Annotated in this window: 62 protein-coding genes (2 of these 62 only partly in view); 47 read left to right on the plus strand and 15 right to left on the minus strand. The window is 41.0% G+C overall.

The window, feature by feature from the left end; all coding sequences use genetic code 11:
* From U5907_08400 to U5907_08420, 5 genes are all read right to left on the minus strand, one after another.
* On the minus strand, window positions 1-1226 hold the beginning of the coding sequence (locus U5907_08400) for a two-component regulator propeller domain-containing protein (protein ID WRQ32595.1). The gene continues 2227 nt to the left of window position 1, outside the view; 1226 of the gene's 3453 nt are visible here — the first part of the coding sequence; its start codon is at window positions 1224-1226; its stop codon lies off the left edge, out of view.
* Window positions 1227-1245: 19 nt separating this feature from the next.
* Window positions 1246-4755 carry a two-component regulator propeller domain-containing protein gene (locus U5907_08405; GenBank protein ID WRQ32596.1) on the minus strand — a complete coding sequence of 1170 codons (3510 nt, stop codon included), beginning with the start codon at window positions 4753-4755 and terminating at the stop codon, window positions 1246-1248.
* Window positions 4756-4860: 105 nt separating this feature from the next.
* The gene (locus U5907_08410) at window positions 4861-7668 is read right to left on the minus strand and encodes a prolyl oligopeptidase family serine peptidase (protein ID WRQ32597.1); all 2808 of its coding nucleotides are present in this window, start codon (window positions 7666-7668) and stop codon (window positions 4861-4863) included.
* A gap of 12 nt (window positions 7669-7680) precedes the next feature.
* On the minus strand, window positions 7681-9750 hold the full coding sequence (locus U5907_08415; GenBank protein WRQ32598.1) for a S9 family peptidase: 2070 nt from the start codon (window positions 9748-9750) through the stop codon (window positions 7681-7683).
* 91 nt (window positions 9751-9841) lie between these two features.
* Window positions 9842-11857 carry a TonB-dependent receptor gene (locus tag U5907_08420; GenBank protein ID WRQ32599.1) on the minus strand — a complete coding sequence of 672 codons (2016 nt, stop codon included), beginning with the start codon at window positions 11855-11857 and terminating at the stop codon, window positions 9842-9844.
* 106 nt (window positions 11858-11963) lie between these two features.
* Between U5907_08420 and U5907_08425 the strand changes: the two genes are divergently transcribed.
* The 5 genes from U5907_08425 to U5907_08445 all read left to right on the plus strand — a co-directional run bounded on the left by U5907_08425 (window position 11964) and on the right by U5907_08445 (window position 16933).
* Window positions 11964-13067 carry an amidohydrolase gene (locus tag U5907_08425; protein WRQ32600.1) on the plus strand — a complete coding sequence of 368 codons (1104 nt, stop codon included), beginning with the start codon at window positions 11964-11966 and terminating at the stop codon, window positions 13065-13067.
* Window positions 13064-13633 (plus strand): nitroreductase family protein, encoded by a 570-nt coding sequence (locus U5907_08430; GenBank protein WRQ32601.1) that lies wholly within the window; start codon window positions 13064-13066, stop codon window positions 13631-13633. The genes U5907_08425 and U5907_08430 overlap by 4 nt, the downstream gene beginning before the upstream one ends.
* A gap of 123 nt (window positions 13634-13756) precedes the next feature.
* On the plus strand, window positions 13757-14026 hold the full coding sequence (locus U5907_08435; GenBank protein WRQ32602.1) for a hypothetical protein: 270 nt from the start codon (window positions 13757-13759) through the stop codon (window positions 14024-14026).
* Window positions 13971-14447 (plus strand): M20/M25/M40 family metallo-hydrolase, encoded by a 477-nt coding sequence (locus tag U5907_08440; GenBank protein WRQ32603.1) that lies wholly within the window; start codon window positions 13971-13973, stop codon window positions 14445-14447. Before U5907_08435 ends, U5907_08440 begins: the two co-directional genes overlap by 56 nt.
* Window positions 14444-16933 (plus strand): DUF5686 family protein, encoded by a 2490-nt coding sequence (locus U5907_08445; GenBank protein ID WRQ32604.1) that lies wholly within the window; start codon window positions 14444-14446, stop codon window positions 16931-16933. The genes U5907_08440 and U5907_08445 overlap by 4 nt, the downstream gene beginning before the upstream one ends.
* Here the strand turns inward: U5907_08445 and U5907_08450 are convergent.
* Window positions 16895-17494, minus strand: coding sequence for a phosphoribosylglycinamide formyltransferase (locus U5907_08450; protein ID WRQ32605.1), 600 nt, complete (start codon window positions 17492-17494; stop codon window positions 16895-16897). The two genes, U5907_08445 and U5907_08450, sit on opposite strands and share 39 nt — an antisense overlap.
* A gap of 203 nt (window positions 17495-17697) precedes the next feature.
* On the opposite strand from U5907_08450, the gene U5907_08455 reads away from it, so the two are divergent.
* Together U5907_08455 and fabF are read left to right on the plus strand one after the other, a co-directional pair.
* The gene (locus U5907_08455; GenBank protein ID WRQ32606.1) at window positions 17698-17934 is read left to right on the plus strand and encodes an acyl carrier protein; all 237 of its coding nucleotides are present in this window, start codon (window positions 17698-17700) and stop codon (window positions 17932-17934) included.
* A 19-nt stretch (window positions 17935-17953) separates the two neighbouring features.
* Complete coding sequence (fabF, locus tag U5907_08460) at window positions 17954-19210, plus strand: beta-ketoacyl-ACP synthase II (protein ID WRQ32607.1); 1257 nt, start codon at window positions 17954-17956, stop codon at window positions 19208-19210.
* A 79-nt stretch (window positions 19211-19289) separates the two neighbouring features.
* Here fabF and U5907_08465 read toward each other — a convergent pair whose 3' ends face one another.
* Together U5907_08465 and U5907_08470 are read right to left on the minus strand one after the other, a co-directional pair.
* Window positions 19290-20672, minus strand: coding sequence for a DUF4270 family protein (locus U5907_08465; protein WRQ32608.1), 1383 nt, complete (start codon window positions 20670-20672; stop codon window positions 19290-19292).
* Entirely contained in the window at window positions 20635-21474 is an 840-nt protein-coding gene (locus U5907_08470; protein ID WRQ32609.1) for a glycogen/starch synthase, read from the minus strand. The genes U5907_08465 and U5907_08470 overlap by 38 nt, the downstream gene beginning before the upstream one ends.
* 61 nt (window positions 21475-21535) lie before the next feature.
* Here U5907_08470 and U5907_08475 point away from each other — a divergent pair, with 61 nt between their 5' ends.
* From U5907_08475 to U5907_08490, 4 genes are read left to right on the plus strand one after another with little or no spacing between them, the layout of a single operon-like run.
* Complete coding sequence (locus U5907_08475; protein WRQ32610.1) at window positions 21536-22444, plus strand: permease-like cell division protein FtsX; 909 nt, start codon at window positions 21536-21538, stop codon at window positions 22442-22444.
* Window positions 22445-22456: 12 nt separating this feature from the next.
* Window positions 22457-22705, plus strand: coding sequence for a DUF3098 domain-containing protein (locus U5907_08480; GenBank protein WRQ32611.1), 249 nt, complete (start codon window positions 22457-22459; stop codon window positions 22703-22705).
* Entirely contained in the window at window positions 22705-23493 is a 789-nt protein-coding gene (locus tag U5907_08485; protein WRQ32612.1) for an undecaprenyl-diphosphate phosphatase, read from the plus strand. Before U5907_08480 ends, U5907_08485 begins: the two co-directional genes overlap by 1 nt.
* A 12-nt stretch (window positions 23494-23505) precedes the next feature.
* A complete protein-coding gene (locus tag U5907_08490; protein WRQ32613.1) occupies window positions 23506-24264 on the plus strand; it encodes a UDP-2,3-diacylglucosamine diphosphatase in 759 nt (252 codons plus the stop codon).
* Here U5907_08490 and U5907_08495 read toward each other — a convergent pair.
* Window positions 24254-24934 carry a DUF4294 domain-containing protein gene (locus U5907_08495; GenBank protein ID WRQ32614.1) on the minus strand — a complete coding sequence of 227 codons (681 nt, stop codon included), beginning with the start codon at window positions 24932-24934 and terminating at the stop codon, window positions 24254-24256. The two genes, U5907_08490 and U5907_08495, sit on opposite strands and share 11 nt — an antisense overlap.
* Window positions 24935-24950: 16 nt before the next feature.
* On the opposite strand from U5907_08495, the gene U5907_08500 reads away from it, so the two are divergent.
* From U5907_08500 to U5907_08615, 24 genes are all read left to right on the plus strand, one after another.
* The gene (locus tag U5907_08500) at window positions 24951-26018 is read left to right on the plus strand and encodes a dipeptidase (GenBank protein WRQ32615.1); all 1068 of its coding nucleotides are present in this window, start codon (window positions 24951-24953) and stop codon (window positions 26016-26018) included.
* Between the two features lie 234 nt (window positions 26019-26252).
* Window positions 26253-26672: a 50S ribosomal protein L16 gene (gene rplP / locus U5907_08505; protein ID WRQ32616.1), complete on the plus strand. Its 420-nt coding sequence runs from the start codon at window positions 26253-26255 to the stop codon at window positions 26670-26672.
* 19 nt (window positions 26673-26691) lie between these two features.
* Entirely contained in the window at window positions 26692-26892 is a 201-nt protein-coding gene (rpmC, locus tag U5907_08510) for a 50S ribosomal protein L29 (protein WRQ32617.1), read from the plus strand.
* A 5-nt stretch (window positions 26893-26897) separates the two neighbouring features.
* On the plus strand, window positions 26898-27152 hold the full coding sequence (gene rpsQ, locus U5907_08515; GenBank protein ID WRQ32618.1) for a 30S ribosomal protein S17: 255 nt from the start codon (window positions 26898-26900) through the stop codon (window positions 27150-27152).
* A 3-nt stretch (window positions 27153-27155) separates the two neighbouring features.
* A complete protein-coding gene (gene rplN, locus U5907_08520; GenBank protein WRQ32619.1) occupies window positions 27156-27521 on the plus strand; it encodes a 50S ribosomal protein L14 in 366 nt (121 codons plus the stop codon).
* An 18-nt stretch (window positions 27522-27539) separates the two neighbouring features.
* On the plus strand, window positions 27540-27863 hold the full coding sequence (rplX, locus tag U5907_08525) for a 50S ribosomal protein L24 (GenBank protein WRQ32620.1): 324 nt from the start codon (window positions 27540-27542) through the stop codon (window positions 27861-27863).
* Window positions 27863-28510, plus strand: a complete 648-nt coding sequence (gene rplE, locus U5907_08530; protein WRQ32621.1) for a 50S ribosomal protein L5 — start codon at window positions 27863-27865, stop codon at window positions 28508-28510. Before rplX ends, rplE begins: the two co-directional genes overlap by 1 nt.
* A 16-nt stretch (window positions 28511-28526) precedes the next feature.
* On the plus strand, window positions 28527-28796 hold the full coding sequence (gene rpsN, locus U5907_08535; GenBank protein WRQ32622.1) for a 30S ribosomal protein S14: 270 nt from the start codon (window positions 28527-28529) through the stop codon (window positions 28794-28796).
* 102 nt (window positions 28797-28898) lie between these two features.
* Window positions 28899-29294 (plus strand): 30S ribosomal protein S8, encoded by a 396-nt coding sequence (gene rpsH / locus U5907_08540; GenBank protein ID WRQ32623.1) that lies wholly within the window; start codon window positions 28899-28901, stop codon window positions 29292-29294.
* Between the two features lie 31 nt (window positions 29295-29325).
* Window positions 29326-29886, plus strand: a complete 561-nt coding sequence (gene rplF / locus U5907_08545) for a 50S ribosomal protein L6 (protein ID WRQ32624.1) — start codon at window positions 29326-29328, stop codon at window positions 29884-29886.
* A gap of 14 nt (window positions 29887-29900) precedes the next feature.
* Entirely contained in the window at window positions 29901-30263 is a 363-nt protein-coding gene (rplR, locus tag U5907_08550; GenBank protein ID WRQ32625.1) for a 50S ribosomal protein L18, read from the plus strand.
* Window positions 30264-30272: 9 nt separating this feature from the next.
* Entirely contained in the window at window positions 30273-30791 is a 519-nt protein-coding gene (gene rpsE / locus U5907_08555) for a 30S ribosomal protein S5 (GenBank protein WRQ32626.1), read from the plus strand.
* A gap of 11 nt (window positions 30792-30802) precedes the next feature.
* Window positions 30803-30985 (plus strand): 50S ribosomal protein L30, encoded by a 183-nt coding sequence (rpmD, locus tag U5907_08560; protein ID WRQ32627.1) that lies wholly within the window; start codon window positions 30803-30805, stop codon window positions 30983-30985.
* A 15-nt stretch (window positions 30986-31000) separates the two neighbouring features.
* The gene (rplO, locus tag U5907_08565; GenBank protein ID WRQ32628.1) at window positions 31001-31447 is read left to right on the plus strand and encodes a 50S ribosomal protein L15; all 447 of its coding nucleotides are present in this window, start codon (window positions 31001-31003) and stop codon (window positions 31445-31447) included.
* Between the two features lie 8 nt (window positions 31448-31455).
* A complete protein-coding gene (secY, locus tag U5907_08570; GenBank protein WRQ32629.1) occupies window positions 31456-32778 on the plus strand; it encodes a preprotein translocase subunit SecY in 1323 nt (440 codons plus the stop codon).
* Window positions 32779-32802: 24 nt separating this feature from the next.
* On the plus strand, window positions 32803-33573 hold the full coding sequence (map, locus tag U5907_08575) for a type I methionyl aminopeptidase (GenBank protein WRQ32630.1): 771 nt from the start codon (window positions 32803-32805) through the stop codon (window positions 33571-33573).
* 26 nt (window positions 33574-33599) lie between these two features.
* Window positions 33600-33818, plus strand: coding sequence for a translation initiation factor IF-1 (gene infA, locus U5907_08580; protein WRQ32631.1), 219 nt, complete (start codon window positions 33600-33602; stop codon window positions 33816-33818).
* A gap of 11 nt (window positions 33819-33829) precedes the next feature.
* Entirely contained in the window at window positions 33830-33946 is a 117-nt protein-coding gene (gene ykgO / locus U5907_08585; protein ID WRQ32632.1) for a type B 50S ribosomal protein L36, read from the plus strand.
* Between the two features lie 34 nt (window positions 33947-33980).
* Window positions 33981-34358, plus strand: coding sequence for a 30S ribosomal protein S13 (rpsM, locus tag U5907_08590; GenBank protein ID WRQ32633.1), 378 nt, complete (start codon window positions 33981-33983; stop codon window positions 34356-34358).
* A gap of 10 nt (window positions 34359-34368) precedes the next feature.
* Window positions 34369-34761 carry a 30S ribosomal protein S11 gene (rpsK, locus tag U5907_08595; protein WRQ32634.1) on the plus strand — a complete coding sequence of 131 codons (393 nt, stop codon included), beginning with the start codon at window positions 34369-34371 and terminating at the stop codon, window positions 34759-34761.
* Between the two features lie 30 nt (window positions 34762-34791).
* Window positions 34792-35397 carry a 30S ribosomal protein S4 gene (gene rpsD / locus U5907_08600; protein ID WRQ32635.1) on the plus strand — a complete coding sequence of 202 codons (606 nt, stop codon included), beginning with the start codon at window positions 34792-34794 and terminating at the stop codon, window positions 35395-35397.
* A gap of 8 nt (window positions 35398-35405) precedes the next feature.
* Window positions 35406-36419, plus strand: a complete 1014-nt coding sequence (locus U5907_08605; GenBank protein ID WRQ32636.1) for a DNA-directed RNA polymerase subunit alpha — start codon at window positions 35406-35408, stop codon at window positions 36417-36419.
* Window positions 36406-36939, plus strand: coding sequence for a 50S ribosomal protein L17 (gene rplQ, locus U5907_08610; GenBank protein WRQ32637.1), 534 nt, complete (start codon window positions 36406-36408; stop codon window positions 36937-36939). Before U5907_08605 ends, rplQ begins: the two co-directional genes overlap by 14 nt.
* 94 nt (window positions 36940-37033) lie before the next feature.
* The gene (locus tag U5907_08615) at window positions 37034-37759 is read left to right on the plus strand and encodes a copper homeostasis protein CutC (GenBank protein ID WRQ32638.1); all 726 of its coding nucleotides are present in this window, start codon (window positions 37034-37036) and stop codon (window positions 37757-37759) included.
* A 2-nt stretch (window positions 37760-37761) separates the two neighbouring features.
* On the opposite strand, the gene U5907_08620 is transcribed toward U5907_08615, so the two are convergent.
* Window positions 37762-39195, minus strand: coding sequence for a nucleoside transporter C-terminal domain-containing protein (locus tag U5907_08620; GenBank protein WRQ32639.1), 1434 nt, complete (start codon window positions 39193-39195; stop codon window positions 37762-37764).
* A gap of 138 nt (window positions 39196-39333) precedes the next feature.
* Here U5907_08620 and tgt point away from each other — a divergent pair, with 138 nt between their 5' ends.
* Both tgt and U5907_08630 read left to right on the plus strand, forming a co-directional pair.
* A complete protein-coding gene (tgt, locus tag U5907_08625) occupies window positions 39334-40464 on the plus strand; it encodes a tRNA guanosine(34) transglycosylase Tgt (protein WRQ32640.1) in 1131 nt (376 codons plus the stop codon).
* A gap of 2 nt (window positions 40465-40466) precedes the next feature.
* Entirely contained in the window at window positions 40467-41561 is a 1095-nt protein-coding gene (locus U5907_08630) for an LptF/LptG family permease (protein ID WRQ32641.1), read from the plus strand.
* Window positions 41562-41624: 63 nt separating this feature from the next.
* Here the strand turns inward: U5907_08630 and U5907_08635 are convergent, their stop codons facing one another.
* A complete protein-coding gene (locus tag U5907_08635; GenBank protein WRQ32642.1) occupies window positions 41625-42572 on the minus strand; it encodes an NAD-dependent epimerase/dehydratase family protein in 948 nt (315 codons plus the stop codon).
* Window positions 42573-42682: 110 nt separating this feature from the next.
* Between U5907_08635 and queG the strand changes: the two genes are divergently transcribed.
* The 3 genes from queG (at window position 42683) to U5907_08650 (ending at window position 44992) form a co-directional block, all read left to right on the plus strand.
* Window positions 42683-43612: a tRNA epoxyqueuosine(34) reductase QueG gene (gene queG, locus U5907_08640; GenBank protein WRQ32643.1), complete on the plus strand. Its 930-nt coding sequence runs from the start codon at window positions 42683-42685 to the stop codon at window positions 43610-43612.
* Window positions 43609-44532 carry a GSCFA domain-containing protein gene (locus U5907_08645; GenBank protein ID WRQ32644.1) on the plus strand — a complete coding sequence of 308 codons (924 nt, stop codon included), beginning with the start codon at window positions 43609-43611 and terminating at the stop codon, window positions 44530-44532. The genes queG and U5907_08645 overlap by 4 nt, the downstream gene beginning before the upstream one ends.
* 187 nt (window positions 44533-44719) lie before the next feature.
* Complete coding sequence (locus U5907_08650) at window positions 44720-44992, plus strand: HU family DNA-binding protein (protein WRQ32645.1); 273 nt, start codon at window positions 44720-44722, stop codon at window positions 44990-44992.
* 49 nt (window positions 44993-45041) lie between these two features.
* Here the strand turns inward: U5907_08650 and U5907_08655 are convergent, their stop codons facing one another.
* The 4 genes from U5907_08655 to alaS are packed head-to-tail and all read right to left on the minus strand — an operon-like array spanning window position 45042 to window position 50679.
* A complete protein-coding gene (locus U5907_08655) occupies window positions 45042-45668 on the minus strand; it encodes a thiamine diphosphokinase (GenBank protein WRQ32646.1) in 627 nt (208 codons plus the stop codon).
* The gene (gene fmt, locus U5907_08660) at window positions 45668-46615 is read right to left on the minus strand and encodes a methionyl-tRNA formyltransferase (GenBank protein WRQ32647.1); all 948 of its coding nucleotides are present in this window, start codon (window positions 46613-46615) and stop codon (window positions 45668-45670) included. Before fmt ends, U5907_08655 begins: the two co-directional genes overlap by 1 nt.
* Before the next feature lie 5 nt (window positions 46616-46620).
* Window positions 46621-48060 carry an LptF/LptG family permease gene (locus U5907_08665; protein ID WRQ32648.1) on the minus strand — a complete coding sequence of 480 codons (1440 nt, stop codon included), beginning with the start codon at window positions 48058-48060 and terminating at the stop codon, window positions 46621-46623.
* Window positions 48061-48066: 6 nt separating this feature from the next.
* A complete protein-coding gene (alaS, locus tag U5907_08670; GenBank protein ID WRQ34094.1) occupies window positions 48067-50679 on the minus strand; it encodes an alanine--tRNA ligase in 2613 nt (870 codons plus the stop codon).
* Window positions 50680-50773: 94 nt separating this feature from the next.
* On the opposite strand from alaS, the gene U5907_08675 reads away from it, so the two are divergent.
* The 7 genes in view from U5907_08675 to dnaB are tightly spaced (at most 21 nt apart) and all read left to right on the plus strand, a layout consistent with a single transcriptional unit that may run on beyond the window.
* Window positions 50774-51748 (plus strand): M23 family metallopeptidase, encoded by a 975-nt coding sequence (locus U5907_08675; GenBank protein WRQ32649.1) that lies wholly within the window; start codon window positions 50774-50776, stop codon window positions 51746-51748.
* Between the two features lie 5 nt (window positions 51749-51753).
* The gene (locus U5907_08680) at window positions 51754-52707 is read left to right on the plus strand and encodes a M23 family metallopeptidase (GenBank protein ID WRQ32650.1); all 954 of its coding nucleotides are present in this window, start codon (window positions 51754-51756) and stop codon (window positions 52705-52707) included.
* A 21-nt stretch (window positions 52708-52728) separates the two neighbouring features.
* A complete protein-coding gene (locus tag U5907_08685; protein WRQ32651.1) occupies window positions 52729-53067 on the plus strand; it encodes a MerR family transcriptional regulator in 339 nt (112 codons plus the stop codon).
* A complete protein-coding gene (locus U5907_08690) occupies window positions 53064-53843 on the plus strand; it encodes a Nif3-like dinuclear metal center hexameric protein (protein ID WRQ32652.1) in 780 nt (259 codons plus the stop codon). The genes U5907_08685 and U5907_08690 overlap by 4 nt, the downstream gene beginning before the upstream one ends.
* Before the next feature lie 7 nt (window positions 53844-53850).
* Window positions 53851-54666: a C4-type zinc ribbon domain-containing protein gene (locus U5907_08695; GenBank protein ID WRQ32653.1), complete on the plus strand. Its 816-nt coding sequence runs from the start codon at window positions 53851-53853 to the stop codon at window positions 54664-54666.
* Entirely contained in the window at window positions 54666-55865 is a 1200-nt protein-coding gene (locus U5907_08700) for an aspartate aminotransferase family protein (GenBank protein ID WRQ32654.1), read from the plus strand. Before U5907_08695 ends, U5907_08700 begins: the two co-directional genes overlap by 1 nt.
* A 4-nt stretch (window positions 55866-55869) precedes the next feature.
* On the plus strand, window positions 55870-57117 hold the 5' portion of the coding sequence (dnaB, locus tag U5907_08705; protein ID WRQ32655.1) for a replicative DNA helicase. 246 nt of this gene lie beyond the right edge of the window; the window shows 1248 of its 1494 coding nt (coding positions 1-1248); the start codon lies at window positions 55870-55872; the stop codon falls past the right edge of the window.

The raw sequence follows: 57117 nt of genomic DNA on the forward strand, positions 1-57117 counted from the left end.
CCGTTTTTATCCTGGAGCGAACTTCTTATTGCTTCAGCAATAAGTCCGTCGCTCTTGCCATACACTCGCATGGAGATTCCGTCAAATTTAGTAAGGTTACCATTAGAATTGCCAAACCACATGTTTCCATCCCTGTCCTCCAGGATACTTCTTATTGAATTGTTACCCAGTCCTTCACGAGTTGTATATGTAGTCAAGGCTCTTCCGTCATATTTTATAATACCCTTAAAAGCAGTGCTTATCCAGATATTGTTTTTACTATCAATAAAGAGTAAGGATATATGATCCTGGATAAGACCCTCTTTTGAAGAGAATGTGGAGAAAGAGACTCCATCGTAAATTGAAATTCCACCTCCGTATGTAGCAATCCACATTCTGCCTGATCCATCTTCAATAATAGATCTTACATCGTTTGCCGAGAGTCCGTTTTCTATTGTAAAGACAGTAAGTTTTCCGGGCTCATATTTAACCAGCCCTTTTCTTGTACCAAACCATATGTCTCCGTGCTTGTCTTCAAATATACAGTTGACAAGATTATGGGGCAGGCCCTCTTCTGTTGTGATAGTTGTGAAGAAATTACCATCATATCTTGTAACCCCGCCATCATAAGTGCTAATCCATAAATTATTGTGAGAATCAATAAACAGGGCATTAATAATACTTACCGGTAACCCCTCTCTATCAGTAAAGTGATAGAAAAATTTTCCATCATATCTGGAGAGGCCTCTGTCTGTTCCAACCCAGATATTCCCTGTTGAGTCCTGGACCAAGGCCCTTATTTGATCGTGTAAAAGGCCCTGCATTTTATAGAAGTAGAAGAAACTTCCCGGGTTAATCTCTTTATAAAGAGGCTCTTTAACTAAGACCTGTTCAGGAGTGCCGGCAATCTGATGTTTCTCTGAAAATTCAAAAGAATTGGGAATTGTTGTCTCTCCCTCCCCAATTACTCTTGTCGTTGTTGACATCCTGCTTATTTTCAGAGATAGTGGGATATTGCTCTGATTGGTTGTCATAGCAACAGCCGGCATCTTTTTCACATCAAAACCGGTTGGATTTTTGATAAATGTAGTGTCAGCGGGTAAGATTGAGTCAGGTGGTACAATGTACCCTTTGGTTCTTAACAGAGAAGGCAGGGAGCTATTTATAACCTCATTATTGCCCTCTCTGTTGCAAGAGAAAAGAATGGTGCTTAGAACAATTATTATTATTGAAGTATAAAGTCTCATTGTACAAAAAAGCTCTTTGTCACCTTTGTTTTAAAGGAAGAGTAATAATAAATTCAGTCCCTTTTCCAACCTCCGAAAGTACATCTATTCTTCCTTTATGGGCTTCAATCAACTCTTTACAAATAACAAGCCCAAGTCCGGTACTTGGTTCTCCATCTGTTCCTGATCTTCCGTTCTTGCTGTCAAGCTTAAAGAGAGATGATCTCATCTTCTCATCCATCCCAATTCCATTGTCCTTGAAACTTATCATGATTTCATCTTTCCCGGAGAGATTTGCACCAATTATTATTGTTCCACCCTTTCCTGTAAACTTAACAGCATTTGATATTATGTTTCTTATTACAATCTGAAGCATACTGTCGTCTGCTTCAAAATTATACTCTTCCGAGATATCAACTTTTATACGGATATTTTTCTTGGTGGCAGATTCAATTATCAGCCCCAGATTATCCTCAACACTTGCTTTTAAATTGACCAATGTTGGACTAAAAGGTATTGATTGTCTCTGGAGTCTTGACCATTGTAAAAGATTCTCCAGTAAATTAAACAGGTTTTTTGCCGAGATATTCATATTCTCAGCAAAAGACTTAAGTTCTTCATCAGTAAATGTTGCAACCTCTTCTGCCATTATTTCGGTGAGCCCAAGAAAACTGCTGAACGGACCGCGAAGGTCATGAGCAATTATGGAGAATAGTTTGTCCTTCTCCATATTTGATACCTCCAGCTCATTATTCTTAAGTAGTAATGCCTCTGTCTGCTCCCTGACTTTGCCCTCAAGAAGTTCTTTGTCTTTTTTTAGAATTCGCTCTCTGTACCTTATATAAAAATATATTAGAGCAACTAAGGTTAATACGATAAATATGTAAAACCACAATGTTTGCCACCAAGGGGGTCTGATTGAAAATTTATAATCAATTTCATTACTCCTTACACCATCACTTGAAATAGCACGGACCTTGAATGAATAGTTTCCGGGAGAGAGATTGCCATATGGGATTTCTGTGATAGTTACTGGAGGATTCCAGTGTTTGTCAAGTCCTTCAAGTATATATTCATACGTTACCTTTTTAATCTCGTTTTGAGTAACTGCAATAAATTTAAATGTAATATAGTTGTGTAAATATGGTAAACTAAGGTTCTCAGGAACATTATTCCATTTTGAGACCCCCGTAAATTTTATGTTTTTAAGCTTTACTCCGTTGTAAAGCCTGATTGTTGTATCCTGCCTCTCTTCAAGTATGGTCCATGGGATCTCTTCATTATACATCATCAGATTGGTCAGTTGAAGAGTAAATGGAGCATTATTATGAAGCTCCCTTTCCCCAAGGAATTGAGTCAATCGGTCATTAGTGCCGAATAGTAACTTGCCCCCGTCAATCTCTTCAATAGCACCCAGGTTACAACCCATTCCGGTAAAACCCTCTTCAAAATTATAGCTCTTTATTGAATATGTTGAGTCCCGAAAAATTTGGTTTACCCCAAAGCGCGTTCCGGCCCAGAGCCTTCCGTAAGAATCCTCTAATAAAGACAAAACATGGTCATTATTTAACCCGTTTAAAGAATTATACCTTGTAAAAGTCTTGTGGTTATAGCATACCAGACCTTCACCTGCTGTTCCGAACCATACATTCCCCTCTTTGTCCTCTTCTATGCTATACACGGTGTTGCTAAAGAAACCCTCTTTAGTCGTGAAATGAGTGAACTGAGAACCATTGAGAGAGGTGATACCACCGCCATCTGTGCCAAACCAAATCGTACCTTTGCTATCCTCGAAAATAGCAAGTATATTATTGCTGCTTATACCGGACTCAATTGAATAATTTGTAAAATTAGTACCATCAAACTTAGAGACACCTCCTCCATATGTCCCAATCCATATTATCCCTTTACTATCTTCGTAAATATCTCTTATTGTGTTGTCACTTAGACCCTGATCAGTTGTATATGTGTAAAGTTTATTTCCTTCGTAGCAAGAGATTCCGCCACCATCAGTTCCAAACCAGATATTTCCTTTTTTGTCCTCTATAATGCTGTATATCCGGGATGCATTAAGACCTTGCTCAACTCCAAAATATGACATATATTTTCCTGTTGTTCCAGAGACCTTCTCCTCTTTCATTATTGTTACATGGCCGCCAAATGTCCCCATCCACACTCTTCCCAGCCTGTCCTTCATTATGCTCATAACCCTGCTGTTGCTAAGCCCCTCCTCTTCTGTAAGATGGGTAAAGATATCCCCGTTGTATCTTACCAGTCCGGCTGTTCTTGTACCCATCCATATATTTCCTGATCTGTCCTCCATCAGGCATCTTACATATTCTGAACCAAGCCCTTCGTTAATGTTAAAGTTTGTAAAACTGATACCATCAAACCTGAAAAGACCGCTTGTTGTGGTTCCTATCCAGATATTCCCGGTATAATCTTCCATAATGCTTCTTATGCTACCGTCTATAAGCCCTTGTTCGCTGCCGTAGTGGTAATAATTGTAACCATCATATTTAATAATTCCTTTGGAAGATAGTCCAATCCATACATTACCTTTGCTGTCTGTAGCAAGAGATGTAGCTTCATTCTGCGGGAGTCCCTCTTTTACGGTATAGTTAGTAAAACTAACTCCGTCAAATATAGATATGCCTCCTATATTAGTTGTAATCCATAACTTGCCGTATTTATCAAAAAGAAGATAGCGGGTGTCGTTGTTGCAGAGGCCATTATCCTGGGTGTAGACTGTAAGGTTTTTACCATCATATTTTACTACTCCTCCTCCTGTAGCCATCCATATATTACCGGAACTATCCTCAGTGATCCAGTTTACGATATCACTGGGTAACCCATCCTCTTTAGAGAAAATTGTGAAATTGTCCCCATCCAGTTTGACAGCACCGCCTCTGAAAGTTCCTGCCCAAATATTGCCTTTAGAGTCGTGGTATACACTAAGTATTAGGTTATTAGTGAGTCCTTGATTAGTAGTGTAATGAGATAAATATTTCCCATCGAATTTTGTTAATCCGTCGTCTGTTCCAAGCCATAAATTGCCTGTGTTATCCTGATCGATTGCTCTGATCTGATCGTGTCTTAACCCCTGAAGTTTTCCAATTGAACTGAAGTTATATGGATTTTTATCTCTTACATATGCATCTTTAACCTCAATTCTGACAGGTGGATGAGCTGAAACACTTCTCTCTCGGTATTTGATTACAGATGGTATCAATGTATTACCATCTCCGGGAGTAAATATTTTGCTCTGATCTAAGGTTATTATTACAGGATCCTTGGCTTGTGTAACGCTTACAGGTGATAATTTCCAGTTGCCGATTGTGGCAGATGCTACTGTGGGACTTGATGCATTTACAGTGACAGGGGGTTTAAGATCTGTCTGTTTTAGTAATCTGCCTGTTACTGTTATGGAAGTAGGCTGCTCAGAAATTTGGCTTCTGTTTATCTCTTGCTTACATGATGTAAGCAGTAAGAATAGATTGAGAATTAGAAGCAACTCTCTTGAATTATTTCTGAATGCGCTGTAAAACATATAGTTGCATATTAACATCAAGTGCTCCCTGAATGAGCAAATTTAAATAAAAATAAACACAAACCATTATTGGTTTGTGTTTATTTTTAATAAGATAGGATGATCTTAGTTGGTTAATTCGTAGCCAAAGTCAATACCTTTTAGTGTCGCAGGAACACCTCGTTTCATCCATACTGGCATTGGTGTGCCCTTCAAATAGTGGTCAAAGAATTGACCAAGCCTGATGCTCAGGTCTTTAGCATTGATTCTTTTTGAAAGGTTATGCACTTCATCATTGTATTGAAGTAGCCATGCAGGTTTTCCAAGTCTTCTAAGTGCAGTGAAATACTCTATGCCCTGATACCACGGAACTGCATCATCAGCGTCGTTATGCATAATAAGCAACGGGGTCTCTACCTTATCAGCAAAAAAGAGTGGAGAGTTCTCTATATAAAGATCCAGAGCTTCCCATGGTGTCTTTCCTAACCTGCTTTGGGTGTGTTCATACTGGAACTGCCTTACCATTCCACTTCCCCATCTGATACCTCCATATGCACTTGTCATATTTGCAACCGGCGCACCTGCCCCTGCTGCTCTCCATTTGAAAGATTCTGGTTGGGTAATCATATATGCTACTTGATAACCGCCCCAGCTCTGCCCCTGTATTGCTACATTTTCGCTGTCTATCCATGGGTTTTCGCAAAGCATCTTTACACCTGGTACAATACAGTCAATTGCACTTTTGCCCGGATGACCAATTTCATAGACTATATCCGGAACAAATACTATGTACTCATTGCTTACAAAATATGGGATATTAATGGTTGATCTGCTTGGTGCAGGTGCTCTGTAAGCATGAAGAAGATCTGAGTTCCTTTCATAGAAATAGGCAATCATTGGGTATTTCCTGGTGGGGTCAAAGTTTTCAGGCTTGTACAAAAGGCCCTCCAGTTCAATACCTGTAGCCGATTTCCATGATACCAGCTCTACACTTCCCCAGTTGTAATCCGCCTGTTGCGGGTTAATATCTGATAACTTATTTTGTGTTTTAAAGTGATCTTTGGATACCCAGACATTAGGTGAGTTAGTGAAGTTTGCTTTTGAATATACTATCTCTTTGCCTCTTTTACTCATAACAACAGAAGCAAATGTAAATGGCTCCATATTCCATCGCTTCATCAAAGGTTTTCTTGCAGAGATGTCCTTTGAATAAAATCCATTCTCTTTGGTTTTGTTGTCAAATGCAGAGAAATAGAGTATTGATTTCTCTTTTAGTGGCTCGCTGTCTCTTAGTTCCCTGTCAGGCCTTATAATTCTGAATGTTAATTTCTCTGCTGCCCCTTTACCCTCAGTTATATTTTCAGGAGCTCTCTCCCCTTTGGGGTCAAATTTCCAGATATCATATCTGTCATAAATATATACCGCTTTATCTCCTTCAATCCAGCCCCCGGTCCCGTATGAAGAGGCCATGGAAGGAGAGTCGTGAAGTTCATCGGCAAAAGAGATGGTCATTCCATTAGTCAGCTTTACTATTTTCTCCTCCATAATGTCAAGCGAATACCAGTTTTTGTCGCTATTATCATACCATACGAAGAAATTCCCATCAGGAGAGATTGAGTAACTGCTCATATAAACACCTTTTGCGGCTACTCTTGAGCTCCCTGTGTTTATATCAATAATAATGAGATCTCTCTTTGGATTTGCATCCCACTGAGACTCGATTCTGTAGTCAAAATTTGTAATTGACAGCGCTTTTTGGGAGGACCATTTTGCAGGCACAATAACATTTTCATACTCCTCTTTTGCAAGTTGCACAAATGAAGGCTCACCATCAAGTTCAATCTTGCTTAAATAGCTTTTGCGAATTTCACGCTGTATGTTTTTTAATTGCATTGGCTGCACATAAGGCTCGGCATAATGCCATATATCAAGTCTTGCTACATCAGGTTCTTTATTGGTTGTGTCTTTTTCCCGCATTACAGGAGAGATTCCAAAAAATAGCCTCGTCCCCTCTTTGTTCAATTCCAGGCTTCTGTTCTCACTTATGCGCATACCTTCAGGTAGAGAGGCACAGCTGTTGTCAATCAGAATTCTGGCCTCCGGCATGCCGGATCTGTATTCCAGAATTGAGATGAATTTATCCTTATTCTGTTTTATTGTATCCAGTTTTGCGTAGAAAACCATCCTTGAGTTATCTTCACTGACAACAGGAAGTTTTAAGCTCTGTTTAAGGGTTGCTAAAAAAATTGGTTTAACAGATCTGTTTGCAGGAGTGTACATAAATAGTCCGGCTTTATTCACAGAGTCTTTAGAATTGGGTCTTGATACAAAAAACAGAGTATCTCCTCCTCTTGAAAAGTCATAATCTGCTACATTCCGTAATGTATCTGAAAAACCTGTTGTAATGCTGTATACATATAATTCAGTCCCCTGATCTTTATCCATTTTCACAGGTTTCTTCCCCTTTGCTGTATCAGCAGGCGGTGTCGTCTGGAATGCAAGATATCTATTGCTCAATTTAGCCATTTTATATCCTTTCAGATATGGAAATTTCCGGAGATCTCCTGTTTCAAAATTGTAAATGGCAAGAGTATCTTTAGGCATCTGATCCGGTTTGCTTTTTTTTATTCTGGCCTCTTTAGTCTGTATGAATAAAGGCTTAATAGAAAATGTAGCAAACCTGCCATCAGGAGTTATTCTGGCAGAGGTGCCTCTTTCAAATGTTTTTTGCTGAAGGTTTGTGAGATTGAGAGCAACAAGATATCCATCACCCTCTTGTGCATTCACCTGATAAACGGAGTACTTTCCGTTGTCTGAAACCTGAATATCTCCTATACTTTTCCAGTTATCATAAACGGAGTGATCAAGAGCTTTTTTCTGACCAAAAGATACAACTGAGAAAAGTACAAGTGATATTGTAATAATTCTTTTCATTCTGTTAATTTATTAATTTTTAAGCCATTTATCAAGCCATGAGTAGAATACCCTGTTCCATTGAATGCTGTTCTGTGGTTTTAGAATCCAGTGATTTTCACCAGGGAAGAGGAGTAATTCGGAAGGGACACCAAGTGCCTGAGCAGCATTAAATGCAGCCATTCCCTGATCTACAGGAACTCTGTAGTCCATTTCACCATGAGTAATGAGGATAGGCGTATCCCAGTTTTTCACAAGTTTGTGAGGTGAGCTTGCATAGTGCCTGTTGGCAACCGGGTTATTGTCCCATGGTGCACCACCGTTGTCCCAGTGCGGGAACCACATCTCTTCTGTGGTCATATACATATGCTCCTGATTGAAGATGCCGGCATGTGCAATAAATGCAGAAAACATACCTTTATGAATTCCGGCAAGGTAGAATACAGAATATCCACCGTAGCTAGCACCCACAGCACCCACTTTACCCACAAATTTCTCCTTTTTCATCTCTTTAACTGAAGAGAAGTAATCTTGCATATTCAGGCCAGGATAGTCTCCTGAAATCTGATCTGTCCACTCCTGTCCAAAGGCGGTGGTTCCTCTTCTGTTTGGAAGGATAACTATATAGTCATTGGCAGCCATAAGCTGGAAGTTCCAGCGATATGACCATCCCTGGCTAAGAGTTCCCTGTGGCCCTCCAAGGCAGAAGAGCAATGCAGGATAAACCTTTGTGGAGTCAAAACCCGGAGGATAGACAACCCACATATGCATATCCTTATTATCAACAGTCTTAATCCATCTCTCCTCAACTCTTCCCATTGTTATCTGATCAAGGAGGTGCTTGTTCTCAAATGTAAGTTGAGAAAATGTTCCATCAAGAGGGTTGATTGAAACAACTTCAACAGGCATTGACATGCTTTTGTATGTGCCCACAAGTTTATCCCCTGCAAGCTGTACACCATCAAAATCAAACTGGTCCTGAACCACCTGCCTGATCTCCCTGTCTGCAAGATTTACAAGATATACACCTGTAAGAGCCTTTACACAAGATGTGAAATAGAGACCGGAGCCATCCGCCAGCCATGTAATTGACTCGGCATTATAAGGAAAATCTGTAGTTAGCTCAGTTTTTACCTTTGTCTCAATATCCATGATAAAGATTCTCTTTTTGTCTGCCTCAAACCCCGCTCTCTCCATTGATATCCAGGCAATAGTTTTACCATCAGGTGAGAAGAGCGGATCCGTGTCATAGCCCGGCATTCCATCAGTTATATTTTCGTGAGTCTTCTCAGCAATATTGTAAATATAAATATCTGTATTTGTAGAGAAAGCGTACTCTTTTCCGGTAAGTTTTCTGCTGGAGTATGCAATTGAGAATCCATCAGGGCTCCAGTTCAGCTGGTCAATACCACCAAAAGGCAGTACAGGCAATTCATAAGGCTCATTCTCCAGTATATCTGTAATATTGCTGAGCCCCTTGCCGTCAAAGTCAGCTATAAAAGTGTGGGGAATGGTTTCAACAAAATGATCCCAGTGTCTGTACATAAGATCTGAGTACATTCTTCCGTTTGCTTTGTCAAGATCCGGCCACAAATCCACAGCCTTTTTGTCAGCTTTAACATCGCTTACAAACATAATTTTACTCCCGTCAGGCGAAAAATCAAATTCGTTTATCCCATTCTCGTAGTCGCTTACCTTTTTTGCACCAGTCCCGTCGGCTTTCATCATCCATAACTGTCCGCCTGAAAGGTATGCAATCTCGTTACCGTTATTTATCCACCTTGCATTGTTCTCGCTGCCGGATGTGGTAGTAAGCTGCTTCTGATCAGAACCATCGGCGTTCATAACAAACAGTTCCCTGTTGTTTTTATTTTGAGGAATACTGGTATATGCTACCCCGTAAAGAATCTTTGAACCGTCCGGTGATACCTGAGGGTCTGATACCTTTCCCATACTATGCATCACTTCAGGAGTGAGTCTTCCCCCCTCAACTGTAATGTTGCTTTTTGTGATTAGCTCTTCCGGCTGCTTTCCGGAGTCTCCTCCGCAAGAGGCGGCAATTAAAGCAGTTGAAATTAACATAGTGAATAGTTTACTTTTCATAGAATATTTTGAGTTATTATTTAATTCAGTTATATAAAACGTAAAAATAATTTATTTTTTTAATAATTTAAGTAATAATAACGAATAGCCATTATAGGTTCAGCGAAAGCCCGACTTTTATCCACCGGCCCGGCTGAGGCAAATTTCCAAGGTAGAGGTAATCTGTGCCAAAGAGATTTGTCGCCTCAACGGATACCCTCCATTTTGGCTCACTCCAGACGACTTTTACATCTGCCAGGGCAAAAGATTTATAAGGTACCTCGGAAGAGTTTGGCCCGAGCCATGTTCCCTCTCTCTTTTGAAAACTCAGGTCCCACCTTGCAGAGAGTTTCCCAAAAATTTTATGGTCTGCGAAAGCAGTTGCCTTATGCCTGAGAAAGTCAGTGGCATAGAGCGAAAGCAGTCCGTCAGTTTTCTTTGAAACATCCAGAAATGCATAAGTCACACCTGCACTGTTCAGGAATGAGTTTGTCCAGCTTCTGGTTACTGACACTTCAATGCCAGCCGTAATAACATTGGTAATGTTACTGGCCTGCCACTGGTCAGATCCGCTTGTCCTTGTCCAGTCAATAATGCTGAACCCATATCTGTAAAATCCCGACAGAGAGGCTCTGAGCCCCGATTTTGCATACCTCAGACCAAGCTGTCCCGATACAGCCTCCTCGGGTTTGAGATCCATATTCCCTGTCTGGTTGGGACTCTTGTAGTAGAGGTCGGTAAATGTAGGCTTTCTGAAAGAGTTGTTTACCCATGCGTTCGCCTCAAGATATGGTGATATGCTGTATGCAGCACTTGCACCGCCATAGATGCGCATGTTCTCTGCTACAAGCACACCTGCCGTGAATCTCCACTGTTCCATCTGAAGAATATGTTTAGCATAGGCCGATGGTGTCTGCCTGCTTTTGCTTCGCGTATACTGAGTCCCCTCCGGAGAGTAGTGCCCGCTCTCCCCCTCAATGGGATCGCCAAGCACAGTACTGTAAATGTTTTCAAACCTGTATCCGGCACCAACGAGTGTTGTACCTGCTTTGCCCCAGCGTCTTGCTGCCTGAATATCTGCTCCGGCAACATCGCTGCGGTGGTAGTTGTGCCCCTGATACCACGGAGCCGCTTCATATCTGAAGAGTTCAAACCTGTCAAAATGCCTTCTGTGGTATGCAATAGCCTTAATTTGCCAGTAGCCGCTCCTGTATATGTACTGAAGGGATGATAGCCAAAGACTTGTCTCTTCAAATTGCTCCGGATATGCTGCTGTATAAAAGCTGTTAGCTCCGAATGCCTTATGCTGATATCCTGCCTGAGCATAAATCTTGTGCTTATTGCCCTTTGTTGCAAGAACACTGGTAAACAGATTCAGAATATCAAAGTCTGTATTATCTGAATAACCATCTGAGCGGCTATATCCTCCTCCCGCCTGGGCAGACAGATTCCATTTACCGTTGTTTTTTGCATATTGGAGATTTGCATCACCCTTGAAGTATCCGAACGAACCTCCGGTGAGGGCAAGTGATATTCCCTTTTTTGCAGGATTTTTTGTGATTATATTGATTGCACCGGCATATGCCACTGAGCCCTCTGACCAGGCCCCGGGTCCGTGCAGGATTTCAATCCTCTCAATCTGAGAGATCTCAACAGGAATATTAAGAGAGTGGTGTCCGGTTTGCGGGTCGGTATAGTTGACCCCGTTAATCATGACCATTGTCTGGTCAAATGTTCCTCCAAGAATGTTCAGATCAGACTGAACCCCTTCGCCTCCCCGTGTACGGAGGTCGGTTCCCTGGAGATATCGCAACAGATCGGGGAGATTGTTTACCGCAGCCCGCTCAATCTCTGCCTGCTGAATTACTGCGACAACTCTTACCAGAGGCTGGAAGGGCGTGGGTCGTTCTGTATTGATTATTAATTCTTCAAGTGCGCGGATAGTGTCGTTTCCGCTTTTCTGGTTGCTCTGAGCCAGCAAGGGCTGACCATTCATCACTAAAATTGAGTAGGCGACAGAGAGGACACCAATCTTAATCACCTTTCCCAGGGAAGCAAAAGCCGCCCAGGGAGTCCGTTTCCATCTTTTAAAACAGATGGGTTTGGTTTTTCTTTTGTTGTTGTACATAAATTTAGTTTTTCTGTTGCGAAGGCGCAAAAATAGAAACTAAAAGGATGAGAGCACAAATAAAAATTGTAAATTTGATTAATTAACCAGCAATGTCAATACCAGAATGGAATCCCTAAATCTCGCCCTTGTCAGGGCAGAACTTCACTTAACTCCGGAATATTCCCACAAGGAGAATCTTACCGCAGATACCATACTCAGATATATCAGGGCAACTGAACCTGATGAGCTCTACACCGGAATTGGAGGGCATGGTATTGTGGCCGGCTACAGGGGTGTCTGGCCGGGAGACTCGCTTATGTTCAGGTGTGAGATGGATGCCGTTCCAACAGAACATGGTCCGAACCACCTCTGCGGACATGATGGCCATATGGCAATCCTCATTGGTGTGGCAAATGTTATTTCAAAGGCACGGGACTACCCGGGTAAGGTGTGGCTCTTTTTTCAGCCTGCAGAGGAGATAGGAGAGGGGGCTGCCCGTATGGTGGTGGATATCTCAAAGCACAGAATCAGCTTTGATTACTCCTTTGCCCTGCATAACAATCCAAGACACGAACTAAACAAGGTTATAATGTACAGCGATGTTTATGCGGCCGCATCTGTGGGAATGGAACTGCTCTTCTCAGGCTCGCCTTCACATGCTGCCTTCCCCGAGCAGGCTGCCAACCCAACCTACGCAATCATTAACATTGTGGAGGAGATTAAGCGGATGAACTCAGACAAAAGGCTTTTTCATAATTTTGTTCTGGGAACCGTGGTAAACGTTCATATTGGTGAGGCAAACTACGGAGTGACTCCCGGTTCGGGAATTATCAGGGTTACACTCAGAGCCTATGACGAGAATGATCTTAACCTCTTCTGCCGCAAGATAGAGAGCTTTGCAGGCGAAAAGGCATCGGCCTCCGGTCTTAAGGTAGATATAACATATCATGACCGCTTCCCCTCTACAAGAAATAATGTACTTGCATCCAACATGGTACTTGAGGCTGCTCAAAAACTGGGAATTCCTGTTGAATGGGCTCAGGCCCCATCAAGAGGTTCGGAAGATTTTGCTCACTTTACATCTATCTCAAAAGCCTGTTTCTTTGATATTGGAAACGGCAAGGAGAGCGATGATATTCACCGCGAAGGTTACAGGTTCTCGGATGAAATACTGGAACCTGCAGTAAGATTATACAGTTCAATAATTTATAACAGACAATCAAAATGAATTTCAGGAGTTTGACAATTGCACTTCTTGCATTAATCTTAACTACATCAGTTATGGCACAGACAACACCCGCAATTGAAAATATATTTGCCCGCAAAAGCGTTAGGCAATATACAGAACAGAAGGTAGAGCAGGCTACACTTGAGCTGCTCATAAAGGCCGGAATGGCTGCGCCTACAGGTATGAACAAACAGCCGTGGGAGTTCATTATTGTAACAGACAGGGCAATGCTTGAAAAATTTGCGGCACTTCTTCCATATGCAAAGATGGCTGCAAAGGCTCCTGCCGCCATTGTTGTGGCAGGAAATCCAAAGGTTTCTGAATACTGGTATCTCGACTGTTCAGCTGCAACGCAAAATATTCTGCTTGCTGCCGAATCCCTGGGCCTGGGAGCAGTATGGACTGCCGCATACCCCTATGAAAAGAATATGAACATCATTAAGGAGGTTCTTTCAATTCCGGAACCATACCTTCCACTTTGCCTGATTCCTCTTGGATATCCAAAGAGCGAAACAAAGGCAAAGGATAAATGGAAACCAGAAAAGGTACATCAGAACGGCTGGTAAGATGAGAAAAACCCTCTCTCTGATAATCTTTGTCTTAGTCGCATCCACTCTTAAAGGTCAGATATACTCAGGCAGAGTTACCGACAAAGAGGGGCGGGCGATTCCTTTATATTCAGATGTGAAATGGACGCTGTGCCAACAGAGTCAGGTCCTGTTCATTTATGCGGACACGACGGACACATGGCTGTGCTGATCGGCCTGGCAGAGGAGGTGGGAGAGGGAGCATCACTAATGGTAGCTGAACTCTCACGCCTGAGAGTGAATTTTGACTATGCATTTGCTCTTCATAACAAACCAAATAAAGAGCTTAATAAAATTCTGATGTACAAAAATGTCTATGCTGCATATCAGAGATTTTGCACTGGGCACTGTTATAAATGTGCATATTGGTGATGCAAATTATGGCTTTACACCGGGAACAGGAGCAATCAGAGCTACTTTAAGGGCATACGACGAGATGGATCTCAATCTTTTCTGTAGAAGAATTGAAACATTTGCGAGGGAAAAATCAGCAAAAGCTATGTTAAATGTTGAGATTACTTATCATGATAGATTTCCTGCTACAACTAACAATGCTTTTGCCTGCAGTATGGTGGAGGAGAATGCAAAAAAACTGGGTATGAATTTTGAATACTCAAAATCTCCGGAAAGAGGATCTGAGGACTTTGCCCATTTTGCCAGTATATCTAAAGCTTGCTTTTTTGATATTGGCAATGGATTTGACGGAGACGATATTCACAGGGAGGGTTACAAGTTTAATGATTCAATACTTGAAAGTGCACTTAGATTATACTACACAATAATATTCAAATGACATCTTACCCTAAGAGCCTCTCTAAACTTCTCTTGTTGCTGATTTTTACATTCTGCGTTTACCGGTTAAATGCTCAAATATTTTCAGGGAGGGTAACAGACAGAAGAGGTGAGGGTATCCCATTTGCTACTGTATATATACATGAACTTAAGTCCGGAATAAGTGCGGACTTAAACGGCGAGTTTCTCTCAAAGTTATCCCCCGGGAGATACACACTGGAAGCCTCCTCACTTGGTTTTAAAAGGGAGCAGTTTGTTGTTGAAATGGGTAATATAAACTTATACAGAACTTTAGTCCTTGAAGAGATCTCTTATGAGCTTAACGAGGCCCTTTTTTCAGGCAGAAGAGATGACAGAGGGAGTGTGATTATGAGAAAAGCAATAGCCAAAGCGCCCTATTTCAAGTACCAGGTCAGAGAATATGATGCAGATAGTTATCTCAAGGGAACTTTTAAGATAACCAAGGTGCCGGCCCTGCTTAAACTCAAGTCAATGAAGGATAAGGTGAATCTCTTCACCGGGAAGTTGTTTCTTCTTGAGTCTTTTTCAACAGTAAAGTTCTCCTTTCCGGATAAATATGAGCATACTATAAAAGCCTTTTCAAGTACAATCCCTGATGAGATTAGCCCCGGTGATTACTCTGTGCTTATGAAATCCTCAATTTACGATCCTCAGATATTTGGACTTGTATCACCTTTGTCTCCAAAAGCATTTTCTTATTATAAATTTATTTACCAGGGGGTATCAAATGAATCAGGCAGAGTAGTCAACAAGATTCTGGTTGTCCCAAAAAGGGGGAATTCGAAACTTTTTGCAGGAACACTTTATATTGTTGATAATATGTGGAGTGTCTCATACGCAGAGTTAGTCTCTGAGCAATCGGGAATTAAGACAAACATAAAGGTAAACTATAATGAGGTGGCAGACGAAGTTTTTCTTCCAACAACATATAACATTAATGCATCAATTGATGTTATGGGAGTTAAAGGGGAGGGACGGTTTTACTCATCAATGAAATATACAAATCTTAAAAGGAACTCAGCCACTATCTCAAATCCTGTCACTCAGGTTAAACCAGTCGTAAAGGAGAGGAGTCTTGAAATTAAAGAGACTCCATCAAATACAACAGTTAAGGTAGACTCCTCTGCCAATAAAAGAGACTCGGCCTATTGGCTTGAAGTAAGAAAGGTGCCTCTCAGGGTTGATGAGGTTGTCTCTTACCAGAAATCCGATAGCATCAAGATTGAGTTCAGGGAGATAGAAAAGAGGGATTCTGTAAAAAATCAGAATAGTGGTAAAGGAGGCTCAGCACTTGAGCAAATTTTGTTTGGACATAAATATAAAGTTTCAAAAGATCTCTTTTTTTCATTCGGGGGTCTTTCAAAAGTTGTAGGAGATTTTAATTTCGTTGACGGATACCAGTTGGGGCAGAATATTTCTATCAATTATAACGCTATAAAATTTACCCCTTTGAAATTTGATGCATCTGCATACTACTCACTTCAAAGAAGGCTTATGTTGTGGAGTACATCGCTAAGTGTGAGACATTCTCCGCTAAAAAATGGTTTTGTGAATATATCTGCAGGAAGAGAAAGCTCAGACATCAGTGATAACCCGGGGGTAAACAGGTTTATTAATTCATACTCATCCTGGTTATTTGCAATAAACCCTGTTAAACTGATGGATAAAAAATATTTTGAAATAACAACAGGGATTGATATTGCAAACGGGCTGCAATCATCTGTATCTATTGCTCATAATACCTATTCACAACTTGTAAATGGTGATTATAAAAGTCTTTTTGGTGCCCTCCCGGAGTTAAATATTCCCGAGAATATATATGGAGGAGAGGTTCTTAACTTATCCTCATTTATGGCATCGGCTTCTCTGCAATTTACTCCAAGGTATTATTACAAAATTGATAATGGATACAAGAGGTATGTAAAGTCTTCATATCCCACATTTACGGTTAAGTTCATAAAGGCTTTCAAAGGTTTTAATGCACAATCATCCTGGTCAAGGTTAGAGACAGGCATCAGGCAAAAAATTAAAACAGACATATACTCTTCTCTTTCCTATAATATTAATGCAGGGGTATTCCTATCCTCTTCAGTTGTCTCTTTGCCGGACTATAAACATTTTGCTGCCTCTGATCATATATTTTCCAACGAACTTTTTGATAACAGATATTTGATGCTTGGGGGATATCTCCTCTCTACAAGGGACTCCTGGGTAGATTTAAAAGTAAATTACAATACTGAGTATCTTTTACTTAAAAGGTTGCCTTTTCTCAATACACCGCTAATAACAGAATCTTTGCACTTAAAATCACTTTGGCTTCCAGGAGATGGAAGACATCATACTGAATTAGGTTATTCTATTGGAATGGATGATTTGGGCAGAGCAGGTCTCTTCGTCTCGTTTAACGGAATAAGATACAAAGGGGTCTCATTCAGAATCACTATTCCCCTTTTTAAAGCTCAATAGATAATTTTCAACAGTTTCCGGGAAATATCTGTACTCAAGCAAATGAATTTTTGATGCAAGAGTATCAGGTGTCTCATCTTCATTTACATAACAAATACTTTGGAAAAGGATTTTCCCATTGTCATAAACTTCATCAACAAGATGTATAGTAATTCCACTCTCTCTCTCGCAAGCGTCTATAACAGCTTTATGAACTTTTAGCCCGTACATCCCCTTTCCTCCATATTTTGGGAGAAGCGATGGATGTATATTTATTATTTGATCTCTGTACCTTTCAATGATTCTGTTTGGTATTTTCAAAAGAAATCCGGCCAGAATAAGGGAGTCTACTTTATACTTATCAAGGACTGAGTCTACTAACATTGTGTCATTCAATTCAAATGGTGAAAAAGTATAAGAAGGGACATTAAGATTTCTAGCCTTTTCAAGCACAAGGGCATCATTTTTGTTTGATAAAATGAGTACAACTTTTATGTACTTTGAATTAGAGAAGTGTTTTATAAGATTCTCTGCATTTGTTCCTGAACCAGAAGCAAATATGGCGATATTAATTTGACACATTATCAGAAATTTAGCTCCAAAGTTAATTAAAAAAAATTAACTGAGAAATGCCGGAATAATTACACTCTGTTTATAACCACTCAGTTAATTAAGGATATTAGGTTTCACTTGCATAAATTTTTATAATTCGTTTTTTTTACTTTCCTTTGCAAACTAATTTTGAAATAACTAAAACCAGATTTATTAACTAACTATTTAAAATTATGGCAGATATTACATCTAAGGTTAAAGCCATCATCGTAGACAAGCTTGGCGTAGACGAGTCAGAAGTTACTCCTGCAGCCTCTTTTACTAACGATTTAGGTGCCGATTCACTTGACACTGTTGAGCTTATTATGGAGTTCGAAAAGGCATTTGGTATAACCATTCCGGATGAGGCAGCAGAAAAGATCTCTACAGTTGGAGATGCGATAACATACATCGAAAACAACGCTAAGTAATAATTACACAAGTATAAAAATGCAATTAAAAAGAGTAGTCGTTACAGGGATTGGAACGATAAATCCACTGGGAAACAATATTTCAGAATATTTTAATAATCTGGATAATGGTAAAAGCGGTGCATCTCTAATTACCCGTTTTGACGCTTCACTTTTTAAAACCAAATTTGCTTGTGAAATTAAAGACTTCGATCCTGAAAAACATGGTATTGACCGTAAAGAGGCAAGAAAACTTGACCTGTTTGCTCAGTATGCGCTTGCTGCCACTTCAGAGGCAATCTCAGATTCCGGTATAAATACGGAAACTGTTGATTTAGACAGAGTGGGGGTAATTGTTGGTTCAGGAATTGGCGGAATTGAAACGATGTTTCAGGAAATAAAGGGCTATGTTGAGGGTGGATGCACTCCTCGATTCAGCCCTTTCCTTATTCCTAAAATGATTCCGGATATTGCGGCGGGTCACATATCTATGAAATATGGCTTCAGGGGACCAAACTTCACAACTGTGTCGGCTTGTGCCTCCTCTACTCACGCAATGACTGATGCCTTTAATTATATCAGACTTGGTAAGGCTGATATTATCGTTACCGGTGGGTCAGAGGCGGGAATCTCTGTACCAAGCATTGGTGGTTTTAACTCAGCCCAGGCGCTCTCAACAAACAACGAAAATTGGCAAACAGCTTCCAGACCATTCGATAAAACCAGAGATGGTTTTGTTATGGGAGAGGGAGCAGCAATGCTTATTTTTGAAGAGTACGAGCACGCAATAGAAAGAGGAGCCAGAATTTACGCAGAGGTCTCAGGCGCAGGTCTGAGCGCAGATGCTCACCATATCACTGCACCACATCCGGAGGGATTAGGTGCTTTGCAGGTTATGAAACTTGCTTTGGAGGATGCTGAATTTAAACCGGAAAATGTTGATTACATTAATGTCCACGGAACTGCAACTCCACTTGGAGATATTGCTGAACTTAAGGCTGTTAAGAGTCTCTTTGGAGAGCATGCTTATAAATTAAATATAAGCTCTACAAAATCAATGACCGGTCACCTACTTGGTGCAACTGGTGCTGTTGAGGCTCTTGCATGTATTCACGCAATTAATTCAGGAATGGTGCCACCTACAATTAACTTTGAGCACGAGGATCCTGAGATTGATTATAAACTCAATCTTACCCTTAACAAATCTCAGAAGAGGGAGGTAAATGTTGCAATGAACAACACTTTTGGATTTGGAGGACACAACTCCTGTATTATCTTCAATAAGCTAAAGAAATAACTTTAGTCTTTACTAAAATTTAACAAGCCACATCATACCGATGTGGCTTGTCTCTTTATATATAAGCTTCAAGGAAAATCTATGGTATAATAGCGTAAACAATCTTAAGTTTAGGTTTCCTTACGGCAGTGTTGCCATTTAGGACACCTTTGTAGTAGATTGTATTGTCAATAAAATAATTGACTTCTCCTGTCATAGAATTTGTACTGGATGAAACAGGCATAATATAAGCCTTAAGTTCATAGCTTTTTGTAAGCTCTCCTTTTAGCAGGCTTTGGAAATATGATGTTATGTTGAGATTGTATGTAAGAAGTGATTTGTTCATATTTCCTTTGTCATCAGTAAAGGAGATCTCATTCAGAAGCTGATAATATTTTCTGCTGTTGTATGCCTCTCCATCTGATTTTGTAGCCAGGTATAATTGAGGAGGATATTGTGACAGGACTTTGTAGTTCTGCGGGTATTCATATGGGAAAACAAGTTCAGCTTTGGATATTACTATCTTATCAACGGGAGTATTTATACTGGCTGCCCAATCTGATATCATACCCCTGACTTGTGTCATATCAATGAATGGCTTAACTCCTGCAAGCCCCTCAACAAACATCTTTTCACCCGGATTTTCTGTTTCAATAACAGATGATGTGTGATTTATTATATTAAGATTTAAGTCTGTGTCTGTTGTATAATAGAATATTACACTGTCTTTTTTCTGAATCTTGGAGTCAGTGTGGTTATATGAGAGAGCCATAGTAATTGATGATGGTACAATAATATTAAATCTCCCACCAACAAGTGAACCTGGCAAAGGGTCTGTTTTAATTACAAATCCCTTGAACCGTTTAACAAATAATTCCAGACTATCCATCTCTTCATGAGAAGCAGTAAGGAGCTCTCTTGCATAATCGGCAGGGAGTTCAATATTAAGGGTGTCGCCCCCAAAGTATGTATTGCCTCCAGGATTTAGAGGATTTGAATCGTAGTCTGCCTCAGAAATGGAGTTATTGTACATTTTGAGTGAATCCAAATCTGTAAGGAGTCTGTGTATATATATATTCTGAGGTATTCTGCTGTCAACTTCGTCAAGTACAATATTACCTGTAACCTGGATAAACATCCTCAGGTAGTTTATTCTGGGGTCTGTACCAAATCCGTTAGTGTCTTTCTGAGGATACATTCTGAATGCTCCGTATGATGTTGTTACACCCAGATCACTATCTTTGTTTGCTCCTACAACAAGAGCCCCGGAGGTCATAGTCTGAAGACTGTCAGAACTTTTCATCTGTACAGGAAGATCAAACTCCTTTATGGCAATTTTGAATATCTGGTCAGATGGAACAAGTCCTTCACCGGCCTTTTTGTCAACTGTAATACAGGAAGCCACCAAGAAAAGAGAGGCGGCAAGCACAATAATTTTTGAAGGGTTAAACCTTTTTGTCATCTCTACCCAGAATTTGGTCATAAAAATTTTTGTAATCTTGTATATAAGAGTTTTCCGGGTGGTCTATCTCCCTGTATGGGAGAAATTTTGCATGGGATGATGCAATGGCCGACTCCAGTTCGGCAGGCAAATCGCTGCTTCCGGCTATAACTCCGTTTGAGTACTGTATGGCTAACTTAGCAAGATTTATGCCATTTGCCGGATTTAAAACTTCCAGGTCTTTATTCCTTATGCCTGGTACTATAATTTTTGATTTAGTCTCTTCGTTAAACTCCAGGTCAAGAGAGTCATTATATAAAGAGAGAACTACCTTGCTGTCTGTAAAAATAGGGTCGTCGCTGTAAACTTTCCTGAGATACAAAGGCAGGAATTGAGAAATCCACCCCTGACAATGTATAATGTCCGGTTTCCATCTTAGCTTTTTCACAGTCTCAAGTACACCTCTTGCAAAGAAAATGGCTCTTTCATCATTATCATTGAAATAATTATCGCTGTCATCCCTGTAAACATACTTGCGATGGAAGTAATCCTCATTATCAATGAAGTACACCTGCATTCTGGCAGCTGAAATTGAAGAGACTTTTATAACAAGAGGTCTGTCAATATCGTTAATAATAATATTCATGCCGGAAAGACGGATTACTTCGTGGAGCTGGTACCGGCGTTCGTTTATAGTGCCGTATCTCGGGACGAAGGATCTGATTTCAGCTCCGCTCTCCTGTATCCCTTGAGGAAGATATCTGCCCACTGTCGCAATAGTTGACGAAGGCATGAAATGTTCCATCTCGGAGTTTACAAAAAGAACTTTTACAGGTTCGCTCATATTCAGAATAGTGTATAAGTTAGGCAAATTCACTACAAAGATAATAAATTTAATTTAATTGATGAGTTTTTATATCTTTGGGGCTTTGTATATGAAGAGGCGAGATAACAAAAGTGTTGCAAGGAGGTTTCTGCATTCGTACCTCTCTTCACTGATTAGCATAACTTTAGTGCTTGTGCTTGCTGGTACAGGTGGTTTGGTGGCTGTCAATGCTGCCGGAATGAGAGATTATTTCAGGGAGAATCTAACTCTTTCTGTGATTTTCGATGCAAGTGTTTCTGATGAAAGTGCAAAGAGGCTTACTGAGATTATTGCTGCTAAAACTTTTGTGAAGAGTGCAGATTTTATTTCACAAGAGCAAGGAACACAAGAGATGAAAGAAATATTGGGAGAGGACTTTCTTGATGTATTTGATTTTAATCCTGTTCCTCTTTCAGCTGATATTCATCTTAAATCCGAGTATGTTCACCCGGACAGTTTAGAGAATGTTGAGGCTGAGATTATGCTCAATCCAGGGATAAGAGAGGTTGTATGGGAGAGAACCCTGATAGAGGTTGTAAGTAATAACCTGGAAAAAATAGGTGTTGTTTTACTTATAATAATTTCATTGCTGCTTTTTATTTCATTCTTCCTCATAAATAATACAGTAAGATTGAATGTGTTTTCAAAAAGGTTCACTATTCACACAATGAAACTGGTGGGGGCTAAAAGCTCTTTTATAAAAAAACCTTTTATGACTCACGCTGTTGTTCAAGGGCTTATTTCAGGAGTTCTTGCATCCGGTATTCTCTGGACAATTCTTTTTTTTATTAGAAGGGATTTCCCTCAGATACATAATATGATGGACCCCGTTCTTTTAATTTACCTTTTTGCAGGAATTTTATTGTCGGGAATAGTACTTTGCATAATAAGCACTCTTCTTGTTCTCAATAAGGTATTGTCACTTCCGGCAGACGATTTATACTATTAAAAATCAATATATATGACAAAGAAAATTGCAGAAGATGATCCAAGATTTGCAATACATCCGAAAAACCTGATTCTTATTATAGCCGGATTGGCTCTTATGGTTATTGGATATTTACTGATGATTGGCGGTGGCACTAAAGATCCGGATATTTTTACCGGGGATCAGCTATTCAGTTTCAGGCGTATTGTTGCAGCACCCGTGCTGATAATTGCCGGTTTTGTTGTTGAGATTTATGCCATAATGAAGAAACCTTCAAAATAATGGAGTGGTTTGAAGCAATATTGCTAGGATTAGTTCAGGGACTTACCGAATTTCTGCCGGTCAGCAGCAGCGGACATCTAACTATAGGTAAAGCATTACTGGGAGTTGATGTTTCAAACCTTAAATTTGAAGTGGTGGTTCATGCTGCAACAGTTATGAGCACACTGGTTGTTTTCAGAAAAGATATCATTAGCCTTTTAAGGGGACTCCTGAAATTCAAAATGAACAAGGAGACTGAATATCTTTTTTTTATCGCAGTATCAATGATTCCTGTTTTTGTAGTGGGAATGTTTTTCAAAGAGCAGGTTGAGAGTATTTTTGGTTCAGGTCTTCTAGTTGTGGGAATATCTCTTATTGTAACGGCGCTCCTTCTCTATCTGACAGGTGTGATAAAACCTGCAGAGAAAAAACTCACATACGGCAGAGCATTTGTAATCGGAATTTCCCAAGCCATAGCGGTATTGCCCGGGTTATCAAGATCCGGAGCAACAATTTCAACGGGGATGCTGCTAGGATTAAAGAAAGAAGAAATTGCAAAATTCTCCTTTTTAATGGTTCTTGTCCCGGTTTTGGGAGAGGCATTTCTGGAGTTAATTTCCGGAGAGTTCACCGCCCCTTCCTCTGAAATATCGCCGTTAGCCCTGGCTTTGGGATTTGGAGCTGCATTCATATCGGGACTCTTTGCATGTAAAGTTATGATTGCACTGGTTAAGAGAGCAAAACTGCTCCCCTTTGCAATATACTGTGCAATTGCCGGAGCAATTTGTCTTCTCTCTTTGATTTTTTAAATTGTGGTTAAAATGGAATTAGAAAGAGATTACTCCTGTTTCATATCTGATGTTCACCTTGGATTAAAGGTGGGTGATTATGCAGAGAGAGAAAAGAGACTGGTCTCTGTTATTGAGTCTCTTCCTGCAGAGACCACATCTTTGTACCTGCTTGGAGATATATTTGATTTCTGGTATGAATACAAATATGTGATTCCAAAGGGATATTCAAGGTTTTTTGGAGCATTGTCCAGACTTAGTGACAGGGGGGTGAAGATCTACTTTTTCAAGGGAAACCACGATGTATGGGCATTCGGATATTTTACAGATGAATTTTCTGTGAAGATTTTGGATCAGCCTTACTATACCAGAATTGGCAACAAAACCTTTTGCCTTGGTCACGGAGATGGATTATCCGGGGACGATAAAAAATATCTGTTTTTAAGATCAGTGTTCCATAGTAAGATTCTGCAGAGGCTTTTCAGTAATATTCATCCAAGATGGGCATTTGCCCTTGCAAACAGATGGTCTACCCATAACAGACTATACAAAGGGGGAGAGTACAAATTCAGAGGGGAGGAGGATCCGTTGTATGGCTATGTATGCAAGGCCGAAATCTCATCTCCGGCGGATTATTTTATTTTTGGGCATCTCCATACACCAGGAGAGATTTCTACACCTTTAGGGGGCAGAATGTATGTGTTGGGAGAGTGGATTAATGGTTGTCAGTATCTTCTTTACGAATCCAAAACAGATACAATGGAGTGGAGGAGCGGGTTGATTAAAAAATAGAGTAAAACAGATAGTCAAATGTTCCGTTATTGTACATCTGTACAAGATCTTCAGTAATTCTGTCTTCTCCGAATTTATCATATGGTTTCCTTAAATCAGACCCGAACAACCGTGCAACACCCTGCCAGAATACCGCATTAAAACCACCTTTATACTCTTTAATCAACTGGTAAGAACTCTGTCCAATCTCTCTGTCAATAAGTTTTAAGAGCAACTTTCCCTGAGATATTGTCATCTTTCTGAGAGGTTTCTCAAATTCTGCAAAAAGCTGTTTCTCAAAATCCTTGATAAACTTTTCTCTGCTCTTTGAAGTAAACTTCCTGCTTGCAAGAACTGAATCTGCTACCAGAACCTTCTCTTTTGCCATAAGGGCATACGGGTATGCCATTCTAAAGTTGTAAACAAGCCTGGAGAACTCTCTCCACTCTCTTCCTCTCCTCTTACTGTCCGGCCAGTTAAAAAGGTAGGTGTCTCTGATTCTTATCTGATATACTGTGTCCCCATCCTCAATTTTGTACCCTACCTCATATCCCCTCCTTTGTTCCTGGGCAAATGCATTAACAGGAGAGAAAAGAAGAAGTTGTGTAAATAGGATAATTCCCAGATTAAAAAAGAGTATTCTATTAAGTTTCATTGCAGATATCTCAAATTTCTTATTTTTGAGGTTCATATGCAAATTTAAAGCCATGAAACACTTTCAGGTACTTGTACTAACAACGATCTTATCTTTAACTTTCACCTCTTTATGGGGGCAAAATGAAAAAGAGCTTACTGAGGCAGCTGAAAAATTTCACGCCAGGTATTTCACTATAGACACACATAATGATACAGCACTACATCTTAACTATCCTGACAGAGGGCACAGTGTTACAAAAGGGCAAGTCACTTTTCCCATGATGAGAGAGGGGGGGCTTGATGCAGCCTTTTTTGCAATTTTTCTTGCTCAGGGACCAAGAGATGATAAGTCTCACATTGATGCAAGAAACAATGCAGAGGGGGAGCTTGTTAAGTTCCTGGAGTATGTGAAAAATCAGGATGGTGTAAGAGTCGCTCACAGTGCTCTGGATTTAATAAACAATAAAAGAGATGGGTTTCTCTCCGTAGTACCAGCTCTTGAAAATGGATATCCTATTGGTAAGGATTTATCGCTGATTCAATATTTCCATAATTTGGGGGTTAGGGCAATAACTTTGTGTCACAATAAAAATAATGAAATATGTGATGCCTCCATGGATACAATAAGAGAGCATAACGGGCTCTCTCCGTTTGGAGTCTCTGTTGTAAAAGAGTTGAACAGGCTCGGGATAGCTATAGATGTCTCTCACGCATCTGTTGAGACGCTAAAAGATGTTCTTGAGGTGAGTACAATGCCCGTAATTGCTACTCACTCAGGGGTGTGGTCCATTAAACATCATAACAGGAATCTCAGAGATGAAGAGATAATGGCAATTGCTCAGAGAGGTGGGCTTATCCAAATAGCTACTGGTAGATTCTTCCTCTCGGACAAACCAAAAGACCAGGTAACTGTAAAAGACATAGCAGATCATATTGACCACGCAGTTAAAATTGCGGGGATTGAGCATGTAGGGCTTGGTACCGATTTTGACGGTGGGGGAGGAGTAGTTGGGCTGGAAAATGTATCTAAAATGAAAAATCTGACGATAGAACTTATGAGAAGAGGGTATAGTGAGCATCAGTTGTCCAGATTTTGGGGAGAAAATTTACTTGACTTTTTGAGAAGAATTCAAAAATGATTGAATCGCATCTCTCGCTGTAAATCAATTTTTTTGGTGCAAAAAAAATCTGTCGAAAATGTGTAAAAAAAGTCATCATTCTTTTGCACGTTTGATTTTTTGTGTATATTTGCAACCCGCTAAAAGTATGTCCTGTATTGATATAAGTCTAAGGGACAGACATTTAGCCTATAAATATAGTTGACCAAAGCGCAATTAGATATTTACCGTTATCGTTAAACTGTAAAAGAAAAAATGTTACAACCTAAAAAAACCAAATTCAGAAGGCAGCAGAAAGGCCGTATGAAGGGGATCGCACAAAGAGGGAATCAACTCTCTTTTGGATCTTTCGGGATCAAGACAACAGAGTCTTGCTGGCTTACAGGTCAGCAGATAGAGGCTGCCCGTCAGGCTGTTGTTCGTTATATGAAACGTGAGGGACAGATTTGGATTCGTGTTTTCCCCGATAAACCATTTACCAAAAAACCTGCAGAGGTTCGTATGGGTAAAGGTAAGGGTGCACCTGAGGGATTCGTTGCTCCGATTACTCCGGGCAGAATCCTGATAGAGGCAGAAGGTGTTCCGCTCGAGATAGCTAAAGAGGCACTCAGACTTGGCGCACAAAAACTGCCGGTAGTTACCAAGTTTGTAGTTCGCAGAGATTACACTGAATAACATTTAATGAAGAAGTAAGATGAAAACTCAGGAAATTATAGAGTTGTCCGTAAAGGATCTTAGAGAGCGCATCGAGTCTGAGAAGGCTAACCTGTTGCGTATGAAGATGAATCACGCTATTTCTCCGTTGGATGATTTATCTCAGATTAAGAAAGCAAGAAGAAACATTGCCAGAATGCTCACTGTATTGAGCCAGAAGGAAACAAATCAGAGCAAATAGAAGACATGGAAAGAAATCTTCGCAAAGAAAGAATTGGTGTAGTGGTCAGCAGCAAAATGGATAAATCTATTGTTGTAGCTGTTAAAAGAAAGGTAAAACACCCTATATACGGCAAGTTCGTAAATAAAACCACTAAGTTTGTTGCTCATGACGAAAAAAATGAATGTAGTGAAGGTGATACCATCCGCATCATGGAAACCCGTCCGCTGAGTAAGACAAAGCGCTGGAGACTAGTAGAAATTGTAGAAAAAGTTAAATAAGCTATGATACAGCAAGAATCGAGATTATTGGTGGCTGACAACAGCGGAGCAAAGGAGGTTCTTTGTATCCGTGTGCTTGGGGGAACCCGCCGCCGTTATGCCGGAGTAGGCGATAAAATTGTTGTTACCGTAAAGAGTGCTATTCCCGGCGGTGACGCTAAAAAGGGAACTGTTTCAAAGGCGGTGATAGTAAGAACTAAAAAGGAGATCCGTCGTCAGGACGGTTCATATATCCGTTTTGATGATAATGCTTGTGTGCTGCTCAATAACCAGGGAGAGGTAAGGGGTACCCGTATCTTCGGCCCGGTTGCCAGAGAGCTTCGCGAAAACTATATGAAGATTGTATCATTGGCACCTGAGGTGCTATAATTAAATGGTATTAGTAATATGAATAAGAAACTACATATTAAGAAAGGCGATACAGTCTATGTAAATGCCGGAGACGACCGCGGAAAGACAGGCAAGGTTCTCGAGGTACTTACAGATAAAGATCGCGCCATTGTTGAGGGAATCAACATGGTAAGCAAACATACCAAGCCCAATGCAAAGAGTCCGCAAGGAGGAATTATCAAGCAGGAGGCTGGTGTTCATATCTCAAACCTGCAGGTGGTAGACCCGGTTAAGGGTGGCCCGTCTCGCATTGGTCGCAGATTGAATGATAAGGGAAAACTAGTTCGTTACGCGAAAAAATCTGGAGAGGAGATTAAATAATGGCAAGTACAAAACCAACAGCAGCACCTAAGGCTGCAAGCAAAGGAAAAGCTGATAAAGCTGCAAAAGTTGAGGGAGCTCAAGTTGTAGCTAAGGGTTACATTCCTACTCTGCAGAAGAGATATAAGGAAGAGATAACTGCAAAGCTTATGAAGGAGTTTGGATACACTTCAGTTATGCAGGTTCCCAAACTCTCCAAGATTACAATCAATCAGGGAGTGGGCTCTGCAACAGCAGATAAGAAACTGGTTGAGATAGCTCAGCAGGAACTTACAATAATCAGTGGACAAAGAGCTGTTCTTACATATTCACGTAAGGATATATCAAACTTCAAACTTCGTAAGGGGATGCCTATTGGAGTAAAGGTAACACTTCGCGCAGCGAAGATGTATGAGTTTCTGGAGAGACTTGTAGCTATTTCGCTCCCAAGAATCAGGGACTTCAAAGGTATTAACGAGAAGTTTGACGGAAAAGGAAACTATACGCTTGGCGTAAAGGAGCAGATCATCTACCCTGAAATAGACATAGACAAGGTTACAAAGATTCTCGGTATGGAGATAACTTTTGTAACTACTGCCAGCAAGGATGAAGAGGCTTATGCACTTCTCCGCGAATTCGGTCTGCCTTTCAAAAATATTAAGAAATAATATAAAGAGATAGATAATGGCAAAAGAATCAATGAAGGCACGCGAAGTAAAACGCGCTAAACTATGTGCCAAATATGCAGAAAAACGCAAAGCACTTAAAGAGGCTGGCGATTATGCCGCTCTGGATCTGCTTCCAAAAAACGCCAGCCCGGTTCGTATGCACAATCGTTGCTCGCTTACCGGTCGTCCAAAGGGTTATATGCGTGTTTTCGGTATCAGCCGTATCCAGTTCCGTGAGATGGCAAGCAAGGGCCTTATACCGGGCGTTCGCAAGGCAAGCTGGTAGAAAATTTGCGACTTGATGTCGCATTTACATATTAATTTAATAATCATTGGATATCGGGCACCTTTTTGGGTGTCGCATTACCAAAGCAAAAAGAAAGAAAAAATGACTGATCCAATTGCAGACTTCCTGACCAGAATTAGAAATGCTTCTATGGCAGGACACAAAGTTGTAGAGATTCCGGCTTCAAAAATGAAGCTCGAGTTAACCCGTATTCTTCACGAAAAGGGTTATATTCTGAGTTACAAACTTATTGAGGGAACTCCATTCAACACAATTAAGATAGCACTTAAGTATCATCCTGATTCTAAGAAATCTGCTATCAAAAAGATTACAAGAATAAGCACACCTGGTCTAAGAAGGTATGTAGGCGTTGAGCAAATGCCTAGAGTACTGAATGGTCTGGGAATTGCCATTATCTCTACATCAAAGGGTATCATCACTGATAAAGAGGCGAAAGACCTTAATGTTGGGGGAGAGGTAATTTGCTATGTATATTAAAAGAATTATTTATTAAAACAATTTATTAATAATGTCACGAATAGGAAAATTACCTGTAAACCTTCCGTCCGGTGTGACTCTCTCAGTTGAGCCGGGAAACGTTGTAAAGGTTAAAGGCCCCCTGGGTGAGATGGTTCAGAAAGTGGACGCAGACATCACCGTGGAAATTGAGGGGAGCACTGTAAAAGTAACTCGTCCTACAGATCAGCCACGCCATCGTTCAATGCACGGTTTGTACCGTTCACTTATTCAGAATATGGTTACCGGCGTATCTCAGGGATTTACCATCAAACAGGAGTTTGTTGGTGTGGGTTATCGTTGTGAAGTTAAGGGACAAGTTATTGAGATGAGCCTTGGTTACTCTCACGACATCCACTTGATGATTCCTTCTGAAGTAAAAGCCAGCGCAGAGGTTGTGAAAAAAGGTGCAAACCCTGTGTTAACACTTACCAGCCATGACAAGCAACTGCTGGGTATGGTAGCTGCTAAAATACGCTCGCTGCGTAAACCTGAACCATACAAAGGAAAAGGTATTAAGTTTGTGGGTGAACAACTTCGTCGTAAAGCAGGTAAATCTGCCAGCGCTAAATAATAAGGAGAAGAGATATGGCTTTAAATAAAATTCAAAGAAGAAAGAGAATACAGCACCGCATTCGCAAAGTTGTAAGTGGTGTTTCAGAAAGACCAAGACTGGCTGTATTCAGAAGTAACAAGCAGATATATGTTCAGCTTATTGACGATGTCAATGGAGTAACTCTTGCAAATGCAAGCTCTCTTGACAAATCTATCGTTGAGGAGTGTAAAGGGAAATCCGGAGTAGAGGTTGCTAAACTGGTTGGTAAACTTGCCGCACAGCGCGCTATCGAAAAGGGCATTAATGAGGTGTCTTTCGATCGTGGAGGCTACCTATATCACGGAAGAGTTAAAAGTTTGGCAGATGCCGCCCGCGAAGGTGGTCTTAAATTCTAGTAACTGACTATGACAAATATAAACGTAAAGAAAGTTAAAACAACCGATCTGGAACTTAAGGACAGATTGGTGGCAGTTAAGAGGGTTACCAAGGTAACCAAGGGTGGACGCCACTTCAGTTTCGCAGCCATAGTTGTGGTTGGTGATGAAAGAGGTGTTGTAGGTTACGGCCTGGGCAAAGCTAACGAGGTTACTACTGCTATCTCTAAGGGTATTGAGGATGCTAAGAAGAATCTGGTTAAGATTCCTCTTAACAAGAAGACAATCCCTCACGAGCAGGAGGCTAAATTTGGCGGAGCAAGGGTATTTATGAAACCGGCTGCCGAAGGTACAGGAGTAAAAGCGGGTGGTGCGATGCGTGCAGTATTTGAATCTGTAGGTATTCACGACGTCCTTGCTAAATCCAAAGGCTCTTCAAACCCTCACAATCTTGTAAAGGCTACAGTTGCAGCTCTTCTTGAAATGAGGGATGCATACACCGTTGCAGGTTTGCGTGGTGTTCCAATGAATAAGGTATTTAAAGGCTAGGAGGAAAGAAGATGACAAAATTTAGAATCACGCAAGTCAAAAGCAGCGCTCGCGCTACAGAAAGACAGCAGGCAACCCTGGCCTCTCTTGGAATTCGCAAAATCCACCAGATTGTGGAGGTTGAAAATAATCCTGTGATCAAGGGTATGATAGAAAAAGTTTTACACCTTGTAAAGGTTGAAGAAATTAACTAATAGGAGAGCATTGAAATGAAATTACATAATCTAAAACCAGCTTCAGGAGCCACAGGCAGAGAAAAAAGGATTGGAAGGGGTGAAGGTTCGGGTCACGGTGGTACATCTACCCGTGGTCACAAGGGTGCTCAGTCTCGTTCCGGTTACTCACGCAAGCCGGGTTTTGAGGGAGGTCAGATGCCTCTCCAGAGAAGGCTGCCAAAATTTGGATTTAACAACATCAACAGAGTGGAGTTTAAGGCTATCAACCTTTCAACTCTTCAGGAACTGAACGAGAAGAGGGGAGTTGAGATAATCAATCTTGACACTCTTGCCCAGTTTGGTCTTATCTCAAAAAATGATAAGGTTAAAATTTTGGGAAATGGTAATCTTACCGCAAAACTTGATGTTACAGCACACGCATTTTCAAAATCGGCCATAGCACAGATTGAGGCACAGCAGGGTAAGGCTACAAAAATCTAACGAAGCCCATGAAAAAATTTATTGAAACAATCAAGAACATTTTCAAGATAGAGGAACTTCGCAAGAGGATAGTTTACACTGTACTTTTGTTATTGGTTTACCGCCTTGGAAGCTATGTAGTTCTTCCGGGTATCGACCCTACTCAGTTGGATCAGTTGCAGAGTCAGGCATCCGAAGGTTTGCTGGGACTTCTCAATATGTTCTCGGGTGGTGCATTCGGAAATGCTTCAATTTTTGCTCTGGGCGTGATGCCGTACATTTCGGCATCTATCGTTATACAGCTTCTTGGAATTATGATTCCATATTTCCAAAAGCTGCAGAGAGAAGGAGAGAGCGGAAGGAGAAAGATGAACCAGTGGACAAGGTATCTTACCATTGTTATTCTTGCACTTCAGGGTCCTGCCTACATGGCAAACCTGCATGTGCAGCTTCCTGAAGCGGCATTCCTTTTCAAAGGGTTTACATTTAATGTATTTGCAACCGTAGTACTCGTTGGTGGAACAATGTTCATCATGTGGCTGGGTGAGCGCATTACCGATCGCGGCTTAGGTAATGGTATATCACTCATAATCATGGTGGGAATCATCGCAAGACTGCCTTTTGCCCTTTTAGCCGAGGGTGGAGCCAGGGTAAGCCAGAGCGCCGGAGGTGGTGTTTTGATGCTTATTGTGGAGGGCATAATACTGTTCTTTGTATTTGTTGCTACAATAGCACTGGTGCAGGGGACAAGGAAGATTCCTGTTCAATACGCCAAGAGGATTGTTGGTAACAAACAATATGGTGGAGTTCGTCAGTATATCCCGCTTAAGATAAACGCAGCCGGCGTTATGCCGATTATCTTTGCACAGGCTCTGATGATGTTCCCGCTAATTTTTGCCGGCTTTGACGCAACTCGCGGAATTGCCGCTACACTTACAAATCCTATGGGATTCTGGTATAACTTTATATTTGGACTCATGGTTGTGGCCTTCACTTACTTCTATACAGCAGTAACAGTGAATCCTACAATGATGGCAGAAGATATGAAGAAAAATGGTGGATTCATACCTGGTATCAAGCCTGGTAAGAAAACAGCAGAGTACCTTGATTCCATAATGTCTCGCATTACGCTTCCGGGATCAGTTTTCCTTGCGATTGTTGCAATCCTTCCGGCTTTTGCCAGTATGTTGGGAGTTGATGGTCAGTTTGCCCAGTTTTACGGGGGAACTTCACTGTTGATTCTTGTAGGTGTAGTACTGGATACACTACAGCAAATAGAGAGTCATCTCCTGATGCGCCACTACGATGGTCTTATGAAGACCGGTCGTCTGAAGGGCCGCTCAGGAATGTAATGACTCATTAAGTTCTTTCAAATAATGATAAGACTAAAAACTGAGGAGGAGATTGAGATACTTAGAGAGAATGCTCTCCTTGTATCAAAAACTCTTGCGGAGGTGGGACGGCATATAGCTCCGGGGGTAACAACCCTGGAACTTAATAAAATTGCTGAAACATTTATCCGTGACAATGGCGCTGTGCCTGCGTTCCTTGGATATGGTGGTTTTCCCTATACTCTCTGCATTTCTGTTAATGATGTTGTAGTCCACGGATTTGCATCAGATTACAGACTGACTGAGGGCGATATTGTTTCATTGGATTGTGGAACCTATATGAAGGGATTCTATGGTGATTCGGCATACACATTTCCGGTAGGAGAGATCTCTCCGGAGACTGAGAATTTGCTGAGGGTTACAAAAGAGTCTCTCTATAAAGGGATTGAAAAAGCAGTACACGGAAACAGGATGGGGGATATATCTTTTGCAGTTCAGGAGCACGTGGAAAAAGCGGGTTTCTCTGTTGTAAGGGAGATGGTTGGGCACGGAATCGGAACTAAACTTCACGAGTCTCCTGAAGTGCCAAACTACGGAAGAAGAGGTGACGGGAAAAAACTTACTGAAGGTCTTGTGATATGCATCGAACCAATGGTTAATGCAGGGGCCAGAAATGTCTATCTACACGATGACGGATGGACCCTAAGCACAACTGATAAGAAGAAATCTGCACACTATGAATTAATGGTGGTGGTTAAAAAGGGGAAACCCGATGTCTTGTCGACATTTGATTTTATAGAGAACAACAATAGTTAAATTATAAGGAGTACTATTAACAATATATGGCTAAACAAGCAGCTATAGAAAAAGAGGGAACAATTATTGAGGCCCTATCCAACGCGATGTTTCGCGTAGAGTTGGACAATGGTCATGTTATAATCGCCCATATTTCAGGCAAGATGAGGATGCACTACATCCGTATTTTACCTGGAGACAGGGTGAGGGTTGAGATGTCCCTGTATGATTTGACAAAAGGAAGAATTTCTTTCAGATACAAATAATAATTACAGATATGAAAGTTAAAGCATCCATTAAAAAGCGTAGCGAAGACTGCAAAATTGTAAAGCGCAAAGGTCGCTTGTATGTAATTTGCAAAAAGAATCCAAAATTCAAGATGCGCCAGGGTTAATTTAAATTGTAAACAATAAAGAGAATAGATACATATGGCACGTATAGCCGGAGTTGATTTACCAAAAAACAAACGCGGAGAGATAGGTCTTACCTATATCTACGGAATTGGTCGCAGTTCTTCACAGGCAATCCTTACCAAACTGGGGATTGATTACAACACAAAGGTGAAAGACTGGAATGATGACCAAATTGCTGCAATTCGTGGAATGATTGCATCGGAATACAAAATTGAAGGTGAACTTCGTTCATCGGTACAACTGAACATCAAGCGATTGATGGACATTGGCTGCTACAGAGGCATCAGACATCGTCTGGGACTGCCTACTCGTGGTCAGTCTACTAAGAACAACGCCCGTACTCGTAAGGGTAAGAAGAAAACAGTAGCTAACAAGAAGAAAGCAACTAAATAGAACCTAGATCATGGCAAAAAAGACAGGAACAACAAATAAAAAGAGAGTTGTAAAGGTTGAAGCATACGGGCAAGCCCATATCTCTTCTACTTTTAACAATGTAATTGTTACTCTGACCAACAACGAAGGTCAGGTAATCAGCTGGTCGTCTGCAGGCAAAATGGGTTTCAGAGGTTCTAAAAAGAATACTCCTTATGCTGCTCAAACAGCAGCTGCTGATTGTGCTAAAGTAGCTTTTGACCTGGGATTGCGCAAAGTTAAGGCATATGTAAAAGGACCGGGCGCAGGCCGCGAGTCGGCTATTCGTACAATACACGGAACCGGCATTGAGGTTACAGAGATCATTGATGTGACTCCGCTTCCTCATAACGGTTGTCGTCCAAAAGGCCGCCGTAGAGTATAAACTATCAATAATTGATTTAAATAAGTTAATATGGCAAGATATACAGGGCCTTCTACAAAAATTGCCCGCAAATTTGGAGAGCCGGTTTTTGGCCCCGATAAAAGTTACGAAAAGAAAAACTATCCTCCGGGACAGCATGGTCTTACAAAGAAGCGTAAAAAGACTTCTGAGTACGGCACACAGCTAAAGGAGAAACAAAAAGTTAAATATACTTACGGAATTCTTGAGAGACAATTCCGCAACCTATATGAAAAGGCCTCAAAGATGAAGGGTCGCAAGGGTGAAAACTTGCTCTTCCTGCTTGAGACTCGCCTTGACAATCTTGTGTACAGAATGGGTATTGCCCCTTCAAGAGCTGCCGCAAGGCAACTTGTAACACACTGTCACATTGTTTTAAATGGTGAGATTTGCAATATTCCTTCAACTTTGATTAAGCCGGGCGACATCATTGGCGTGCGTGAAAGGTCAAAGAGTTTAGAGGTTATTCAAGACAATATCTCTCGTGGTACAAGCAGATTTGCTTGGATAGAGTGGGATGCGGCATCACTGTCGGGAAAACTTCTCAACCTGCCGGACAGAACTGAAATTCCGGAAAACATAAACGAGCAGTTAATTGTTGAGTTATACTCTAAATAAAAAATCAAATGGCAATATTAGCATTTCAAAAACCGGATAAGGTAATAATGCTCGAATCAACCGATACTTTTGGTCGTTTCGAGTTCCGTCCGCTGGAGCCGGGTTACGGCATCACAGTTGGTAACGCTTTGCGCCGCATCCTACTCTCATCTCTTGAGGGTTACGCAGTAACTTCTATCAAGATCCAGGGTGTAGATCATGAATTTGCAACCATACCTGGTGTAGTTGAAACAGTTGTTGACATTATACTTAATCTTAAGCAGGTAAGGTTCAAAAGAATGGTAGAGGGTGAAGACTCAGAGGTTGTTACCGTAACTGTTAGCGGAAAGCAGGAGTTTACCGCGGAAGATATCTCAAAACAGCTTTCTTCATTCAAGGTGCTTAACCCTGAGTGGCATATTTGCACAATGGAACCATCTGTTGCGCTTACAGTTGAGCTGAGAATTAACAAGGGAAGAGGATATGTTCCAGCAGAAGAGAACCGTGTTGAGGATGCACCTTTTGGACTAATTCCAATTGATGCCATTTTCACCCCGATAAAGAATGTTAAATACTTCGTTGAGAACTGGCGTGTAGAGCAGAAAACAGACTATGAAAAGCTAAACCTTGAGATTACTACGGATGGTTCAATTCATCCTAAGGAGGCTCTTAAGGAGGCTGCAAAGATACTTATTCATCACTTTATGCTTTTCTCAGACGAGAAGATCTCTCTTGAGACACCTATTGAGGTGGTAAGCAACGAGCTTGATGAAGAGTCTCTGAGAATGCGTCATCTGCTTCTCACAAAACTTTCAGATATGGAACTCTCTGTCAGAGCTCTGAACTGCCTTAAGGCAGCAGATATAGAGACTTTTGCAGATTTGGTTTCTCTCCAGAGAAATGAACTGATGAAGTTCAGGAATTTTGGAAAGAAGTCACTTACAGAGATCGATATGCTGGTAGAGAGACTCAAGCTGAGCTTTGGCATGGATGTAACAAAGTATAACATTGAAAAGAAAGTAATTAAACATGAGGCACAATAAAAAATTTAATCACCTGGGCCGTAAGAGCGGACATCGCAAGGCGATGCTTGCAAATATGGCATCATCTCTCATCTTGCACAAGAGAATTGAGACCACTGTTGCTAAGGCAAAAGCACTGAGAGTTTATATTGAACCACTTCTTACCAAGTCAAAGGATGATACAACTCACTCTCGCAGAATGGTATTCTCATACCTTAAGCAGAAAGAGGCTGTAGCAGAACTTTTCCGCACAATTGCTCCTAAAATTGCCGATCGTCCGGGTGGATACACCAGGGTTCTGAAGACCGGTTTCCGTCAGGGTGATGCTGCTGATATGGCAATGATTGAACTTGTTGATTTTAACGAAGCAATGATTGCATCTGCAAAACCAGAGACTAAGAAGCCTTCTACAAGAAGAGGCCGTACTAAAAAAGCCGATGCTGCTGAGGTAAAGGAAGAGGCTAATGCTGAGCCAAAAGCAAAGGCAAAAGCTCCTGCTAAGCCAAAGGCTAAGAAGAGCGAAGAGAAGAAAGAGGAGTAGTCTTTTTTCAAAATATTGAAAAAACCGGCATACCTGAAAGTTTGCCGGTTTTTCTTTGTCCTAAAAGCTGTAAATTTGCAAAAAATCAGAAAGGATGAGTATTATAACAGAGGTTTGTGCAGATAACCTGAATTCAGCAATTACTGCAGAAAGAGCAGGAGCAGACAGGATAGAACTATGTCAGGGGTTGTCTGAGGGGGGGCTTACACCATCGCCAGCTTTAATCAGATGGTGCAGTTCAAATTTAAAACTGGGAGTAATGGTTCTGATAAGACCCCGTGGGGGAGATTTTCTGTATAATGATCAGGAGTTTGAGATTATCAAAGAGGATGTCAGATTTTGCAGAGATGCTGGTGCAGGCGGTGTCGTTGTCGGCTTTCTGGAGAGAGATGGCAGCGTAGATAAAGAGAAACTCAGAGAGATTGTGCAGATAGCCGGAGAGATGGAAGTTGTCTTTCACAGGGCATTTGACAGATGTTCAGATTGGGAGCAGGCTTTAGAGGATATAATTGAGTGTGGATGTGTCAGAATTTTAACATCAGGTCTTCACGATACAGCATATGAGGGGAGGTCTCTTTTGAGAGAAATTATTAAAAGGGCAGGAGAGAGGATTGCAATACTGGTAGGTAGTGGAGTTGTTCCCTTAAATGTAAAAGAGATCTACGAAGCAACCGGATTCAGGGAGGTTCATTTTTCTGCAAAGAGGAGCGCAGAAACAGAGATGAGATTCCAGGGGAAAACAATAAGGCCCGTAAAGGGCCATATTGAAACTTCTCCGGAAGAGACAGCAGAGATGCTTGAGATCTGTGCTGCCCTTTAAATTTAGACTATAAGCATACCTATCATTGCAGCTGACATAAGTGCAACAAGGGTCGCACCCAGTAGAGACCTAAAACCATATGCCGAAAGAGTTGGCTTCTGATTGGGAGCTATTCCGCCAACTCCCCCAATCTGAATTCCTACAGAGGCAAAGTTTGCAAAACCACACAATACATATGTTGCCATAATAATTGATTTTGGATTTGCAAAGGCTCCGGTCTGTATCATATCAGACAGGCTCTGATACCCAACAAACTCTGTTAGAATAAGCTTTTCACCCAGAAGTCTTCCTACAAGAGCAAGGTCCTCTGCAGGTACTCCGGTAAGCCAAATTACAGGAGCGAAGAGATAAGAGAGCAGGAATTGCATATTCAGAGCTGTAAATCTTCCGTCAGTAACACTTGCAATAATAGGATTGAGTGAGGTCCAGGAACCGATATGTTCAAAGATGTAGTTAAAACCGGCTATAAGTGCATAAAATACAAGCAGCATTGCGGCTACATTGGCTGCCAGTTTAAGACCATCTGTTGTTCCGTTTGATATTGCATCAAGTACATTTTTCCCGATTTTCTCTTTAGGTACATCAACCGAATTGTCAATCTCCTCTGTCTGAGGCCTGAGAATTTTTGCAATAGCAATAGCTCCCGGAGCAGCCATAACAGATGCAGAGAGCAGGTGCTTTGCAAACTCTATCTCCATAATCCTGTCACCGCCCCCAAGCATACTAATATATGCTGCAAGCACTCCCCCGGCCATAGTGGACATACCGGCTGTCATAACAAGCATAACCTCGCTTTTGGTCATTCTCGGGATATACTCTTTAACCATTAGAGGAGCCTCTGTCTGTCCCAGAAAAATATTTCCTGCTGTTGAAAGTGATTCAGCACCTGTGAGATTAAGGGCCTTCGACAAAAGCCAAGCCATCACCCATACAACCTTCTGGAGCACTCCCAGATAGAAAAAGAGACTTGTTAATGCCGAGAAGAAAATAATTGTTGGAAGTATTTGTAATGCGAAGATAAAGCCAAAGTTAGAGGTGTCTACAAGCGGTCCAAACAGAAACTCAGAGCCTGCTTTTGTCCAGTTAAGAACTGCTACGAACATTTTACCCACAAACTCAAAGATATCCTGAACAAATGGGAAGGCTATAACAGAGATGGCAAGTAATAGTTGGAAAAGGAGCGCTATTCCCACCGTCTTCCAGTTAACTCTTTTTCTGTCAAGTGAAAAGAGCCAGGCTATAAATATAATTACGGCCATCCCGAGAATTCCCCTAAGTATCGAGTAGATGTTGAATGCAAACTCCTTTTTTGCAATTATATCTTTATATGGATTTGGAGCGATTCCTGCGGGCTGGGTCTCCTGTGATAAAGTGGTTGTTGAATCTGTTTGAGTAATTACTGCTGTTTCTGCAGTCTGAACTGTATCCTGAGCCATAATTCCAGTGAAGGTGAGGCAGAGGGCTAGAAGTAACAAGAATTTTTTCACGTATCTAATTTGTTATGTTGTTCTCTATAACTAGTATCAGGCAAATATAGTCATTAAATTATTATCTTTGAGCGCTCAATTTGCAATATGAAATTTGAACTTACAGCAACTGATTCAGGCTCATCCGCAAGGTGCGGAAAGATTTATACAGACCACGGAGTGATAGATACTCCCATTTTTATGCCGGTTGGTACTCTTGGTACTGTTAAAGCGGTATATCACCGGGATCTTAAGGAAGATATCAAAGCTCAGATTATACTGGGCAATACTTACCATCTCTATCTCAGGCCAGGGACAGATATTTTAAGAAAGGCGGGAGGCCTTCATAAATTCAGTACATGGGAGGGACCAATTCTTACAGATAGTGGAGGGTATCAGGTATTCTCTCTCTCTGAAAAGAGGAAGCTGACAAACGAAGGGTGTACATTCAGTTCTCATATAGATGGCTCAAAACATCTTTTCTCACCGGAAAATGTTGTGGATATTCAAAGGATTATTGGAGCAGATATAATTATGGCGCTTGATGAATGTCCTCCCGGAGACTCTACACACGCATATGCAAAGAGCTCATTAAAACTTACTCAAGGTTGGCTGGAGAGGGGGTGCGAACATTTTGACTCCACAGAGCCCCTTTACGGACATTCTCAGTCTTATTTCCCTATTGTTCAGGGTTGCGTTTACCCTGACTTAAGGAGAGAGGCTGCAGAGCACGCTGTATCGCTTGAGAGGGAGGGCTATGCAATTGGTGGACTTTCTGTAGGAGAGTCAACAGAGCAAATGTATGAGATGCTTGAGGTAGTTAATCCAATTTTGCCAAAAGATAAACCTCGTTACCTTATGGGGGTGGGAACTCCGGCAAATATTCTTGAAGGGATTTCCAGAGGTGTTGATATGTTTGATTGTGTAATGCCCACCCGTAACGCCAGAAATGGGATGCTTTTTACATCAGAGGGTGTAATAAATATAAGAAATAAAAAGTGGGCAGATGATTTCTCTCCCATTGATCCTAATGGTGTCTCATTTGTAGATAATACATATTCAAAGGCATATCTGAGGCACCTTTTTATTTCACAGGAAATTCTGGGTGCTCAGATTGCAAGTGAGCACAATCTGGCCTTCTATTTGTGGCTTGTGAGAGAGGCTGCAAAACATATTGAGAGGGGAGACTTTACCTCCTGGAAAACAAATATGGTTAAAAGACTTGAGACTAAACTTTAGAAATGATTAAGCTAAGACCCACGATACTTGACAAGTATATAATCAGGAAGTTCATCGGAACCTACCTGGCGGCTTTGCTTATAATCATAGGAATTGTTATAATTTTTGACATAAGTGAGAAGATTGACAATTTTGTTCAGAATCAAGCTCCGTTAAATGAGATTGTTTTCAACTACTATTCAAATTTCATCCCTTACTTTATAAATATGTTCAGCCCTCTGTTTGTATTTATAACGGTTATTTTTTTTACTTCAAAACTTGCTGCTAACAGTGAGATTATAGCAATTCTGTCAGGAGGGGTAAGTTTTAACAGGCTACTCTATCCGTATATGCTTTCAGCATTATTTATTACAATATTTAGCCTTGTCCTTAATTTGTACATAATCCCTCCTGCAAATAAAGGGAGGCTGGCTTTTGAGAATAAATATGTTAAAAAGCAGTTAGTCAATACAAACAGAAATATTCATTACCAGATTAATCCCGGTGAGTTTGTGTATATGGAGTCCTTTAGCAATTTCAGCAAGAGTGGAGTGAAATTTACGCTGGAAAAGATGGATGGACATAAGATGATTTCAAAGTTATCGGCAGAAAATGCAGTATGGGATAGTCTTTCCGGTAAGTGGAAGCTCTATACTTACTACATGAGATCGTTTGATGAAAGGGGGGTACAGACAATTACCCAGGGAGATCTTCTGGATACAACCATCAATCTCACTTATGAAGATTTGAGCAAGAGAAACAATGTCGTTCAGACACTTAATAGAAACGAACTGAATGATATGATTGATACGCAAAAGCTTAGAGGGGACAAGATGATAAAGTATGCACAAATTGAGAAACACACCAGACTTGCCCTCCCCTTTGCTGCTATAATTCTCACTCTGATGGGAGTCTCACTCTCTTCAAAAAAGAAGAGAGGAGGGATAGGTATCAATATTGGAATTGGGATTGCCCTGAGTTTTTCATATATTCTTTTTCTGAGATTTAGCCAGATGTTTGTCCATTCAGGGGTATTACCACCCTGGCTGGCATTATGGGTTCCAAATATTCTATACGGAGCTGTAGCTTTGTTTCTTTACAGAATAGCACCAAAATAACAGAAGCGGCACATACTTTCGTATATGCCGCCTCCGCGGTTATTAAAAAAGGTTAAAAAAGGTTCAGATTTGTTTGTTCTTTATTGCTGAGAGCATGTCGTCAATCATCTCTTCCATCCCCCATTGAGGGTTCCATCCCCACTCCTCTCTTGCACAACTGTCATCCATGTTATCAGGCCAGGAAGCCGATATCTCTGCTTTAACAGGGTCTATATCATATGAAAACTCTGCCCCGGGTACTCTTTTGGATATTGCAGCAAATAGTTTTTTTGGAGAGAAACTCATTGAAGTTACATTAAAACTATTTCTGTGAACAAGCATTGATGGATCTGCATCCATAAGCTGAGTGCATGCATTTAATGCATCAGGCATATAAAGCATATCCATATATGTATTTTCAGGAATAGGGCAAGTGTACTTTCCACTCCTGATTATCTCATAAAAAACCTCTACGGCATAGTCGGTAGTACCTCCACCAGGGAGACAACCATTGGATATAATTCCGGGAAATCTCACACTTCTTGTATCAACTCCAAATCTGCTGTAGTAGTAGTCGCTTAGAAGTTCTCCCGATACTTTACATACGCCATACATTGTGTTTGGTCTCATAATAGTATCCTGAGGAGTGTCCTTGTGAGGTGTCTCTGTTCCAAAAGCGCCAATTGAACTAGGTGTAAATACAGAACAGTTGTGCTCTTTTGCAATTTCAAGGCTGTTTAGAAGTGCCCCCATATTGATATTCCATGCAAGAAGGGGATTTTTCTCCCCTGTTGCAGAGAGAAGAGCCACAAGATTGTATATACGGTCAATTTTGTACTGTTTTACAGTATCGGCGTATCTCTTTACATCAAGCGCATCAAGAGATACTGCTCTTGACACTTTTGAAAGTCTGTCAACAACCTCAGGTCTTAAATCTGCGGCAATTATATTATCTTCGCCGTAGACTTTCTGCAGATGAGGAACCAGCTCCGTGCCAATTTGTCCACCGGCACCAACCACTAAAACATTCATATATTAGAACTTTTGATTCTGTAAGAAAAATTGGTTACAAATGTATAAAATTTATAGGAAAAATCTATTTTTGATTACATATTTTTATAATTAAGGTAGTTTTTATTTGTATGACCCCTTTAGAAAGAGATAATATAATAAGAGGACTTTCTGCGGAAGAGGGTTTTGCTGAATATGGTGCTGCAGAAATATGTATCATGGAGGCGGAGAGGGCATTTCTGGAGGAATCTGTTTCAAACGGATACAATGCAGATATGCAATATCTGGCAAAAAATATCCATGTCAGGGAGAATCCTGCTTTACTTCTTGATGGAGCAAAATCTGTTTTATGCTTTTTAGCTCCTTATAAACCAATGATTATCCAGGAGAGATCATTCCCGGGGATTGCCAGCTATGCATACGGCCTCGATTACCACAAGATTATTAAGGATAAACTCTACAAAATTTGCGCTTCTCTTAGAGAGAGAGAGTCAGATTTAAAATACAGAGTGTTTTGCGACTCTGCACCTGTTTTTGAGAGGGCCTGGGGAGTAAGGGCCGGATTAGGCTTTATTGGAAAGAACTCTTTCCTGATAAGCAAAAAACATGGACTGCATACTTTAATAGGTGTTATACTCATTAACAAGGAGGTTCTGTATGGAGAGATTGAAAGGGAGGGTTGCGGAGCATGCCGCAGATGTATAGATGCCTGCCCTGTTAATGCAATCCTTTCCCCAAAAGTTATTGATTCAAGAAGGTGTATTTCATATCAGACAATTGAATCCCGCAGAATGAGACATGAAGAGGAGTATCCCGCTTCAAAAGGGGAGTGGATGTTTGGTTGTGATGTCTGTTTGAATGCTTGCCCGTGGTCTTCAAGAGGAGAGATATCTTCCTGGGAGTGCTTTCAACCGTTACTACACGGAGAACCTGGGAAATTTATTACAGAGACATCAGATAAGATCTGGCTCGATATGGAGGATGATTACTTTAATAAATGGTTTAAAAATTCTCCGCTAATGCGGGCAGGATTGAATAAAATAAAGGAGAATATTAAATGAAATGGTTTACTGAAGTTGAGGCGGACAGATCAAGATATCTGCTTTCCTATGAAAGTAAAATTTTGTTTCTCGGCTCTTGTTTCTCAGATGAAATTGGAACAAGAATGAGAGAGAGCGGCTTCAATGTCCTTGTCAATCCTTTTGGTGTCTTATACAATCCTGCATCAATTGCTGTTTCATTAAAAAGGCTTGTTGAGAGAACACCTGCAGATATTAAGGACTTGGTAAAAGATGGATCTGTCTATAAAAGTATTTACTACTCGAGCGATTTTTCATCAATGGAGGCTAATTCATTATTAGATAATTTAAACAGCTCTATCATTAGGGATTCCGATTTTATGGCCGAGGCAGATACTATTGCTCTTACCTTTGGAACTACCTGGATCTATACCAGACAATCGGACGGGAGAGTTGTCTCTAATTGTCATAAACAACCTGCATCTGGTTTTATAAGGAGCTCTATGAGTGTTGATGAGTGTTTTGATGCCATTGCCCCATTTGTGGAAAAAATGGGCGGAAAAAGGTGGTTTTTGAGTGTCAGCCCGGTGAGGCATCTGAAAGATGGTGCTGTAGAGAATATGGCTAGTAAATCCAGATTAATACTGGCTATTCACAAACTTGCTGCATGCTATGAAAATGTAATTTATTTCCCCGCCTTTGAAATTGTAATGGATCAGCTTAGAGATTACAGGTTCTATTCGGCGGATTTGGTTCATCTCTCGAAAGATGCTGCAGACTATATATGGGAGAGATTTTCAGATTTCGCTCTGGATGATAATTCTAGGGATTTGCTTAGAGATTATAAGCGTTTAGCAGATATGAAAAAGCATAAACCATTGTTTCCGGAGAGTCCGGAATATAAAGAGTTCTTAACGAGAATGGAGGAGTTTGAAAATATTTTGATAAAAAAACGCAAATGACGCTCTAACTTGCTGAGAAATTTCTTAACTTACGATTTTAAAATTAAAATCTTCTTTTTTCATCTCTTTCTTGTATAAAATAAAGAGCAACAGAGGGTATGAAAATTTGAGATTATTATTTGATTTTTTGAATAATAAAAGTATATTTGCACAAAGACAAGTAATTCAACAATCTAAACTTTAAATTATGAATAAGGCAGATTTGATTTCAGCAATCGCAGCTAAGGCCGAACTTACAAAAGTTGACGCAAAAAAGGCTCTTGATGCATTCATTGAAGTATCAGGTGGAGCAATGAAAAAAGGCGAGAGAATCACTCTCGTAGGATTTGGAACATTCTCCGTTAACGAGAGAAATGCTCGTAATGGCAGAAATCCTCGCACTGGTGCGAAGATTAAGATAGCGGCAAAGAAAGTTGTAAGATTTAAAGCCGGAGCTGAACTAAATAAGCTAGTTAAATAATAATCACGCTAAGAAATTGTTAAGAGGATGGTTTTAACCACCCTCTTTTTTATTGATGCGATATAAATACTATTACCCTCCCGGATGGGAATGAAAGAGTAAAGGAATCAGAAGAGGCAATATTTAGCGTAGCCTTCCACCAGTAATCAAAAACTACTCCTTTTAGCGGATACTGAAGTCCTGTTGATTCCATTGCCATATCGCAGTCCAGAGAGAATATTGATATCCGGCTTCCTTTTTTGACTTTGAATGTAGATGTGGTGAAAATAGGATACAATATTCCGTAATCGCTTGTCATTTCAACAGGAAACTCAACCTTCCCGGCAAAATCGCTTAGCAGGGATATATTGCCAATCGTATGATCCTCCCTTTTGCCGGTAGCTCCCAGTATTGTGATTTTTGACGGGTTTAGTCCTGCCGAATAATCAAATGCCTTGGTCAAATCGTTTGTCTCTTGTTCCGGGATATGAATTATTCTTTCTTTAAAACGCTCTCTGATAGCGTAATCCAGACTATCCAGGTCGCCAACAATAAAATCAGGCTCCATCCCGGCACTAACTAGTGCTCCGGCAGCACCATCGCAACAAATTATCTTGTCAGCCCCGCTGAGTTGCTTCAGTGGAACAGGATGACTTGGGAAATCTCCGTTGGCTAGTATAACAATATTGCTCTTCATTATTTCATAAGGCATTTGTCAGGATCTTTAATGCCAGCCAAAAATTCTGATGCCTTCATCCTTCTTTTGCCTGCCGGCTGAAGTTCTAGTATCCTTAAAAATCCACTACCACACTTAATTATAAGTGAACTTTTTGACTCTTTAATTACTCTCCCGGGAGAGGCTTGCTCTTCAGAAGTTGTAATCTCTGCAGTGAGTATCTTAATTTGAGTCGATTTATTATTGGATAAAAATTCTGTGTATGCTGCAGGAGAGGGGCTCAGACCTCTTACAAGATTCCAGATCTCAAGGTTTGTCTTTCCCCAGTCAATTCTGCAAATCTCTTTGTCTAATTTGGGAGCACTTTTCAATTTGAGGATATCCTCTTTTTGAGGAGCAGGCATAGCCTCTCCCCTGAAGATAGCTTCAGCTGTTTTAACAACAAGTGAAGATCCCAAAGCCATTAGCTTATCATGGAGTGTTCCTGCATCATCATTTTCTGAGATATGACACACCTCTTGATACAGAATCTCACCGGTATCAATTTTTGAGTCAATAAAAAAGGTTGTTACTCCTGTTATTTTTTCTCCGTTAATTAGGGCATAATTAATAGGAGCCGCCCCTCTGTACTGAGGAAGTAGTGAAGCGTGCAGATTAAAGCATCCGTATTTGGGAATGCTCCAAACCTCTTTAGGAAGCATTCTGAATGCAACAACAACAAAGAGATCTGCCTCAAGATCTTGTAGCGATTTAATGAAGTCAGGATCTTTAAGTGAGACAGGTTGCAGAATGTTAAGATTATGCAGGGAGGCAAATTTTTTAACTTCACTTTCGTTTATCTGAAGTCCCCTGCCACTTGGTTTGTCAGGTGCAGTAACAACTCCGGCAATATTAAAGCCTGCTTCAATCAGCGCCTTTAGTGGCCCTGTTGCAAACCGGGGTGTCCCCATATAAACAACTCTTTTCATCTGATTTAATTTTGATTGGTATCTCTGAAGCCGGCAATTTTCTTAAAAAATGCAATGTATTTGTCAGGATTGAACAGGTTTGAGTCCCTTGTAGATTTCCATGTAAGGAATATTCCAATAGGCATAAGAATAATGCTGGAAATCAAAGTTCCCATCCCGGGACTTAAAGATCCGTCTGTGGATAATTTCTTGCCTGATATGTCTATTACCCAGTAAAAGACAAAGAATAAAATTGAAATTACAGAAGGAGTTCCAAGCCCCCCCTTTCTTATTATCGCTCCCAGCGGTGCACCAATAAAGAAAAATATAATGCAGGCCAGTGACAGGGTGAATTTTCTGTACAAAGCAATTTTTGATTGCCTTAGAGGAAGAGGGTACTGCCTCTCTTCAATAGAGTAATTATCAATAATCTGGATGGCCCCGGTTAATTGTGCTATCGCCTGAATATATGCGTTTTTCTCGATCTCTGTACTCTCCCATTTATAGAGATCTTCAGCATCTATGCTTTTTGAATAGTATTTTAGCATTGAGGTGTCCAACTGCCTGGAATATGTCAGTCCCCCCGCATTAACCAGGGTTCTGATCTGCATACCTCTGACTGTTCTGTATGCCGAGTCCAGAGAGTCTCTCATTGAGCGTAACTCTGCCATGTTTAATGCATTAACCTCTCCGCTGAACCTCCCGGACTCAGATCTTGTAAAAGAGTAATTTTCCAGAGAAATTATAAGTTCCTGTTTGTTAAACCCAATTTTTTGCATCACGAAAGAGGTGTCAACAGCATTCTCGGGAGGGGTCTCCTCATATGTATTCCCACTATACAGGGTAAAAAGAAGATTCTTTTTGTCTGCAGTCAGTTTGATTGCTCCTGAATCTGCTATGGTGACACTGTTGTTTCCCTGAACTCTTGAGTGGTCGTATACCATCAGGTCGTATAACATCTGAGTCTTTTCGTCCCTTTTATCGATTCTGATCACATAATTGTCAATACCATCATAGAATATGCCGGTTGGGATACTTATCTCCTCTTTGGTCCGGTTAATGTCATCCCTGAGAGTGTATATGTTATCATATGCAAGTGGTATTAAGTTGTTTGAGGCGAAAAACGCGCCTGTTGCAATCATAAGCGAGACAACAACAAGCGGAGTCAGAATTCTGTTAAGAGATATCCCGGCAGCCTTCATTGCAAGTAGCTCATTGTTCTCCCCAAAGCTACCCATTGTCATAATTGAGGCCAATAGAGTTGCAAGAGGAAGTGCTAGTGGAATAAGGGTAGCTGCCCCCCATCCCATAAATTCAAGAATTACAGCAAAACTGAGCCCCTTTCCTACAAGTTCATCAATATAGAGCCACAGGAAGTGCATCATCAGAACAAAAGTTACGATGAGAAATGTGAGCACAAATGGCCCCAGGAATGCCTGGATTATGAATCTGTCAAGTTTTTTCAAACTAATCTATTTTGTCTCCGTTTCAACCAATAATGAAATTGCAGCCGGTAGTCCCTGAATATCTTTTCCTCCTGCTGTGGCAAAAAATGGTTGGCCGCCACCACCGCCTGAGATAAGTTTTGCTGCATCTCTTATACTTTTGCCGGCATTTCTTCCGTGAGAAACCAGATCATCTGAGTACATCAGTGCAAGATTTGCCTTGCCTTCAAATGAGTAGCCTGCAATAAGCATTGTGCTGGTCTCTCCCCTAAGCATAAAGGCAATATTCTTAACAACCTCAGGATTATACTCGCCGGTAAGCATTAGTACATTAATACCATTTATATAGTGTTTCTCTGCAAGGAGTTGCTTTTTAAGTTCTGCAGCCCTCTCCCTCATATACTCATCAAATCTCCTCTTAAGAGTTTCATTCTCTTCAATAACCTTGCCGATTGAGGCAATGAGATTTGGAGAGTTGTTGAACATAGCCTTAACAGAAGCTATAGTATCTTCATTATCATGAATAAGTTTCTCCGCATTAATACCGGTAGTAGCCTCAATTCTTCTTACTCCTGCTGCGATTGCAGACTCGGAGATGATTTTAAACAGACCAATATTTCCGGTACTGGATGTGTGTATCCCTCCGCAAAGTTCAAGAGAGTCTCCAAATTTTATAACCCTTACTGTATCTCCGTATTTTTCACCAAACAGAGCCATTGCGCCCATAGCCTTTGCCTCGTCAACCGGTATTCCCCTATACTCATCGCGTTGAGTATTCTCTCTTATCATTGAGTTTACCCTATTCTCAACCTCCCTGAGTATCTCCGGAGAGACTCTTTCATAATGAGAGAAGTCAAATCTAAAGTAATTGCTGTTTACCAGAGAGCCTTTTTGCTCAATATGATTTCCGAGGATTTCTCTCAGAGCTTTATGCAATAAATGGGTGGCTGAGTGGTTATTTGCGGTGGCTAATCGTTTCTCTTTGTCAACAACAGCACTGAATAGTGCCGAGGGATCTGAAGGCATTATTTCTGTAATATGGATATGGAGATTATTCTCTTTCAGAGTGTTAATAATTTCAATCCTCTCTCCATTTTCAGATATGAGCACTCCTGTATCTCCCACCTGTCCGCCACTCTCGGCATAGAATGGAGTTTTGTCAAGGACAATCTGAAAAAGCTCTTTGTTTTTAGTTTTTACAGACCTGAACCGTGTAATGAGTGATTGTGCTTCAGTGCCCTCGTATCCTACAAATTCAGTACCGCTGAATTCTCTGAGTTCACTCCAGTCTCCCTCCTGGGTTGATGTCGCGTTTCTGCTGCGCTCCTTCTGCTTTTTAAGCTCCTTTTCAAAAGAGTCCATGTCAATTTTGAATCCTTTTTCTCTGGCAATAAGATCGCTTAAGTCAGACGGGAATCCATATGTGTCATACAGTACAAATGCCTCCTCTCCTGAAATTGTCTTGTGAGCGGCATTCTTTGACATAATGGTTTCAAGCATCCTGATGCCTTTGTCGAGAGTTCTCAGAAAAGAGTCCTCCTCCTCTTTAATGACTTTTGTAATAAGGTCTTTAGTCCTTACCAGCTCAGGGAAGGCATCTCCCATTTCGGCAACCAGAACGGGTACCAGTCTGCAGAGAAATGGCTGGTCTACGCCCAGGAATGTGTATGCATACCTTACGGCTCTCCTTAAAATTCTTCTTATTACATATCCGGCCTTTACATTGGATGGAAGCTGTCCGTCTGCAATTGAAAAACTTATTGCCCTAATGTGGTCTGCAATAACTCTCATTGCTATATCAACCTCTTTGTCATTTCCGTACTCCTTTCCGCTAAGTCTGGCTATCTCAGATATCATACCGGTAAATACATCTGTGTCGTAGTTACTCTTCTTCCCCTGCATTGCCATGCAGAGTCTCTCCAGACCCATACCTGTATCAACATGTTTCTGTGGAAGAGGTACTAAAGTGCCATCGGCTTTTCTGTTATACTGAATAAAAACGAGATTCCATATTTCAACAACAAGATGGTGACCCTTGTTTACCAGATCTCTTCCGGGTATCTCTGCTCTCTCTCTATCATCCCTGAGGTCGACATGAATTTCGCTGCAAGGGCCACAAGGGCCGGTATCTCCCATCTCCCAAAAGTTGTCCTTTTTGTTGCCATTAAGAATTCTCTCCTCAGGGAGATATTTAAGCCATCTCTCCTTTGCCTCTCCATCCTGAGAAATTCCATCCTCCTCACTCCCCTCAAATATTGTTGTGTAAAGTCTCTCTTTATCTAATTTGTATACTTCAGTCAGCAATTCCCAGGCCCAGTCAATTGCCTCATTTTTGAAATAATCGCCAAAACTCCAGTTTCCCAGCATTTCAAACATTGTGTGATGATAGCTGTCGTGACCCACCTCCTCCAGGTCATTATGTTTTCCGCTTACCCTTAAGCATTTCTGAGTATCTGCAACTCTTGGATATTTTGCGGGTTCATTGCCCAGAAACCAGTCTTTGAACTGATTCATACCGGCATTTGTGAACATAAGTGTAGGATCATCTTTAACAACCATAGGTGCTGATGATACAATGGCATGTCCTTTGCTTGCAAAGAAATCCAGGAAGTTTTTGCGTATATCTTTAGATGTCATAATATTGGATATTCCAGAGGATTTTATAATGAATGACAAAAATAGGTTTTTTATTAAAATTATTTAAATTTGCACGAATTTAAGGTTAAAATACCCGATGTCAAAGAATAAAAGTTACAAGTTCAATCCGGAAACACTTGCTTATGAGATCCACAGGATTTCAATCAGGTCAAGATTTTCAAAGGGCTTTCTACTCTTTCTTCTAAGCATTGTGGTTTCGGTAGGTTATTATTTCGTATATACCAGTTATTTGCAACTTGAAACGCCCAAAATGCTTAGCATAAGAAGCACTAATGCCGAGCTTGCAAACAGATTGGCGCTGATGAACAGAAGATTTGATGAGGCAAACAGAATTCTTAATGCTCTTCAGATTCGTGATAACTATGTTTACAGACCCATTTTTGGTATGGAGGAGATCTCTCAGGATTTAAGAGATGCCGGTTTCGGTGGGGTAAACAGATACTCATACCTTGAGACGGTTGACCGTTCAGGGATACTTACATCAACAGTAATGAATCTGGACCAACTATATAAGAAAGCCTTCATTCAGAGCAGATCGTTTGATGAGGTCTCTCAGCTTGCAAAAAATGCTGATGAAATGGCTCTTTGCGTTCCCGCTATACCTCCTGTAAATATTGCATCCAAAAGAATTCGTTTTTCGAGCACATTTGGTTACAGACCGGATCCATTCAATGGAGCTTACAGAATGCATACCGGTGTGGATATATCCGGTCCTGTCGGAGAGCCTATCTATTCAACCGGAAACGGGAAGGTCACTGAGATAGGATTTGACTTTTTCGGGTACGGAAATTATATAATTATTGACCACGGCTTTGGATATAAGACCAGATATGCACATTTAAAGAGCTCTCTTATAACAATGGGAAGATCTGTGAAGAGAGGAGAGCAAATTGCAATTATGGGTAATACGGGAAGATCAAAGGGACCGCATATTCATTACGAAGTGATATACAGAAACCGTCCGGTAAATCCATTGAATTACTATAACAGGGACATCGAATCGGATGCATTCCTGGCACTTGTCTCGCCCGCATCCCAATCTAAAGGATAGCAGTGATGAGTAAGTATAAGTTCAATAAAGATCAGCTTAAGTTTGTAGAGGATAAGTTGGGAATGAAGGGAAGGCTTAAGGTTGTACTTGGTTATATCCTTGGCAGCATCCTTTTGGCAATATTCTACTATATTGTAGCAGCACTGATATTTAATACAAATGAAGAGGAACGCTTGCTTAAGGAGCGGGAGATGATGCAGCAGGAGTATAATAATGCTGCAGAGAAGATGAATCTTCTTGAGAATGTTCTTTCAGATTTACAGGCCAGAGACAGGGAGATATACATGAACATTTTTAAATCAGCCCCTCCTGACCTGGTTAACTCCTCATATGATGCAGCTATATATGAAAAGCTGGATTCCCTGGGAGATATGGATATTGTTAAATTTTCAGTAGCTAAATCCGCAGATGTTGAGAAACTTGTCAGTGCGGCCGGAGAGAAACTCAATCATATTTACAACGAATTTTTGGGAGCAGAGAACGCAACAGATATACCATCGATTTTACCTGTTAAGGGTTTAGCCGTAAATCAGACGGGTGCAAGTTTGGGTATGAAAATTCATCCATTCTATAAAACAATGGAGATGCATAACGGGATAGATTTGCTTGCCGCTTTGGGAACAGAGGTTATTGCTTCAGCTAATGGAGTTGTAACAGATATATCAAGATCTGACAGAGGGAGGGGAAATCAAATAGTTATTGAGCACTGGGGTGGATATAAAACTGTATATTCGCATCTGGGCGATATTCTTGTAAGAAAATCACAGCAGGTTAAACAGGGAAGTGTTATTGCAAGGGTTGGGAACAGTGGTCTCTCATTTGCACCTCACCTGCATTACGAAGTTCACCTTGATGGAAAGCCCGTTGAACCTGTTAATTATTTCTTTGCAGATCTCAAACCGGAGCAGTACAGAGAGATGCTTATGATCGCTATTAACACAGGTCAGTCACTCGATTAATAATTTAATAACTAACATACCATGCCTTACAAAGAGTTCAAACCGGAGAAACTTTACTACACAATTGGGGAGGTTGCTGATTTGCTGGGGGAGAACACCTCTCTTGTAAGATTCTGGGCACAGAAATTCCCTGATTTTATTAAGCCAGCCAGAAATAAAAAGGGGAACAGACTTTTTACAGCTGATGATGTCTCTAACTTCAAGCTCATATACTACCTTGTTAAAGAGAGAGGGATGACTCTTGAGGGGGCTCAGAACAGGATGAAGGACAATAAAGATGGTGTAGACAGAAGAGTAGATGTTATTGAATCTCTGACAGGAATAAAGGATAGGCTGCAGGAAATACAGAAGATGCTATGAAAATTAAGGCTTCATCAGTAGCAGCAGTGATAGAGGAGTTTGCCCCAGGGATTCTTCAGGAGAGTTGGGACAATTCCGGATTCTCTATTGGTGGTCCCGGTAAAGAGGTCTCATCGGCCCTTCTGGCTCTTGATTGCACCCCCTCCGTCATAAAAGAGGCTATTGAGAGTGGGGCCGATATGATAATTACACACCATCCATTGATCTTTTCGCCTCTGAAAAGGGTGGCAGGGGAGTCTCTGATTGAGAAAATGGTTGAGGATGCAATAAAAAACGGAATAGTAATTTACTCTGCCCATACAAATGCAGATAAGGTACTTCCCGGCGTGAGCGGTTTGATGGCACAAAGAATTGGGCTGCAGGATACCGGGATTTTAGATCCGCAAGACGAGAGCACCGGACTGGGGGTTGTAGGAAACCTTACAAACCAGTTAACTCCGGCAGAGCTACTTACTCTGCTAAAGGAGAGATTTGGACTAAATATAATCAGGCACTCAAAACCAATTGAAGAACCTGTCAAAAGGGTAGCCCTTTGTGGAGGAAGCGGCGGCTCCCTTGTGGATAGAGCAATAAAAGCAGGAGCTCAGGTTTTAATAACAGGAGATATTTCTTATCATAAATTCCTTTGTGAAGATGGCTTTATGGTTATGGATATTGGCCATTTTGAGAGCGAGAACGAAGTACTCACTCTACTAAAAGATATACTGTCAAAAAAATTACCTACCTTTGAAGTTCGCATTTCTGACAACAATAATAATTTAATATACTATCATTAAGAGGGTTATGGCAACAAAACAGAAACCGATTATTGAGACTCCGCTGGATGGTGGAACTTTCATATCTCTGCAGAAGAGCACAAACAGCGAGGGAGACCTCACAATGGAGATAAAATTAAATCTCCTTTATCAGCTTCAGCAGACTGACAGCAAGATTGACAAGATACACCTTCTGAGAGGAGAGTTGCCTCTAGAGGTAAGGGATCTCGAAGATGATATTGAGGGATTAAAGACAAGGGTTGATAATCTTAAGCTTGAGATTAAGGATGTTGAAAGACTAATCTATCAGAAAAAGATGGATCTGGAAAATTCAAAATCTCTCATTGAGAAGTATACTGCTCAGCAAAACAATGTAAAGAATAACAGAGAGTACGACTCTCTTACCAAAGAGATTGAATTCCAGGGTCTTGAAACTGAGTTGGCAGATAAGAGAATAAAAGAGAATACACTCCTTCTTGCTGACAAGAAGACTGCTCTGGCAGGTGCTGTTAACGCACTTGAGGAGAGAGAGAAAGATCTTGAGCAAAAGAAGAGTGAACTTGACTCAATTATTGCAGAGACTGCAAAAGAGGAGAACGAACTTATCAAGTTGTCAGAAGGTATACAAGCACAGATTGATGCCAGAATGCTTGCTGCATACAAAAAGGTTCGCTCAAATGCCCGCAACGGACTTGCTGTGGTAACAGTAAGAAGAGATGCCTGCTCAGGATGTTTCAACAAGATACCGCCTCAAAGACAGATGGACATTGCTCAAAGCAAAAAAATCATTGTTTGCGAGTATTGCGGAAGAATTCTAGTGAATGCAGAGTTTGAGCAGGAATAATGTTCAGAGAGCCCTATAGATTAAGGGAACAATTCTTAAGACATGTAGGTCAGACTTCCCCCTCGCCTCTGGGATTAGAAATTCAGAGAGCGGAGGGGGTGTTCTTATATACTCCGGAGGAAAAAAAATATGTTGACCTCGTATCTGGAGTCTCTGTTTCAAATGTGGGACACTCAAATCCTGAAGTTGCCGACGCAGTTTGCGAGCAGGCCAGAAGGCATATGCATCTCATGGTTTACGGAGAGATTATTCAGAAGCCGCAAGTAGAGCATGCAGCTCTTCTTGCCTCCCGTCTTCCCGGGAATTTAGATGTGGTGTACTATGTAAATTCAGGAAGTGAGGCAAATGAAGCTGCAGTAAAACTTGCAAAAAGGGCAACAGGAAGAACAGAGATCATAAGTTGTATTAACTCATATCATGGGAGTACTCATGGTGCTTTGAGCCTTATGGGCTCAGAAAAATTCAAAAATGCTTTCAGGCCGCTGTTGCCTGATATAAGGCATATCCGGTTTAACAGTATAGAGGACCTGGATTTTATTACCGCAAAAACAGCCGCTTTTATTATTGAACCAGTTCAGGGTGAGGGAGGTGTAAGGATTCCGGAAGAGGGTTACCTTGAAGCGGTGAGGCAAAAATGTACTCAGACAGGCACCATTCTTATATTTGATGAGATACAGACAGGATTTGGAAGATGTGGAAAACTTTTTGCTGCTGAGAAATGGGATGTTGTTCCGGATATTATTACCTTAGCAAAAGCATTGGGAGGCGGTATGCCGTTGGGTGCACTCGCAGCTTCTGCTGAGCTTATGAGTATGTGGCAGTCAAATCCTGTTTTAGGTCATATTACAACTTTTGGGGGGCATCCTGTATCCTGTGCAGCTGCACTGGCATCTCTCAAAATATTGATCAGAGAGGAGTGGGTAGCCAATGCAGAGAGAAAGGGGCTGTTGTACAAAACAATACTTGAGAGTCACAAGGCAGTTAAGGAGATAAGACAGGTTGGGTTGCTACTTGCAGTGGATCTTGGCGAGAGCCGGGCTGCAGAGAGGATTCTTCCTCTTTTGATTGAAGAGGGAGTAATGAGTGACTGGTTCCTTTTTGATGAAAACTCATTCAGGATTGCTCCTCCACTCTCTATAACAGATGAAGAGATTATTTATTCGGCATCACTTATTGCCGCAGCATTAGACAGACTTTGAACATATGGCAAAAAGCTACAACAAGGGAAAGCAGACACAAGAGAAGAATCTGGACTCTCTGGGTCTGGATATGGGGAAAAAGCCACCTCAGGCGCTTGATATTGAGGAGGCTGTGCTTGGGGCTCTTATGCTGGAACCAAATCTGGTTCCGGATACTATGGAGATAATTAATACCGGCTGTTTTTACAAGGATGCTCACAGAAAGATCTTTAATGCTATAAAGACCCTGTCAGACAAGCACTATCCTGTTGACCTTCTTACAGTCTCTGATGAACTTAAGAGAACAGGAGACCTTGAAGTTGTTGGCGGAAATGCATTCCTCTCTCAACTGAGTATGAGAATCAGCTCTGCGGCTCACCTTGAGTATCACTCAAAGCTCTTGCTGCAGAAGTATATACAAAGAGAACTTATCTCTATCTCATACGAGGTTCAGAAAGACTCATTTGATGATAATATCCCTGTAGATGATCTTCTTGATGCAACTCAGCAAAAGATATTCTCTCTAACTGAGAGAAATATTAAACGAGAGTCCAGACCTGTTAAGTCTGTAATTGAGGAGGCCATAAATGAATTGCATAACAGCCAGTTAAAACCTGACGGTCTTTCAGGGGTTCGTTCAGGCTACACATCTCTTGATAAGGTGACTCTTGGCTGGCAACCATCTGACCTTATTATCCTGGCGGCAAGACCCTCTATGGGTAAAACTGCTTTTGTGCTGACTATGGCAAGAAATATGGCAGTTGAGCATAATATACCTGTTGCTTTTTTCTCTCTTGAGATGTCTTCGTTACAGCTTGTGAAGAGGTTGATGATAAGTGAGACAGGTTTGCCTGCAGATAAAATTAAAGGAGGTAAGAAACTGGAGGATTATGAGTGGACACAGATTAATACCAGGCTTGCTCAGTTGATTAAAGCACCCCTGTATATAGACGATACTCCTTCACTCTCAATATATGAATTACGTTCAAAGGCACGAAGACTTGTTTTAAACGCAGGTGTCAAGGCTATTGTTATTGACTACCTTCAGCTTATGAGTGGTCCTCCGGAATTAAGAGGTATGAGGGAGCAGGAGGTCTCTGCAATCTCCAGATCATTAAAGGCAATTGCCAAGGAGCTGAATGTTCCGGTTATTGCATTGTCGCAGTTAAGCCGGGCAGTAGAGACAAGGGGAGGAAACAAACGGCCACAGTTAAGTGACCTTAGAGAATCCGGAGCAATTGAGCAGGATGCCGATATTGTAATTTTTATCCAC

The organism is Bacteroidales bacterium MB20-C3-3, assembly GCA_035609245.1.
GTDB lineage: Bacteria > Bacteroidota > Bacteroidia > Bacteroidales > UBA932 > Bact-08.

Excerpts from the sequence above, each read along its gene's own strand:
- U5907_08405 (WRQ32596.1), bottom strand. The coding sequence starts at position 4,755 with ATGTTTTACAGCGCATTCAGAAATAATTCAAGAGAGTTGCTTCTAATT.
- U5907_08410 (WRQ32597.1), bottom strand. The coding sequence starts at position 7,668 with ATGAAAAGAATTATTACAATATCACTTGTACTTTTCTCAGTTGTATCT.
- U5907_08415 (WRQ32598.1), bottom strand. The coding sequence starts at position 9,750 with ATGAAAAGTAAACTATTCACTATGTTAATTTCAACTGCTTTAATTGCC.
- U5907_08420 (WRQ32599.1), bottom strand. The coding sequence starts at position 11,857 with ATGTACAACAACAAAAGAAAAACCAAACCCATCTGTTTTAAAAGATGG.
- U5907_08425 (WRQ32600.1), top strand. The coding sequence starts at position 11,964 with ATGGAATCCCTAAATCTCGCCCTTGTCAGGGCAGAACTTCACTTAACT.
- U5907_08430 (WRQ32601.1), top strand. The coding sequence starts at position 13,064 with ATGAATTTCAGGAGTTTGACAATTGCACTTCTTGCATTAATCTTAACT.
- U5907_08435 (WRQ32602.1), top strand. The coding sequence starts at position 13,757 with ATGGACGCTGTGCCAACAGAGTCAGGTCCTGTTCATTTATGCGGACAC.
- U5907_08440 (WRQ32603.1), top strand. The coding sequence starts at position 13,971 with ATGCTGCATATCAGAGATTTTGCACTGGGCACTGTTATAAATGTGCAT.
- U5907_08445 (WRQ32604.1), top strand. The coding sequence starts at position 14,444 with ATGACATCTTACCCTAAGAGCCTCTCTAAACTTCTCTTGTTGCTGATT.
- U5907_08450 (WRQ32605.1), bottom strand. The coding sequence starts at position 17,494 with ATGTGTCAAATTAATATCGCCATATTTGCTTCTGGTTCAGGAACAAAT.
- U5907_08455 (WRQ32606.1), top strand. The coding sequence starts at position 17,698 with ATGGCAGATATTACATCTAAGGTTAAAGCCATCATCGTAGACAAGCTT.
- fabF (WRQ32607.1), top strand. The coding sequence starts at position 17,954 with ATGCAATTAAAAAGAGTAGTCGTTACAGGGATTGGAACGATAAATCCA.
- U5907_08465 (WRQ32608.1), bottom strand. The coding sequence starts at position 20,672 with ATGACCAAATTCTGGGTAGAGATGACAAAAAGGTTTAACCCTTCAAAA.
- U5907_08470 (WRQ32609.1), bottom strand. The coding sequence starts at position 21,474 with ATGAGCGAACCTGTAAAAGTTCTTTTTGTAAACTCCGAGATGGAACAT.
- U5907_08475 (WRQ32610.1), top strand. The coding sequence starts at position 21,536 with ATGAGTTTTTATATCTTTGGGGCTTTGTATATGAAGAGGCGAGATAAC.
- U5907_08480 (WRQ32611.1), top strand. The coding sequence starts at position 22,457 with ATGACAAAGAAAATTGCAGAAGATGATCCAAGATTTGCAATACATCCG.
- U5907_08485 (WRQ32612.1), top strand. The coding sequence starts at position 22,705 with ATGGAGTGGTTTGAAGCAATATTGCTAGGATTAGTTCAGGGACTTACC.
- U5907_08490 (WRQ32613.1), top strand. The coding sequence starts at position 23,506 with ATGGAATTAGAAAGAGATTACTCCTGTTTCATATCTGATGTTCACCTT.
- U5907_08495 (WRQ32614.1), bottom strand. The coding sequence starts at position 24,934 with ATGAACCTCAAAAATAAGAAATTTGAGATATCTGCAATGAAACTTAAT.
- U5907_08500 (WRQ32615.1), top strand. The coding sequence starts at position 24,951 with ATGAAACACTTTCAGGTACTTGTACTAACAACGATCTTATCTTTAACT.
- rplP (WRQ32616.1), top strand. The coding sequence starts at position 26,253 with ATGTTACAACCTAAAAAAACCAAATTCAGAAGGCAGCAGAAAGGCCGT.
- rpmC (WRQ32617.1), top strand. The coding sequence starts at position 26,692 with ATGAAAACTCAGGAAATTATAGAGTTGTCCGTAAAGGATCTTAGAGAG.
- rpsQ (WRQ32618.1), top strand. The coding sequence starts at position 26,898 with ATGGAAAGAAATCTTCGCAAAGAAAGAATTGGTGTAGTGGTCAGCAGC.
- rplN (WRQ32619.1), top strand. The coding sequence starts at position 27,156 with ATGATACAGCAAGAATCGAGATTATTGGTGGCTGACAACAGCGGAGCA.
- rplX (WRQ32620.1), top strand. The coding sequence starts at position 27,540 with ATGAATAAGAAACTACATATTAAGAAAGGCGATACAGTCTATGTAAAT.
- rplE (WRQ32621.1), top strand. The coding sequence starts at position 27,863 with ATGGCAAGTACAAAACCAACAGCAGCACCTAAGGCTGCAAGCAAAGGA.
- rpsN (WRQ32622.1), top strand. The coding sequence starts at position 28,527 with ATGGCAAAAGAATCAATGAAGGCACGCGAAGTAAAACGCGCTAAACTA.
- rpsH (WRQ32623.1), top strand. The coding sequence starts at position 28,899 with ATGACTGATCCAATTGCAGACTTCCTGACCAGAATTAGAAATGCTTCT.
- rplF (WRQ32624.1), top strand. The coding sequence starts at position 29,326 with ATGTCACGAATAGGAAAATTACCTGTAAACCTTCCGTCCGGTGTGACT.
- rplR (WRQ32625.1), top strand. The coding sequence starts at position 29,901 with ATGGCTTTAAATAAAATTCAAAGAAGAAAGAGAATACAGCACCGCATT.
- rpsE (WRQ32626.1), top strand. The coding sequence starts at position 30,273 with ATGACAAATATAAACGTAAAGAAAGTTAAAACAACCGATCTGGAACTT.
- rpmD (WRQ32627.1), top strand. The coding sequence starts at position 30,803 with ATGACAAAATTTAGAATCACGCAAGTCAAAAGCAGCGCTCGCGCTACA.
- rplO (WRQ32628.1), top strand. The coding sequence starts at position 31,001 with ATGAAATTACATAATCTAAAACCAGCTTCAGGAGCCACAGGCAGAGAA.
- secY (WRQ32629.1), top strand. The coding sequence starts at position 31,456 with ATGAAAAAATTTATTGAAACAATCAAGAACATTTTCAAGATAGAGGAA.
- map (WRQ32630.1), top strand. The coding sequence starts at position 32,803 with ATGATAAGACTAAAAACTGAGGAGGAGATTGAGATACTTAGAGAGAAT.
- infA (WRQ32631.1), top strand. The coding sequence starts at position 33,600 with ATGGCTAAACAAGCAGCTATAGAAAAAGAGGGAACAATTATTGAGGCC.
- ykgO (WRQ32632.1), top strand. The coding sequence starts at position 33,830 with ATGAAAGTTAAAGCATCCATTAAAAAGCGTAGCGAAGACTGCAAAATT.
- rpsM (WRQ32633.1), top strand. The coding sequence starts at position 33,981 with ATGGCACGTATAGCCGGAGTTGATTTACCAAAAAACAAACGCGGAGAG.
- rpsK (WRQ32634.1), top strand. The coding sequence starts at position 34,369 with ATGGCAAAAAAGACAGGAACAACAAATAAAAAGAGAGTTGTAAAGGTT.
- rpsD (WRQ32635.1), top strand. The coding sequence starts at position 34,792 with ATGGCAAGATATACAGGGCCTTCTACAAAAATTGCCCGCAAATTTGGA.
- U5907_08605 (WRQ32636.1), top strand. The coding sequence starts at position 35,406 with ATGGCAATATTAGCATTTCAAAAACCGGATAAGGTAATAATGCTCGAA.
- rplQ (WRQ32637.1), top strand. The coding sequence starts at position 36,406 with ATGAGGCACAATAAAAAATTTAATCACCTGGGCCGTAAGAGCGGACAT.
- U5907_08615 (WRQ32638.1), top strand. The coding sequence starts at position 37,034 with ATGAGTATTATAACAGAGGTTTGTGCAGATAACCTGAATTCAGCAATT.
- U5907_08620 (WRQ32639.1), bottom strand. The coding sequence starts at position 39,195 with ATGGCTCAGGATACAGTTCAGACTGCAGAAACAGCAGTAATTACTCAA.
- tgt (WRQ32640.1), top strand. The coding sequence starts at position 39,334 with ATGAAATTTGAACTTACAGCAACTGATTCAGGCTCATCCGCAAGGTGC.
- U5907_08630 (WRQ32641.1), top strand. The coding sequence starts at position 40,467 with ATGATTAAGCTAAGACCCACGATACTTGACAAGTATATAATCAGGAAG.
- U5907_08635 (WRQ32642.1), bottom strand. The coding sequence starts at position 42,572 with ATGAATGTTTTAGTGGTTGGTGCCGGTGGACAAATTGGCACGGAGCTG.
- queG (WRQ32643.1), top strand. The coding sequence starts at position 42,683 with ATGACCCCTTTAGAAAGAGATAATATAATAAGAGGACTTTCTGCGGAA.
- U5907_08645 (WRQ32644.1), top strand. The coding sequence starts at position 43,609 with ATGAAATGGTTTACTGAAGTTGAGGCGGACAGATCAAGATATCTGCTT.
- U5907_08650 (WRQ32645.1), top strand. The coding sequence starts at position 44,720 with ATGAATAAGGCAGATTTGATTTCAGCAATCGCAGCTAAGGCCGAACTT.
- U5907_08655 (WRQ32646.1), bottom strand. The coding sequence starts at position 45,668 with ATGAAGAGCAATATTGTTATACTAGCCAACGGAGATTTCCCAAGTCAT.
- fmt (WRQ32647.1), bottom strand. The coding sequence starts at position 46,615 with ATGAAAAGAGTTGTTTATATGGGGACACCCCGGTTTGCAACAGGGCCA.
- U5907_08675 (WRQ32649.1), top strand. The coding sequence starts at position 50,774 with ATGTCAAAGAATAAAAGTTACAAGTTCAATCCGGAAACACTTGCTTAT.
- U5907_08680 (WRQ32650.1), top strand. The coding sequence starts at position 51,754 with ATGAGTAAGTATAAGTTCAATAAAGATCAGCTTAAGTTTGTAGAGGAT.
- U5907_08685 (WRQ32651.1), top strand. The coding sequence starts at position 52,729 with ATGCCTTACAAAGAGTTCAAACCGGAGAAACTTTACTACACAATTGGG.
- U5907_08690 (WRQ32652.1), top strand. The coding sequence starts at position 53,064 with ATGAAAATTAAGGCTTCATCAGTAGCAGCAGTGATAGAGGAGTTTGCC.
- U5907_08695 (WRQ32653.1), top strand. The coding sequence starts at position 53,851 with ATGGCAACAAAACAGAAACCGATTATTGAGACTCCGCTGGATGGTGGA.
- U5907_08700 (WRQ32654.1), top strand. The coding sequence starts at position 54,666 with ATGTTCAGAGAGCCCTATAGATTAAGGGAACAATTCTTAAGACATGTA.